Source organism: Azospirillum terrae (assembly GCF_053470425.1).
On the sequence record NZ_JBPXMR010000020.1, the window covers coordinates 1 to 56,877 of the forward strand.

The 56,877-nt window shown below is 66.0% G+C and carries 46 protein-coding genes, 1 tRNA gene and 1 pseudogene; 10 read left to right on the top strand and 38 right to left on the bottom strand.

The window, feature by feature from the left end; translation table 11 throughout:
* Positions 1-647 precede the first annotated feature (647 nt).
* Complete coding sequence (locus tag ACSVDD_RS27765) at positions 648-1,877, top strand: glycosyltransferase family 2 protein (RefSeq protein ID WP_448192670.1); 1,230 nt, start codon at positions 648-650, stop codon at positions 1,875-1,877.
* A 42-nt stretch (positions 1,878-1,919) separates the two neighbouring features.
* On the opposite strand, the gene ACSVDD_RS27770 is transcribed toward ACSVDD_RS27765, so the two are convergent.
* Complete coding sequence (locus ACSVDD_RS27770) at positions 1,920-2,741, bottom strand: putative nucleotide-diphospho-sugar transferase (protein ID WP_448192671.1); 822 nt, start codon at positions 2,739-2,741, stop codon at positions 1,920-1,922.
* A gap of 179 nt (positions 2,742-2,920) precedes the next feature.
* Here ACSVDD_RS27770 and ACSVDD_RS27775 point away from each other — a divergent pair, with 179 nt between their 5' ends.
* Positions 2,921-4,069, top strand: a complete 1,149-nt coding sequence (locus tag ACSVDD_RS27775; protein WP_448192672.1) for a sulfotransferase domain-containing protein — start codon at positions 2,921-2,923, stop codon at positions 4,067-4,069.
* A gap of 240 nt (positions 4,070-4,309) precedes the next feature.
* Here ACSVDD_RS27775 and ACSVDD_RS27780 read toward each other — a convergent pair whose 3' ends face one another.
* The 15 genes from ACSVDD_RS27780 to ACSVDD_RS27850 all read right to left on the bottom strand — a co-directional run bounded on the left by ACSVDD_RS27780 (position 4,310) and on the right by ACSVDD_RS27850 (position 26,598).
* Positions 4,310-6,937, bottom strand: a complete 2,628-nt coding sequence (locus ACSVDD_RS27780; protein WP_448192673.1) for a twitch domain-containing radical SAM protein — start codon at positions 6,935-6,937, stop codon at positions 4,310-4,312.
* A gap of 168 nt (positions 6,938-7,105) precedes the next feature.
* Complete coding sequence (locus ACSVDD_RS27785) at positions 7,106-8,635, bottom strand: FkbM family methyltransferase (RefSeq protein ID WP_448192674.1); 1,530 nt, start codon at positions 8,633-8,635, stop codon at positions 7,106-7,108.
* Between the two features lie 21 nt (positions 8,636-8,656).
* Positions 8,657-10,588, bottom strand: a complete 1,932-nt coding sequence (locus ACSVDD_RS27790) for an O-linked N-acetylglucosamine transferase family protein (protein WP_448192675.1) — start codon at positions 10,586-10,588, stop codon at positions 8,657-8,659.
* A gap of 36 nt (positions 10,589-10,624) precedes the next feature.
* Positions 10,625-11,296 (bottom strand): tetratricopeptide repeat protein, encoded by a 672-nt coding sequence (locus tag ACSVDD_RS27795; protein WP_448192676.1) that lies wholly within the window; start codon positions 11,294-11,296, stop codon positions 10,625-10,627.
* A gap of 48 nt (positions 11,297-11,344) precedes the next feature.
* Positions 11,345-12,244 carry a hypothetical protein gene (locus ACSVDD_RS27800; RefSeq protein ID WP_448192677.1) on the bottom strand — a complete coding sequence of 300 codons (900 nt, stop codon included), beginning with the start codon at positions 12,242-12,244 and terminating at the stop codon, positions 11,345-11,347.
* A gap of 352 nt (positions 12,245-12,596) precedes the next feature.
* Entirely contained in the window at positions 12,597-13,667 is a 1,071-nt protein-coding gene (gmd, locus tag ACSVDD_RS27805; RefSeq protein ID WP_448192678.1) for a GDP-mannose 4,6-dehydratase, read from the bottom strand.
* A gap of 68 nt (positions 13,668-13,735) precedes the next feature.
* Positions 13,736-15,172 carry a mannose-1-phosphate guanylyltransferase/mannose-6-phosphate isomerase gene (locus tag ACSVDD_RS27810; protein WP_448192679.1) on the bottom strand — a complete coding sequence of 479 codons (1,437 nt, stop codon included), beginning with the start codon at positions 15,170-15,172 and terminating at the stop codon, positions 13,736-13,738.
* Between the two features lie 26 nt (positions 15,173-15,198).
* The gene (locus ACSVDD_RS27815; RefSeq protein ID WP_448192680.1) at positions 15,199-17,199 is read right to left on the bottom strand and encodes a glycosyltransferase; all 2,001 of its coding nucleotides are present in this window, start codon (positions 17,197-17,199) and stop codon (positions 15,199-15,201) included.
* 236 nt (positions 17,200-17,435) lie between these two features.
* Positions 17,436-18,200 (bottom strand): class I SAM-dependent methyltransferase, encoded by a 765-nt coding sequence (locus tag ACSVDD_RS27820; RefSeq protein WP_448192681.1) that lies wholly within the window; start codon positions 18,198-18,200, stop codon positions 17,436-17,438.
* The gene (locus tag ACSVDD_RS27825; RefSeq protein ID WP_448192682.1) at positions 18,197-19,522 is read right to left on the bottom strand and encodes a glycosyltransferase family 4 protein; all 1,326 of its coding nucleotides are present in this window, start codon (positions 19,520-19,522) and stop codon (positions 18,197-18,199) included. The genes ACSVDD_RS27820 and ACSVDD_RS27825 overlap by 4 nt, the downstream gene beginning before the upstream one ends.
* Positions 19,522-20,448 (bottom strand): hypothetical protein, encoded by a 927-nt coding sequence (locus ACSVDD_RS27830; RefSeq protein WP_448192683.1) that lies wholly within the window; start codon positions 20,446-20,448, stop codon positions 19,522-19,524. Before ACSVDD_RS27830 ends, ACSVDD_RS27825 begins: the two co-directional genes overlap by 1 nt.
* Positions 20,449-20,450: 2 nt before the next feature.
* Positions 20,451-21,821 (bottom strand): HlyD family type I secretion periplasmic adaptor subunit, encoded by a 1,371-nt coding sequence (locus ACSVDD_RS27835; protein WP_448192684.1) that lies wholly within the window; start codon positions 21,819-21,821, stop codon positions 20,451-20,453.
* Positions 21,818-23,581, bottom strand: coding sequence for a type I secretion system permease/ATPase (locus ACSVDD_RS27840; protein ID WP_448192685.1), 1,764 nt, complete (start codon positions 23,579-23,581; stop codon positions 21,818-21,820). Before ACSVDD_RS27840 ends, ACSVDD_RS27835 begins: the two co-directional genes overlap by 4 nt.
* Positions 23,578-25,479 (bottom strand): glycosyltransferase, encoded by a 1,902-nt coding sequence (locus ACSVDD_RS27845; RefSeq protein ID WP_448192686.1) that lies wholly within the window; start codon positions 25,477-25,479, stop codon positions 23,578-23,580. Before ACSVDD_RS27845 ends, ACSVDD_RS27840 begins: the two co-directional genes overlap by 4 nt.
* Positions 25,480-25,536: 57 nt before the next feature.
* Complete coding sequence (locus tag ACSVDD_RS27850) at positions 25,537-26,598, bottom strand: calcium-binding protein (RefSeq protein ID WP_448192687.1); 1,062 nt, start codon at positions 26,596-26,598, stop codon at positions 25,537-25,539.
* 761 nt (positions 26,599-27,359) lie between these two features.
* Here ACSVDD_RS27850 and ACSVDD_RS27855 point away from each other — a divergent pair.
* On the top strand, positions 27,360-28,406 hold the full coding sequence (locus tag ACSVDD_RS27855) for a hypothetical protein (RefSeq protein ID WP_448192688.1): 1,047 nt from the start codon (positions 27,360-27,362) through the stop codon (positions 28,404-28,406).
* Between the two features lie 22 nt (positions 28,407-28,428).
* Here the strand turns inward: ACSVDD_RS27855 and ACSVDD_RS27860 are convergent, their stop codons facing one another.
* From ACSVDD_RS27860 to ACSVDD_RS27875, 4 genes are all read right to left on the bottom strand, one after another.
* Positions 28,429-29,325: a transposase gene (locus ACSVDD_RS27860; RefSeq protein WP_448192689.1), complete on the bottom strand. Its 897-nt coding sequence runs from the start codon at positions 29,323-29,325 to the stop codon at positions 28,429-28,431.
* Between the two features lies 1 nt (position 29,326).
* Positions 29,327-29,764: a helix-turn-helix domain-containing protein gene (locus ACSVDD_RS27865; RefSeq protein ID WP_448192690.1), complete on the bottom strand. Its 438-nt coding sequence runs from the start codon at positions 29,762-29,764 to the stop codon at positions 29,327-29,329.
* A 323-nt stretch (positions 29,765-30,087) separates the two neighbouring features.
* Positions 30,088-30,178 (bottom strand) — tRNA-Ser (locus tag ACSVDD_RS27870).
* A gap of 57 nt (positions 30,179-30,235) precedes the next feature.
* Positions 30,236-30,895: an alpha/beta hydrolase gene (locus ACSVDD_RS27875; protein ID WP_448192691.1), complete on the bottom strand. Its 660-nt coding sequence runs from the start codon at positions 30,893-30,895 to the stop codon at positions 30,236-30,238.
* A 176-nt stretch (positions 30,896-31,071) separates the two neighbouring features.
* Here ACSVDD_RS27875 and ACSVDD_RS27880 point away from each other — a divergent pair, with 176 nt between their 5' ends.
* The 4 genes from ACSVDD_RS27880 to ACSVDD_RS27895 all read left to right on the top strand — a co-directional run bounded on the left by ACSVDD_RS27880 (position 31,072) and on the right by ACSVDD_RS27895 (position 38,362).
* Positions 31,072-32,289 (top strand): glycosyltransferase family 4 protein, encoded by a 1,218-nt coding sequence (locus ACSVDD_RS27880; protein ID WP_448192692.1) that lies wholly within the window; start codon positions 31,072-31,074, stop codon positions 32,287-32,289.
* Between the two features lie 198 nt (positions 32,290-32,487).
* Positions 32,488-34,185: a methyl-accepting chemotaxis protein gene (locus ACSVDD_RS27885; RefSeq protein WP_448192693.1), complete on the top strand. Its 1,698-nt coding sequence runs from the start codon at positions 32,488-32,490 to the stop codon at positions 34,183-34,185.
* Positions 34,186-34,267: 82 nt separating this feature from the next.
* Entirely contained in the window at positions 34,268-36,253 is a 1,986-nt protein-coding gene (thrS, locus tag ACSVDD_RS27890; protein WP_448192694.1) for a threonine--tRNA ligase, read from the top strand.
* 303 nt (positions 36,254-36,556) lie between these two features.
* A complete protein-coding gene (locus tag ACSVDD_RS27895) occupies positions 36,557-38,362 on the top strand; it encodes a transglycosylase domain-containing protein (protein WP_448192695.1) in 1,806 nt (601 codons plus the stop codon).
* A gap of 15 nt (positions 38,363-38,377) precedes the next feature.
* On the opposite strand, the gene ACSVDD_RS27900 is transcribed toward ACSVDD_RS27895, so the two are convergent.
* On the bottom strand, positions 38,378-39,265 hold the full coding sequence (locus ACSVDD_RS27900) for an SH3 domain-containing protein (RefSeq protein ID WP_448192696.1): 888 nt from the start codon (positions 39,263-39,265) through the stop codon (positions 38,378-38,380).
* Between the two features lie 5 nt (positions 39,266-39,270).
* Positions 39,271-40,425 (bottom strand): hypothetical protein, encoded by a 1,155-nt coding sequence (locus ACSVDD_RS27905; protein WP_448192697.1) that lies wholly within the window; start codon positions 40,423-40,425, stop codon positions 39,271-39,273.
* Positions 40,426-40,767: 342 nt separating this feature from the next.
* Between ACSVDD_RS27905 and ACSVDD_RS27910 the strand changes: the two genes are divergently transcribed.
* Positions 40,768-41,103 (top strand): ribbon-helix-helix domain-containing protein, encoded by a 336-nt coding sequence (locus tag ACSVDD_RS27910; RefSeq protein WP_448192698.1) that lies wholly within the window; start codon positions 40,768-40,770, stop codon positions 41,101-41,103.
* 12 nt (positions 41,104-41,115) lie between these two features.
* Here the strand turns inward: ACSVDD_RS27910 and ACSVDD_RS27915 are convergent, their stop codons facing one another.
* The 3 genes from ACSVDD_RS27915 to ACSVDD_RS27925 are packed head-to-tail and all read right to left on the bottom strand — an operon-like array spanning position 41,116 to position 43,872.
* Positions 41,116-42,363 carry an EAL domain-containing protein gene (locus tag ACSVDD_RS27915; RefSeq protein WP_448192699.1) on the bottom strand — a complete coding sequence of 416 codons (1,248 nt, stop codon included), beginning with the start codon at positions 42,361-42,363 and terminating at the stop codon, positions 41,116-41,118.
* A 49-nt stretch (positions 42,364-42,412) separates the two neighbouring features.
* Positions 42,413-43,498 (bottom strand): quinone-dependent dihydroorotate dehydrogenase, encoded by a 1,086-nt coding sequence (locus tag ACSVDD_RS27920; protein WP_448192700.1) that lies wholly within the window; start codon positions 43,496-43,498, stop codon positions 42,413-42,415.
* Positions 43,495-43,872 (bottom strand): DUF952 domain-containing protein, encoded by a 378-nt coding sequence (locus ACSVDD_RS27925; RefSeq protein WP_448192701.1) that lies wholly within the window; start codon positions 43,870-43,872, stop codon positions 43,495-43,497. The genes ACSVDD_RS27920 and ACSVDD_RS27925 overlap by 4 nt, the downstream gene beginning before the upstream one ends.
* A 245-nt stretch (positions 43,873-44,117) precedes the next feature.
* Between ACSVDD_RS27925 and ACSVDD_RS27930 the strand changes: the two genes are divergently transcribed.
* The gene (locus tag ACSVDD_RS27930) at positions 44,118-44,327 is read left to right on the top strand and encodes a hypothetical protein (protein ID WP_448192702.1); all 210 of its coding nucleotides are present in this window, start codon (positions 44,118-44,120) and stop codon (positions 44,325-44,327) included.
* A gap of 22 nt (positions 44,328-44,349) precedes the next feature.
* Here the strand turns inward: ACSVDD_RS27930 and ACSVDD_RS27935 are convergent, their stop codons facing one another.
* The 13 genes and pseudogenes from ACSVDD_RS27935 to ACSVDD_RS27995 form a co-directional block, all read right to left on the bottom strand.
* Positions 44,350-44,781 carry a 3TM-type holin gene (locus tag ACSVDD_RS27935; protein WP_448192703.1) on the bottom strand — a complete coding sequence of 144 codons (432 nt, stop codon included), beginning with the start codon at positions 44,779-44,781 and terminating at the stop codon, positions 44,350-44,352.
* A gap of 5 nt (positions 44,782-44,786) precedes the next feature.
* Positions 44,787-45,272, bottom strand: a complete 486-nt coding sequence (locus ACSVDD_RS27940; RefSeq protein WP_448192704.1) for a cell wall hydrolase — start codon at positions 45,270-45,272, stop codon at positions 44,787-44,789.
* The gene (locus ACSVDD_RS27945) at positions 45,269-45,580 is read right to left on the bottom strand and encodes a hypothetical protein (protein ID WP_448192705.1); all 312 of its coding nucleotides are present in this window, start codon (positions 45,578-45,580) and stop codon (positions 45,269-45,271) included. The genes ACSVDD_RS27940 and ACSVDD_RS27945 overlap by 4 nt, the downstream gene beginning before the upstream one ends.
* An 82-nt stretch (positions 45,581-45,662) precedes the next feature.
* Positions 45,663-47,177, bottom strand: coding sequence for a phage terminase large subunit (gene terL, locus ACSVDD_RS27950; RefSeq protein WP_448192706.1), 1,515 nt, complete (start codon positions 47,175-47,177; stop codon positions 45,663-45,665).
* Positions 47,174-49,204 (bottom strand): glycosyl hydrolase family 28-related protein, encoded by a 2,031-nt coding sequence (locus ACSVDD_RS27955; RefSeq protein ID WP_448192707.1) that lies wholly within the window; start codon positions 49,202-49,204, stop codon positions 47,174-47,176. Before ACSVDD_RS27955 ends, terL begins: the two co-directional genes overlap by 4 nt.
* A gap of 185 nt (positions 49,205-49,389) precedes the next feature.
* Positions 49,390-50,133, bottom strand: coding sequence for a coiled-coil domain-containing protein (locus ACSVDD_RS27960; RefSeq protein WP_448192708.1), 744 nt, complete (start codon positions 50,131-50,133; stop codon positions 49,390-49,392).
* Entirely contained in the window at positions 50,133-52,031 is a 1,899-nt protein-coding gene (locus tag ACSVDD_RS27965) for a phage tail protein (protein ID WP_448192709.1), read from the bottom strand. The genes ACSVDD_RS27960 and ACSVDD_RS27965 overlap by 1 nt, the downstream gene beginning before the upstream one ends.
* Positions 52,028-52,600, bottom strand: a complete 573-nt coding sequence (locus ACSVDD_RS27970; RefSeq protein WP_448192710.1) for a phage connector family protein — start codon at positions 52,598-52,600, stop codon at positions 52,028-52,030. The genes ACSVDD_RS27965 and ACSVDD_RS27970 overlap by 4 nt, the downstream gene beginning before the upstream one ends.
* A 58-nt stretch (positions 52,601-52,658) precedes the next feature.
* Positions 52,659-52,928, bottom strand: coding sequence for a hypothetical protein (locus ACSVDD_RS27975; protein ID WP_448192711.1), 270 nt, complete (start codon positions 52,926-52,928; stop codon positions 52,659-52,661).
* Between the two features lie 110 nt (positions 52,929-53,038).
* On the bottom strand, positions 53,039-53,854 hold the full coding sequence (locus ACSVDD_RS27980) for a phage capsid protein (protein WP_448192712.1): 816 nt from the start codon (positions 53,852-53,854) through the stop codon (positions 53,039-53,041).
* A 352-nt stretch (positions 53,855-54,206) separates the two neighbouring features.
* Complete coding sequence (locus tag ACSVDD_RS27985) at positions 54,207-54,893, bottom strand: capsid assembly protein (RefSeq protein WP_448192713.1); 687 nt, start codon at positions 54,891-54,893, stop codon at positions 54,207-54,209.
* Positions 54,894-54,912: 19 nt separating this feature from the next.
* On the bottom strand, positions 54,913-55,167 hold the full coding sequence (locus tag ACSVDD_RS27990; protein WP_448192714.1) for a Bbp19 family protein: 255 nt from the start codon (positions 55,165-55,167) through the stop codon (positions 54,913-54,915).
* Positions 55,160-55,771, bottom strand: a pseudogene (locus tag ACSVDD_RS27995) (portal protein); the annotation flags it as partial. The gene ACSVDD_RS27990 and the pseudogene ACSVDD_RS27995, both read right to left, overlap by 8 nt.
* A gap of 145 nt (positions 55,772-55,916) precedes the next feature.
* Here ACSVDD_RS27995 and ACSVDD_RS28000 point away from each other — a divergent pair.
* Positions 55,917-56,819: an AbiTii domain-containing protein gene (locus tag ACSVDD_RS28000; protein ID WP_448192715.1), complete on the top strand. Its 903-nt coding sequence runs from the start codon at positions 55,917-55,919 to the stop codon at positions 56,817-56,819.
* Positions 56,820-56,877: the final 58 nt, after the last annotated feature.

Sequence of the window (56,877 nt, forward strand, 5' to 3'; positions counted from 1 at the left end):
GAACTGAATGATGGAAAGACCCGCCGGAACAACGGCGTGAAGATCGAAGGGCAATGGCTACATGGCGGCTGGAGAGTGCGACTTCCTTCTATGTGTGGATGCCGCTACGCGCCGGCACCCCCGTTTGCACCAGAAGTGCGGAAGAACCCCTGATTGTCGCGCTCTCCATCCTGATTGTCGCGCCATAGGTTCATAGCCAAGGCGGCAAGACAGCGATCGTCGTGAAACGGATGTGCCGGATGGGGAGCCATGAGCGCCCAGCAGCCTTAGCTGCCAAGCACATTCCGCTCACTATTTGTCAGGACCACAGCCGCAGAACTCAAGCGGGATCTGCTGGGTGCAGCCCAGGTGCCGTGGTATGTGGCTTCGCAAAGGCGCGCAGTCGGGCGGTCGCGCTGGAGAGCCGCAACACCTCACTGATCCGAGCCGCCATCCTGGAGAAAATTCTGCATGGCTATTCGGAGCAACATCAATCAGGTTGGCAATGGCGCAATCCAGAGATGGCCCTGGTAACAGCGACTTCGAGGAACTCAGGCTACGTGGCGAGTTGGGATAATGTCCGACCTTTGCTTCGCACACGTGCACCCACCTGGAATTTGGGAACACCGGACACCGATGGCTAGAACAGGCCGATTTTCATGATCTCTATGCCGACCGTTACGATCATCACCCCGTCGTACAACCAGGCGGCCTTTCTGCCGGCGACGTTGGCCTCTGTTTCCGCGCAGTCCTATCCTTTCATCGAACATCTCGTCCGCGACGGCGGCTCGACGGACGGCAGCCAGGCGATCCTAGCGGCAATGGTGCCGCCGCCGCCCCGCCGGTTCGACTGGCGCTCCGAAAGGGATGGGGGGCAAGCCGCGGCAATCAATCAGGCCATTCAGGAATCGGCCGGACAGGTCATCGCCTGGGTGAACTCCGACGACCTGCTGACACCAGGGGCCGTCGAACGCGCGGTGGCACATTTCAAGGCCCACCCCAATCACCTGATGGTGTACGGGCGCGCCCGCTGGATTGACGAGACAGGCGCCCCCATCGACTGGTACCCCACCCTGCCTCCGGGACCGGCGGAGCATTTCCGCGACGGTTGCTTCATCTGTCAGCCCACGGTGTTCCTGCGCCGCGAGGCCTTTGCGGAGGTTGGCCTGCTCGACGCGTCGCTGTTCGCATCGCACGACTTCGAGTTTTGGATCCGGCTGTTTAAGGCGGCGCGGACCCGTATCGGTTTCATCAATGCAGAGCAGGCGCAATCCCGCCTGCACGCGGCCACCAAAACGCTGTCTGGGTGGGACAGGGCGGCAATCGAGTCCATGGCCGTAGTGCACCGGCATTTCGGCGGCGCACCCGCCCATTGGCTCCTCAGTGCGGCGACGGAGTGCTTCAACCGGCATCCCGGAGGCGCCGATGGCGAAAGCCGCCCCCATGCCCTCAGCTTTCTTCGTCGGGCGTTGCCCCTGCTCGACCGGGAAGAGGCCGCTGTGGCGATGCGCCACCTCCGCCACGACCGGCGCCTCCGGGCGTCCGGACCGGGTGTAGCCGTCGAGATCGGTCCCGACGGTTGGGCCGGACGCGGGACAGCCATCCGGGTCCGCCGGAACGGGCATCACTCTCTCATCCTGCACGGCCAGCACGCACATCCGCGCGCGGCCCCTGAGACGCTAACGCTGCGCAGCGGCATGCAGGTGCTCGACCACCTCGATCTGACCGGTAACGGGCCGTTCGCCTGGCGCATTCCGTTGCCTTCCGGCGTGGCGGGCGGAACCCTGGAATGCTTCGATCTGGTGGCGCAGAACACGTTCGTTCCAGCCGCGATCGAGGCGGGGTCGTCGGATTGCCGGGAGTTGTCCGTGCTCATCGACACGGCGCGTCTCGAATAGGGTCGGCGGTTCCACGGTGCACGGAGGAACCCTTCGCCCTTCTCACGGGTCCAGCGCCCACATCCCATGCTGACGCATGGTCGTCCTCTTTCCCTCCGCGTCCTTGGGGGAGAGGGGGTGCGAGACCAGGGCCTTTTCCCCGGCCATGGGCAGGCGTTGGAATGCGTGATGCGGCAGGAGCGCAAGGCGCAGATTCAACCCGGCGCAGTGCCCCTGAATGGTGTTGCGGTAACCGGTGAACTCCCGGCCGCCATAGTTCAGTGTGTAGCTGGATGCATAGTCCTTGTCCCACCGCACGCCGGCTTCCCGGAGTATGCGGTTGACGACCGCTTGGTCGCTGTTCTCCCGCGCCGCGCCGACGCCGACTCGGGCGAAGAAGTCGGCCGTCGCCACCCCCGCCCGCGCTCCAAACAGCCCGCAGCACAGGACAAAGCCCCAATCCGCCTGCACGTCCGGTGGCCAGATAGTGCCCTGGGAGAACACTAAGTCAAAATCGTCGAAGGTGAAATACTCGTCGATCCCGTATTCCAGCCAGACCGCATCCACATCGGAGTGGATGAAATCGATGCCACTTTCCGCGAGGAACTGTAGGACGCGCACGCGCTGGACGATCAGGCTGCCGTATGTGCCGTCATAGGAGCAATGGGCCACTTGGACGCCCGCGCCACGCAGGTCGTGCATCAGGGCTTCGTCCATCGCCACTATCAGGAAATTTGCCACCCCCACGGCTCTGGCGTGATAGATCCAATTCCTCAGCACATCGCGGTAGGAATAGTTGGCAAAGACGATGATGAGCGGCCGCCTCGGTCTTCGTTCAGCGGCAGCACCGAGCATGATTTCATAACGAAGTGTGCTGGTCAGCATTGAACCTTGTCTTTTTTTAAAGGTTATCCAACCGTCAACTCAGTGTCAACAAGGAGGCACACGACCGAGGACGCCTGGGGTTCCCCTTGGGCGTGGGCGCGATCCTTGCGCCAGTCTGGACATTCAGATGACACCCCGGCATTGATAGAGGAAAGTCAATGTTTTGCAGGATACAGTCGATGATAGTCTGGCTGGCCTCCTATCCTCGGTCGGGCAACACCCTGACACGCACCATGCTAAACCGTACGTTCGGGATGGAAACCTATTCCGAGTACAATGACCGCTACGATCTGGGCTCTCGGAATGACGTGAGCGCCAGCGTCGGGCACAAGAGCTTTGCCGGATCATGGGATGACTTCTACCAGCGCATAGCGGCGGATGAGACTATGCACGTGGTCAAGACCCATGGGCCGCCCAGGGATACACACCCAGCCATTTACGTCGTTCGGGACGCACGCTCCGCTATCGTGTCGCAATTCCACTATTTTGAGCGTCGGCATCTAAACCCTGCCAGATACAGCCTGCGCCAACTGAGCGAAGGGGCATCGTTCGGTGGAGACTGGAGCCGTCATCTGGACGCCTGGCGCCCGCTCCATCGCCCTCGGACCCTCTTCCTTCGTTATGAAGAGATCGTGGAACAACCGGGCCGCATCACAGCCCTGTTAGCAGCGTTTCTAGGAAAGCCACCACGCACCCCCTGGCGAAATCCTTTCGAAAGCCAGCGGGCACTCCTACCGAGTTTCTTCCGTGGCGCCTCGGATGCCGCCAACCTTGCAGAATGGAAACCCCAGGATCTGCACTACGTCTGGAGCCGGCACGAACGCTGGATGCGCACGCTCGGGTATGGGACTCGCTTCACCTCCGCCGAGGAAAGGCGGCCTCTCTGGCGGCCCCGCTCCCAAATCGTGTTCGTTGATCAGTGGCAAGGAAACACCCTCAAACTCGGTCCCGAGTCGCTGCCCGGAATCGTCACGGACGGCTTCTTCTCCTTTGAGCTGTACCGCGGCCAGCCGTGTCGTTGGGCCGGCGCGCGGCTTTTTCTAGCAGCGCCGGTTCCACCGGACCGGTTGCCGTCCATCCTCGAATTCGAACTGTGGGCGTTCGGGCCACCGGACCAAACTATAACGATTCGCGCGAACAATACTGTTATTTTCGACGGATGCCATTCCGAGCTGATGGCGCTAAAGAAAGTGTCTCTGGCGGGCGTGCCGCGCCTCCAGGGCAGACTAGAAGTCGAGATCGTCGCCGCGCCGTTCAGGCCACCCACAGATCCTCGGTCTCTGGGAGTCTGTGTCCGCCACATGGCCATCATTGCGGCAACTGAATGACGAGCTCGAGCTCGCCAGAGCCCCCCCCCGGCCAAGCACGGCTGATGCACCACCAAAAGCGCTCGCTCAACCAGTGGGCTCATCCGAGGTCATCGTCCGAACGGGCGCGGCGGCGTCGATCGACTGCCCGCGGCATACGCAAACAGGGCCAAGGACGCCGTGCAGTCCGACTTCACGGCGTGCACCTCGATCGGGCCCATGGCTCCCAGCTTGCAACTACAGCGCCCTCGCAACTGACCATTACAGATCATAGCCGAACCTCTCTAGGTAAGGCTCAAACACCTCGTTCAATCGCTCGATCGTCTCTCCAGTCAGCTTAACCTTGTGATTGCCCGGATGGACTTGGCGAATGTGCTTCTTCACGTCTTCCACTTCGGGCAAAATATCGACCTGCGATGCCACCTCGGCAATCACTTCCCAGCTTACCTCCCAGCCTAAGAATTCGGCGACGCGCCTCAACATACCCGGTTTGTCGTAGATCACATCCTCGTACCGGAGAAGGATGGTCAAGGGCTTATCCAGGATAGGCTCGTATGATGAAAATATATCTCGGTAATAAATGGCATTTTTCAGGGCGTAAGTATCGACTGACACGCTCAGCGCACGTTTCCTATACTCCTGCATATTTCTGGTCAGGTCCTGCTTCTGATCGCGAGTCGGTAGGGGGTGGCTGTATGCCATCGAATAATACGAGGATACCAGCATGTCTCTGGGATCGCGGATGAGTAGAACCCGTTTCGCATTTCCTATGATTGGGATAGAATAGTTGGCGGGGAAAAGGCGGAAGCCCCCATAGCAATATCCGGTAGGCACAAAAAGCTGCGATGCTGTCGGTGGAATGAGTTTTTCGGCAATACCAAGATTAACGAGCGCGTTCGGATAGCTGACGTATCGAACACCCACATGCTCGCAGAGCAGAGCCATAGCGTCATTGATCATGACGCTTCCAGCCTTCGGCATCGCAAAGAGCAAAGAGCTCGGACCGTTGCTCGTCCCAGGTTCTGGAAGGTTAAAGAGAACCTGCCCCCCGGCTTCATCATGGATCTTTGGCAAGGCAGGGCTGACGGTCAGCTTCTTGGTCTCCGGCGTATCGAGCGGCGTCACATTCGCATTGTCCGCGGTGGCATCGAGGACAGAGAATCGCCCTTCTTCCGACCAGGAGATCCCGGCCTCTTTCATCATGCGGACGACCTCCGGCAGGGTCGCGCGGAAGTTCTGCCCTCGACTACGATCGAGATCGTTAGTAAACGCCATGAACTCCCGAAGCGTTTCTGGAGTACAACGGTCCGCCTCCTGCTCGATGAACGCGATACCAGCCTCGACGGGGACGCGCAGCTCGGGCCGGCAGTCCGTGTCGAGATACTCGCGCAAGCGCCGCACGGCCTCTGCGCGGACGTTTGCCGGCATAACACTGACCGATAGGCATGGCGGGCCGGTGAGCGGAATGAGCGAAAAGGCGATGCCCAACTGATCCATGAAACGCAACAGATCAACAACGTGTAGCATGTTTAGTGATTGAACGACCGGTACTGCGCAGAAATGGGCATTCGACAGGGTGGTTAAGGTCTTAACATTCTGCGCCACCGTCGCCCAGCGCGCGGGAAAGCGCATGTATTCGTAGACGTCTCCGGACGCATCAACGCTCATGGCAAAATTGACCCTCTTAAACCTTCGGGCAATTTCCATAAACCGGTTAGTGACCTTGGTACAATTTGAGTTGAGCTGAAGCGTGATCCGATGCGCGACCCCCATCTCAACAAGGCGGTCGAGAATTTCGTAGAACCTAGGATGCAACAACGGCTCACCACCTGTAAAGTACAGCTCCTCAATCGCCTCGTAATCGCCCAGAATTTCGTCAAATAGCAGCCCGTCTTGCTCGTACCATGCGCGCCCGTCTGCAAACCGACTTGTCATCGGCAACGGGTCGAACACCGGCTTGCGGCGTTGCGGACGCTGGTGAATCACGACCTCCTCGATCGGTAGACCAAGCGGTCGCGAATCACCCTCGGTGCTAAACGTATCGGAGACAAGTTCTATGTCCAACCCCTTGCTCACCTGGAATGGCGCTAGGTCGAAGCTGGCTTGCCAAGGTTCTGGAGGGATGATGCCCTCGAAAAGCACCGTACCGTTAACCCGGATCACCGCCTTGTGTCCCTCCGGCCGATAGGGCCAGAGCCTTATCGTTATCCGATCGAGAACAACGCCGGGATAAATGGGAAGGCTGATTACCGCTCGGCAGCTGCTCCAGCCGCACAGGCGCCCCTGATGCGTCTCAAGCGACAGGAAGCCGTTCTGCCTGACACCTGGGACCGGGGCTGGCGCTATAACAACATCCTGCCGCTCCCAAAGCTGGAAACTTTCCTTGCTCCAATAGATGTGGCCTACATTGTTGATGGTAGACAGTGGTGCCCAGCGGGAGTGAACCGGATCGCGCTCAATCTGCGAGCTGTAGCTGGCCGTGCACATCCGGCACTTCAAATTGCATAAATTTCCGAGATTGAACTGCACATAGGTCGGGCGCACCGCCGCCACGCCGCTGCTGGTCGACGCCTGCCGCCGGAACTCATTACGATCAATCTGCGCCGCGTCAAGCCATTTGGCATTCGACTGTGTACGGTAGCTGTAACCAGCATAACTCTCCTCCTGGTAGCAACTCGCACACGCAGAAACCTTCTCGTCGCTTAACATGCCCTTACGTAGGCTCATCATGTATTCGGAGTTCCAGATTTCTTCGAACGTATGATGGTAGACCGACATAGCCACCCCGTCGCGGCTGATCGATTCATACGCGCGGCAGCAGACCTTGACAGTTCCTTCCGGATTTATGACAAGATGCTTCCACGGTAGAGCGCAAAACGTATCTGACATTCGAACGTCCTTTAACATCGATCAGTTCAACAGCAGATTCTTTATCCCGGAGAACTGCCAATTACGCGGCGACTCTTTACGTATGGAATCACTATTGAGCAAAGAAAGGTTGGGGGCTGCCTGCAGCAACGCCCGACAGCCCACACTCAACTGCGATCTGCCTTATTATCAACTCGTAATGAGAGTCTGCTCCCGAGTGTCTTCCTTTAATCGAAACGGTCGAGCCTCATACTGCCCGTGCATCTCGTAGTGTTCGTAGCCACTCCCGAAGCCACCCTCTCTTATCGCCTCGCACACGTCGGGGTTCTCTGCCAGATAATAGGCTTCATCGAACAGCTCGGGGGTGAGCGGCTGGTAATCGGTCGCCATCTCCCGCAGGAAGAGGTCGAGCGCCCCGCGAACATCTCGCTTCAAGTCAGCAGGTAGTGTGAGCCTCGTCAACTTTTCTGCTGTCGCGCAGCCCCCATCGTCGTTGCCTCCCTTGACACAAGACAGGCTGATCCGCTCAACCGCGAGCCCCAATTGGCGGACGTCCCCGGTGGTCGGCGTCACGACATACGGGACGATGAAGGTCACGCGCGTCGACCGCACCTCTCCAGCAGCAATGGCAGGAACAACGCCCTTCAGCACGTAACTGGTTGCAACCTTTTGCACGATTAGGGCAATCGACTGCCCGTCCACCTCGACTTTCAGGTCACGAAGCAGGTCGGGCGACGCGGCAGTGAAGACGTCGACGCGAATCGCCAGATCTTGATCGCGCCGGACCACCAGATCGATCGTCGATGCCGTTCCCGGACCGGACCAGCGAAAGCGGCGGCCATCGTAGTCCTCGGGCGAGTACCAGTTGGTCCCGACGAAGGGAGTGGAGAGATCGACCAGAGCTTCGCTGGGGATCTCGACAGCAACTCCGCGCGCTAGCAAAGCCGTGCCGATGGCGGACAGCACTGGCCGGATCGGCAGAGACGTGGTAGCCCTAGCCGTGGACAGTGTGAACGCGCCTGCCATCGCCGCGTCTTGAGCGCGCCGCTGCTCGGGCGTGGCATAAACATGCGTGGTCCGGAAAATCCCATCCCGCTTGACAAAGGCCACATCCACCTGGGCCAGCGCCCCATCGACCAAGCGGTAAAGTTGACCAAAAATGTCGTAAGGAACGAGCCCTAGCTTGTCCATCGCAGAGATGACATCGGACAGCAGCGGGCCATTCTTGAAGAAGTTAAATAGAGAAGTCTCGAGGATGACGACTTCAGTCTGCTCCAAAACGCGCTTTGCCCCACGAATCACCTCCAACTCGGCGCCCTGGACATCGATTTTCAAAAGGTACGGCCCTTCAGTCTGCAGTTTTTCGCAAACACCGTCCACAGTGAACATCGGAACCTTGCGAGCCTCGCCATCGACTTGCTTGCCTTCCTCCTCACTGAGCAGAGATGAGCCAAACAGGTCCTTGTGGACGTTGAAGGTTACCGAGCCGGGCTTTGCGCCGGCTGCGCCCAGCACGAATTCGGCATCATACTGGGAGCAAATGCGCCTCAAGTCCGGCTCAAACTCTTGCAGCGCTTCGAACAGAATGTGTCGAGATTTTGAGTATGTTCGGTAAATGCACGTTGTGCCGTTGGCGGCGCCGACGTCGATGCAGGTTTTGGGGGAAAAGCCCAGCTTCTTCGTGTAGGCGAGGAAATCTTCAAGAGTAAGACGGTGCATGGCTGGCACTTCCCTTCAAAATCAGGCGCAAGGTTGTTCGATACGGACCGAGACGTTCGCGACACTACAGCCGCCGGGCTTCATGACGAAATCCCGGTAGATGTCAGCAAATGCGTCGCTTAGCTTGAGTCCGAAAGCCTCGACATTGAGCAGTGATGACGTCGGCAACCGCGACAGGATTGCGAGGCGGATTTTTGCCTGTAGGGTGTCGTCGTTAGCAAAGGCAACGGCTTTGGCGATGTAATCCTCCACCGAAGTAGCTACGAAATCCGTCAGGCCCAACGCCTCCAACGCGTTTGCACCCTGGATGCTGCGCTGGTAGCGGCCCCGCAATGTCACCGTCGGCAGAGCCACCAGCAGAGCATCCGAGGTCGAAATGCCGCCTGCGTGCGGGAAGCTGTCTAGATATACATCGGCCAGGCTCAGGACGTTGAAAATATCCGCCCGGCTCGGCCAGGGGCCAACGATGCGGATCCGGTCCGGCCCTAGCCCGGCCACCATCAACTCCCGGTATAGTCGACGGCGCAGCAGTGACAGCGGATAAGAAGCACCCCAGTTCGGGTTCATTGGGTACAAGACGAGATAGCTGTTCGGCACCCGCTTCAGGATTTCCACCCAGGTGACCGTCACTTCCGGCATCAGCTTGTAGAAGTTCGCCCCGGAGACGAACATCGTCGCGCCCTCGGGAATACCGAAGTCGGAACGCTTGACAGCGTGCGGAATCGATACCGGCCAATCGATACCGTCGAAGCACAGAACCGAACCCGGCATCTTGACCAAGGCTTCGGTATAGTGTTCCTGCGCGCCGGCCCCCTCCTCGGACGTCTCACCCGAGAGCCAGACGTCCACGTGACGGAATCCCGTCGTAGTAACCGCGCAATAATTGACGATTTGGGTCCGCGCCAAACGGTGCGCCGCAAGCCCTACGAACTCGGAGTAGCCCCAGGTGAAGTTATTGACGACGAACAGCAGGTCCAGGTTGCCCTCCCGAATTGCCGCGACCTTTCCACGCAAGTTCAATGCCGATAGATCTACCAAATCCTTGGAATTGACGCGGATTGCGCTGGCCAGCGAACGCTGCTGGTCCGGCATCACAATGTTCGCGTTAGGATCGTGGAAGACGTAGCTGTAGACGTCAAAAAGCGCCGGATCAAGACCGCGCAGGTGCGCAAGCCCCACAAAGGTTTCGGTGCGCGCATCGCAATCGTTCCACAGGAAGCCAACCTTGATGCGCGGTCGGCTGCCATCGACCGGAGGGAATTCATGGTCTATGCCGTACCCCTGCTGATTTAGCATATACTCGATGAGCTGCGCCTTCAGCAACTGCAGGCGTTTCAGATTGCTATCGATCGGGTAGGCTATACCAATCGTAAAGTTAGTAAGAACCTCAGGAATAACTTGTCCCGCCAAAATCTTCAGGTCTGGAGATTTACTTACCTTAAGCAAGAACTCGAGAAATTGTTCAAGATACTCTAGACAAACCTGACTTTCACCCAACTCCATCAAGGTTTGAATGCGACGATAGCTACAATATATCACATCATTCATAAACTCAACAGGGCCTTCGAGCGCCGCAAGCGCATGGCTTATCTGATGAGGATAGTGGTAAAAATGGCCAATCGTGAGGTACTTGTAAAACGACGAGGAGGATGGCCCGACGGCGGTTTCCTTGGCAATATCGCGAATAAGCCGCTCTTCCTCTTCTAAAGGAGGCAAGGTCATCAGCAGATTGGTCCAGCCAGCCATGATTTGACGAGCCGACTGGAATAAGGACCTGCCGTAGCTCCTCATGAAATCTGCATCATCCATAGCCGCAAGGGCTCGGGAAAAGCTGTATCGGGCAAGCCGCGCAAAGTATCGGTTATCGTCAGTTGGATAACTATTCAGTCTCGATAGCGATTGCGACAGTTCTGATTGGGCATCAACAAGTGTATTGACGTTAAGCTCTCTCATACCACACCGCCTAATAACTATGGAATGCTATTCAATTTAGAACGGAACCACGCCGACCGGCGGGCCGGGCAGGTAAGGAACCTGCTGGGAGCCGAGCGCATTACTCTCGCTCACAACACAGACAGACGGCGTCGCCTCATCGACCGGGCAGCCATGAAGGACTTCGTTCAGCACACCAGCGGCATATTTTTGAACGTCCGCAAGCCCCTTGCCGGCAGGCAGCTTAAGGATCCGCAAGAGGTACTGGGCGGCAGCGATCAAGCGCCCTTGATACCGCGCCGTCAGCCCTGCGCCGAGCAAGGCCAGTGCATTGTTAGTATCCAGCTCGACGGCGCAGGCAAAATTGCGCCGTGCCGCAGCATACTGGCCATGAATCAGATTGAGAAACCCTTGCGCCAGAGGGATCAGAACCTTCTGCGGCCGGATCCAGGCCAAAACTCCAAGGCGGCCAATCGCCCTATTAGCAGACTGCGGTTCAATGCCTAGCGAGAAGAGAACAAGAACAACCTTTTCGATCTCTCCATCCGCCACGCCGGGAGCACGGACCGCTTGGATGAAAATATTTTCATCATCATAATTGGCTATCAAAATTTCGCTACCGGCATTTCCGAGCGCTTGCCCAGGAGCTCCTTCAAGAACGCTCTGGAAATTCCCCACTCCATTCGGCGAGAGAATTTCCAAAATGGCTGGAATACATCTGTGAGTCACGGCGACCACCCCTGTGATTAGCAACTTTTACGACAGAACACGAGACAATCAGACCGGGAATTTTTTGCTAGTAGATACATGATCTAAGTATTCTATGCAGTAAGATGCATAGGCATGGATATTCACATCGATATGGTCTTCTGTCAGCTGAATGCTACCGTTATTGACCCCATAAAAGCGGGACCGAAACTCGTCCTGGCCGAGGATGTGCCACAACAAAGGGCCAATCGCCCCCGACAATCCCGAATTACTTCTCAAAAATTCATCAGCTTCTTTTTGGAAAACAGACTTCGTCAAGCAATAAAAGTCTCTTAATTGCTTTTTTTCCCAGTTTTCTGGGTGCGTGTAATGGTACGCCACGTGGGAATCTAGCCTTTTCATCTTGGCGCCTCGAAAAAACAGCAGAAGCGGCAGAATGTAATCCCACCAGGGGACACCCAACATATAGCGTTGCATAGGAAGATTCTGCGAAATATCCATGTCAAAAAAGAAGTAGTCAAGGCCCATAGGATAAAGCAGACCGGTCTTCTGAGAAATTTGCGACACCTCGACACGACGACCGAAGACGCAGGATCCGATCGCCTCGTCACGCACATACTCCATGAATTGAGGCCCTACCCGGAAGAAGATGTCCGAGTTGACGATACCACCAACGGGCTGCCCAACCCCCCGGAGTGCATGAAGAACATCCTCGACATAGACCAGCGGCCGTCCCGTAATGGTGCGCCCGTCGCGCTTCGCCTCAATGAACGTCACATCCGGATAGGCATCTTCGAGAGCACGTATCTCTTCAGCGCTGTTCAAGGAATAAACGTCGAATCCGATCGACTTCCAATTGGCAATGCAATGACTCTGAAGGATACGCCCAACCTGTTGGCCTTGCGGATCCTGTCTATTCAAATTCGGCGGAATGGACGTCATGATGGGCACAGGCGATTTCATGGTCATATTCCTCACTTCCTCAAAAGTAACGCCGCCAAAAGTTTACACGGCGTGCGATATGATGGGTGATACGACTGAATTCATGACGCTATCCTTATCAGATCCCGCGCCACCCAAATTTTGCCAGCAAGGACTCAGGTAGATTTTTGGCCATCCTGGCCCCTTACCTCGCCGCGGGGGTGTCCGCGCCCGCCACCCTATGTCCGCCAGACGCGATACGTAGAGCAGCTTGCAGCCTGTGGTCAGAACCTCGGCGCAGGCGTCCTGGAGGCGGCGGACGACGGCCGAGCCAACCATACCCTGGTGACCGGCAACCCAGATCGGCCGGCCCTTCAAGGGAAAGCTCGTAACAGCAGAGTCAATCATGCTTGCTGCCATAGCGATAGGCCTCGCCTTCAACGATCTGAAGATCCGATTCCATCATCTCCCGAACGAGTTCCGGGAACGGGGTCCGGTGCTCCCAGCCGAGCTTCGTACGCGCCTTCGACGGATCGCCCAACAGCAGGTCGACCTCGGTCGGGCGGAAGTAGCGCGGGTCGATCTCCACCAGGGTCTGGCCGGTGCGCATGTCAACGCCCTTTTCCCCGACGCCCTCGCCGACCCACTCGATGGTGCGCCCGATATGGCCGAAGGCCAGTCCGACGAACTCACGGACGCTGTGCGTCTCGCCGGTGGCGAGCACGTAGTCGTCCGGCTCGTCCTGCTGTAGGATGCGCCACATACCCTCGACGTAGTCGCGGGCGTGGCCCCAGTCGCGCTTGGCGTCCAAGTTGCCGAGGAACAGCTTTTCCTGCCGGCCGAGCTGGATGGCCGCCACCGCGCGGGTGATCTTGCGGGTGACGAAGGTCTCGCCGCGGATCGGGCTCTCGTGGTTGAACAGGATTCCGTTCGAGGCATGCACCCCGTACGCCTCGCGGTAGTTCACCGTGATCCAGTAGGCGTACAGCTTCGCCGCGGCGTACGGGGAACGCGGGTAGAAGGGCGTCTTCTCGGTCTGCGGCGTTTCCTGAACCTTGCCGTACAATTCGGACGTGGAGGCCTGATAGAAGCGCACGAGGTCCTCCATCTTAAGGATGCGGATCGCCTCGAGGAGTCGCAGGGTGCCGATACCATCCGCGTTGGCCGTGTATTCCGGCGTCTCAAAGCTCACCTGCACATGGCTCTGGGCGGCCAGATTGTAGATTTCGGTCGGCTGGACTTCCTGCACCAGACGGATGAGGTTCGTCGAATCCGTTAGATCGCCATAATGCAGTTTGAAGCGAATGTCCGGCTCGTGCAGGTCCTTGTAGAGGTGATCGACGCGACCGGTGTTGAAGGACGAGGAGCGGCGTTTGGTGCCGTGAACCTCGTAGCCTTTGGCAAGGAGAAGCTCTGCCAAGTACGCCCCGTCCTGGCCAGTAACTCCGGTGATGAGGGCAACCTTGCTCACTTCGTTCTCCTGTCACCTCAGAAAGTCCTGTCGGACCAGTTGTTTGCTTCAGCATGCTGCCGAGCTCTTCAGGTGCGCGCGTAGCTGTCCTCAAACCGGACGATGTCGTCCTCACCCAAATACCCACCGGACTGCACCTCGATGAGGTGCAGCGACACCTTCCCCGGGTTCTCCAGCCGGTGCACCGTGCCCATCGGGATGTAGACGGACTGGTTCTCGTAGACGAAGACCTGCTCCTCGCCGCGCGTCACCAGCGCCGTGCCCTCGACCACGATCCAGTGCTCGGCCCGATGATGGTGCATCTGCAAGGACAGCCGCTCGCCCGGCTTGACGACGATCCGCTTGACCTGGAAGCGGCTGCCGCGATCGACGCCGCGGTACGAGCCCCAGGGGCGGTGCGCGGTCGTGTGCAGGGCGTGCTCGTCGCGCCGCTCGGCCTTGAGGCGGTCCACAATGTGCTTCACGTCCTGGGCGTGGGCGTGGTCGGTGACCAAAATGGCGTCTTCGGTGGCGACCACCACCACGTTCTCCACCCCCGCGACCGCGACCAGTTGCTCGTCGGAGCGGACGTAGACGTTGCGCGCGTCGTGCAGGACGGCGTCGCCTTGCACGACGTTGCCGTTCGCGTCCTTCTCACCGATCTCCCACAGCGCAGACCAGGCGCCCACGTCGTTCCACCCCATGTCGACCGGCACCACGGCCGCCCTGGCGGTCTTCTCCATGACCGCGTAGTCGATCGAGTCGGACGGCGATTCGGCGAATGCGTCCGCAGCGAGCCGGCAGAAGGTCAGGTCCCGCTCGGCGCCCGACAGCGCTTTGCGGCAGGCCTCCACCATGGCCGGATTGCTGCGCTCCAGCTCGGCCAGATACGCCGCGGCGGAGAAAAGGAAGATGCCGCTGTTCCACAGGTAGGAGCCGTCCGCCAGGTAGGCCTCCGCCGTCGTCTGGTCAGGCTTCTCCACGAAGCGCTCGACGCCGTGGACTCCCTCGTGGGCGTCGAGCCGCGCTCCCATCTTGATGTACCCGTAGCCGGTCTCGGCCCGCGCCGGCGTGATCCCGAAGGTCACCAGTGCGCCAGCCGCCGCAGCACCCGCCGCCTTTGCGACCGCCTCCAGGAAGCGCTCAGTGGCGGCGATGACATGGTCGGACGGCATCACCAGCATGAGGGCGTCCTCGCCGGCGGTGAGCAGCTTGAGGGCGGCGACGCACACCGCCGGCGCGGTGTTGCGCCCGACCGGCTCGAGGATGATCTCGGACGGCCGGCACGCTTGGGCGCGCAGCTGCTCGGCCACGATGAAGCAGTGCTCCTCGTTGCAGATCACCAGAGGCGGCGCGAACCGCCCCCCAGCCACGCGCAGCGCGGTCTCCTGGATCATCGTCAGCTCGCTGGCCAACGGCAGGAACTGCTTCGGGTACAGCGCCCGTGACAGTGGCCACAGCCGGCTTCCCGAGCCCCCCGACAGGATGACGGGCGTGATCACGCCCGCCGACTTGGCAATCCCCATGACGGTCCCCTTAGTCCCCCGAATCATCAGATCGCGCCCTCACGCCCCGACTGGCCCAGCAGGGCAGCGTATCCCGCGCCGACCGCGGCCGGCGCGTAGGTGGCCGCCGCCAGCTTCTGCCCCTGCTTCGCCAGTCGCTGGCGCAGCCAGCGATCCTCGACCAGCCGCCGCATCCACCACGCGGCGTGCGCCACATCCGGTTCGGCCCACAGCTGCCCGCCGGCGAACGGGTATTCCTCCGGCGACACCGGACGCAGCCGGTGATCGACCAACGCCGCGCTGCCGGGCGTTGTGAAGTCCATGTTCCCTGAAAAGCCGGTGACGACCACCGGCTTACCCAGCAGCATCGCCTCAGCGATCCCGCGCCCGAACCCCTCGGCCCGGTGCAGCGATACGAACGCATCGCACGCCCGGTAGAGGTCGAGCACCGCGCCCCGGCTCAGCGTCTCGGTGATGATCTTGATGCGGCGGTCGGCCCGGGCCTCCTCCAGGAGCGCCTGCCACACGGGATTGTCCGCTGTCGCGCGCATCGCCTTGACCACGAGCCCGACTGGCTCGTCGCCGAGTGGGAAGGCCTCCTTGAAGGCGCGCACGCCCGCCTGCGGGTTCTTCCGCGCCAGGCTGGACAGGACGTCGAAGGAGAACACGAAGAGGAAGCGCCTGTTGGGCAGGCCGAAGTCGCGCCGCCCCAGCTCGGCCGTCGCGTCCACCGTGACGGCCATGGGCATATGCCGCACCGGCTTCGGGCTGCTCTTCGCGTAGGCCTCGTAGGTGTAGCGACTCGACGCCCAGACCTCGTCGACGAGGTCGTAGGCGTGGCGCCACTCCGCGGGCCACTCCGGCAGCTCCCACGGCCAATAGCCGATGGTGCGGCGCCCGTCGAACAGCGCCGATCCCTCCACCGCGGCCAAGCGCGCCGTCTCGATGCCGGTCGTGCACAGCAGATTGACCGCGTAGGGGAGCTGGTCCGTTATCAGCGCATCAACACTGTCGTCTCCCTGGCACACCTCACGCCCGGGCTCGACGTTGTGGAGGCTGAAGGGGATGCCCGCCGCCTGCATGGCGAGCGCCGCCATACGGACGTCCTCGCCGATGCCGAACTGCCCGCGGGCGTAGCCGATCAGGTTGATGCCGAACGGCCGGTCGCCATGGCCCTTCCGGACCACGGGCGCCTTTACGGTCGCCAAAGTGGTCACATCCGCCAGCCGCTTGAGGATCGGGTACCGCTCCGCGCCCTCGGCGCGCGCCCATCGGGCGAACGCGGGGCCGAGGGGGTTGGGGAAGCGCTCCTGGATGGTGGCGTCGGTCGACCAGATCATCGCCAGGATCGGCGGCAGCTCGGGAGCCCCCGGAGCCGGGACCAGGAGGATCTGCGCCTGCTGATCGTCCACAAGGTCTACCAATGGCATTTCCGAGAGGCCGTCCGTGAAGTACCACACCACGTAGGCCCCACGCCCCATCGGGGTATCGAGGGGAAAGGCGTCCTGGAGATCCGACCGGCGGCTCCACACCTCCCTCATCAGGCGGGTGATCGGGATGGCGGCACCAGCGGGCACGCGCTCGTCCGCCTCGTTCAGGAAGCGCCTCTGCTCCTCGGTCAAGACGCGGGTGAGGCCGAACTCGGCCGGGCCCTGGATGCAGTACCACCAAGCGAGACCCTGCTGCCCTTCGGGCGTTCGAAGGTCGAAGGCGCTCCGCAGGTCGGGCCGTGCAACCCAGATGGCCCGCATGAGCCGCGTGAGCGTCGGGCGAAGATCGGGGAAGGCTCCCTCGGCCGGCTCGGTCAGAAGGTCCTGGGAGAACGTGAACTCGGTTTCCGCCAGCGCGCGGTACTCGCGCGCCCCGTTCTGGTGCAGCCACCACTCGAAACGCGCCTGGTCGCCTTCGCACAACTCCCGCAGGTCGGGCCGGGTCAGCCAGATGGTCTTCTTGACGGCGTCCAGCCGTGAGCACGCCACCACACTCAATCGCTCGTCGGCAGAAGCCGGCAGCTTGGTCGAGCTTGTGAGGTTCTCGGAGGCGTCCATCAGGCCAGTATCCAGTGTCGCGGCCGTCTACGACGCGGTCACGCGCACGCGCGCGGAGAACGGCCATAGGACGGCTTTCCGGCCGCGCGTTTGCATCTCATCGAATCCTTTAGCAACCATGATCCGCTCAACACTCCCAAATCCCTGGCTCTGCTGATTAAGAGGAAGTCAAGATCACATTACTTATTTGTTAAAGGTGGCTGTGATTTCCCCAATTGTTCCTTTATCTCGACTCATCAGGGCAGCCCCGGTCGACGCAGGATCGTCATGTCCTGGTAACTCACCGCGTTCTCGGCCGTCCGCCAATGCCCAGGGAGGATCATGGCCTCGAGTCCCGCGTGTTCGAGTTCCGTCAGCAGCCAGTCGGTCCGGTAGGCGACCGCGGCGGTCGGAACGCCGGTCAGTGTGTCGTAGAAGGCGCCGTCCGCGCCCTCGGCAAAGGACAGCCGGTAATCCGCGCCCTCTGGCATCCGCGGCTCATCGAGCAAGAACCACGTGCCCAGACAGCGACCGCTAGGCTTTAGCACGCGCGTCATCTCGCGCAGGTAATGCCGGGTCTCATCCGCCCTGAGGTGGGTGAACACGGACGTGAGGAACACGACGTCGATGGACCCGTCCGGCACCGGCCAGGGGAGCTGCGTGCTGATGAGGGTGCCGCTCGGGTTGTAAAGCGGGTGGAAGAGGTCGAGGTGCAGGAACGTGAACCGGGGATGCAGGGGGGTTACATGCTCCCGGCACCAGGCGACGCCAGCCGCGCCGACGTCGAACCCGACATACTGGCCCTCCGGCGCCAGATACTGCGTCAGCGGCACCGCGATGCGCCCAACCCCGCAGCCGACGTCGAGCACGGTGTCGGTGGGAGTCAAGCCGGCGAACGTGATCAGATGGCCGAGAAACTCTCGCCCGATGGCCAGGAAGTCGCCATCACCGACGCAGTGAAGGTCTTCCGGGGGGATCGGCAGGCTCACCTCATCCACGGGCGGAGGGATGAGCGCGTTCATGCTGCGGTCTCTTCGCAAACGGCTTGTACGCCCGCGTTGGCGGCGCGGCGTCGGGAACCGGACTTCTGGTACAGCGCCTTGTGCTCGTCGGCGCACTCCTGAATGGACCGCGATGACGGCAGGCCCTGCCGCAGTTCCTCCCAAACGCCGTCGGACTCGATGACAGCGACCATTCGGTTCGCCAGCGCCAGGATATCGCCGGCACGGACGTGGACCCCGTTCACCCCATCGGTGACGGCTTCGGCCATGCCGCCGATGTCGCTGCAAATGACCGGCCGTCCGTGATGGAACGCCTCGTCGATCACCAACGGCGCGTTCTCCCACCAGACGGACGGCACCACGACCCAGTCCGCAGCCGCCATGCGCGCCGGCACGTCGCCCGGGCGGTAGGACCCAGCCAGGAGCACCCTGGCGGCTCCGGCGGCGTTGGCGGCATCGACGGCCTCGTTCAACTGCTGAACGAACGCGTCCTCCTGGAACAGGGGCGCACCGTGAACGGTCAGCGTGAAGCGCCGGTTGGTGCGGGTGGCCGCGATCCGCGCCGCCCCAACGGCCAGCAGCGTGCCTTTCAGCGGGCTGACGTTGCCGAACACCGCAAAGGCCGGCTCCGCCGTCCGCTCCCCGGCGGGTCGGAGCGGTGCGGGCGCCGTGAGGCGGCGACCGTTGCGGACGACCGAGATCCGCGCCGCATCGAGCCCCCAGTCCGCGTACCGGGCGGCCAGAAAACGGCTTGGCGCCACGAATCGGTCGACCAGATCGAGATGGCGCCGCACGTACAGCTCACGCAGCTTGAAATCCATACGCGACGCGTCGGGAAAGCAGCGGGCGCAACGGTCGGGCGTCGCCTCGTCACACAGGGCAAAGGGCGTGCCCGAAGCCAGCGTCCGCACCATGACCCCATCACGGTGGCAGATCGGGTAATAGTCATGCAGCGTCAGGACGATGCGGGCCTTCGGCGCCGCACGGCGCACGACGGCGAACGCCTCCAGCCCGATGAGCAGCACATGGTGGGCGTGCACGACGTCCGGCTTGAACTCCCGGATCAGGCGCTCCAGCTCCGGCAGCACCCCGTGGGTGTCGACCTGGGACAGGTTGAAGCGGTCGAACGCGCCCGTCCACAGCAGCATCTCGTTGGCGCTGCGGCCAACGGTTTGGAACGGCGTGCCCGGGCTGCGCGGACGCTGCAGGTCGCTGGTGGCCGCGACGAAGAGCGCCTGGACGCCTGACCGGGCGCCGACCTCTTCAAAGAGTTCCTGCGCAAAGATCTCCGTGCCGCCGGGATGGAAGCGGGGATCGTTGTGGGTCAGGTAGAGAATGCGCATCATGCCCCCGAAAGAGACGCCGCGCGGCCGAGCAGCCACGCTGCAACGCCGGCGCCCAGAACCCCGGCGGCGAACGCGGCGCCCACCACCACCCACAGGGTCTTCTGCATCTTGGCGTGCAACCCGGCGAGGTCGTCCTGCCGGACCATCCGCTTCAGCGCCTCGTCCGTGCGGACCAGAAAGCCTTCCATCTGGGCGATGGCGGCGGCGGTGGCGCGCGCCGTTTCGCCCAGCCCTTCGTGCAGCGACGCCGTCCTCTCACCCAGCCGGTTGTCGATGTGCCCGGCGATCTTGCCGGCCCACACCTGAAAGCCTTTGCCGAGATGGGGAAGCAGGCGCTCCGGGGTGTTTCCCTTCTGCAGCTCGTGCTGCAGCAGAAGGCCCAGCTGCATGGCCTGTGTGACCGTCTGCTCGATGCCGGTGATGCGCTGGGCCAGGGCCAGCACGATGCTGTTCACCGTCTGGTCCGGGTCCGACGCGACGGCCTCCGCCTGCGCCACCCGCACGGAGCGTCCGAGGGGAACGCTCGTGCCATGGAAGCAGAGGTGGAACGCGGCCGGATGGGCGTGCCGCAAAGTGGCAGGGATGTCCCAGGCGAACGCGTGCTTGCCGTCGCCGTCCTCGGACAGCCCGGCCAGCTGGTTCAACCCCGTGAGGTCGGCGCGAAACCGGTCGGCGCCGATCGTCTCGAGGAGTTGCCCCGCGTGGTAGACGTCGATCTGGACCCGATGGTCCGGATCGCGGCGGTCCCACGCCCATCCGTAGATGCGGCCGGACTCGATGGCGTCGATGAGGCCATCCATCGTCGCGGCCCGCCAGATTGATGCGTCGGGGGCTGGGCCAGAGGCGGGATCGCCGGCCCATGGCACCGGGGCTCCGGACTGGAGGCGCACCGGCTCGGTATCGGGCGGATGCGGTTCGGACATGGTCATTGCTCCCGAAGAGCGTGCGCGAAGCCGTTGGTGATTGGCGTCAGCAGGTAATCGAGGACCGAGCGCTCGCCGGTGATGATCATCGCCTCGACGGGCATGCCGGGAGACAGGTGGACCCAGGGCAGGGCGTCCAGCTCGGCTTGGTTCAAGCGCAGACGCGCGGTGTAGTGGCTGTTGCCGGCTTGGTCGGTCAGCCGGTCGGCAGACACGTCGATGACCTCCGCCAACACGGTTGGGGTCGTCCGCTGCTGGTAGGCGGTCAGCCGCACACGGGCTTTCAGGCCGGTGTGCACGCTGTCGATGTCCATGGGATTGACCTTGGTGTCGACGACCAGCGCATCCAGGCCCGGAACGATTTCCATCAGCGGTTCGCCACCACGGACCACACCGCCGGAGGTGAAGACCTGGAGGTTGACCACGACCCCATCCTGCGGCGCCGTGATGGCGGTCCGCCGGAGAACGTCTTGCTGGCCGCCGAGGCGCTGGGAGAGATCGGCCGCCTCCTTGTCGACGGCTTCCAGCTCGGCGGCGATGTCCTTCTGCCGCACGGCCTCGAGGTCGGTGATCTGCATGCTGATCGACGTCAGCCCCTCGCGGTTGCGCGCGACGCGCCCGCGCAGTTCCGCCATGCGCCCCTGCAGCTCGGCTTCGTTCCGCTCAAGGGCGAGAATCCTGGGCTTGGGCACCAGATCCTTCTTGAACAGCTTCTGGAGGTCCGCGATCTCCTCGACGGTTTTGGCGATCTGCTTCGTCGTCGCGGCGATCTGCTCCGTCGCCGCGGCGGTGTCGGCCTTGATGTCCATGAGCGCCTGCCGTTTGACCGCGATGGCGCTGATGTGCGCGGTGCGGCGCGCCTCGAAGGTCAAGACCTGAGCGTCGATGACGCGCTGGACCTCGGGGTCGTTCCGGTCCTTGAGCAGCGTCTGCGGAAAGTCCACGGCCGGACGGCCGGTCGCCTCGGCGTACAGGCGCGCCCGGCGGGCCAGCACCGCCCGATGCTGGCCAAGCGTCTGACCATAAGTCGCGCGGGCCTGGGTGTCGTCCAACTGGATCAGGAGATCGCCCGCCCGCACCCGGTCACCGTTGGCTGCGAGCAAGGCTTTGACGATCCCGCCTTCCAGGTGCTGGACCACCTTGCGGTGGCTTTCCACGGACACCACCCCCGGAGCAATCGCCGCGCTCTCCAGACGGAACAGGGCAGCCCAGCCGAAGAAGCCGCCGAATCCGAACAGGATCGTGGCGACCACCACCAGCACCGTGCGCCGCACGTCGGGTGCCGAACCGACCGGGTCCGGCCGGGATGGCGGCGAATACGGCGCCGCGAGCTGTTCGCGCGTCGACCCGAGCGTCAGGGGAGCGGAGTTCATCGGCTGCCCCCCGCCGCCATGTTGGCCGCGCCCGCCGGCTCGGGATGGGCGGCGACCGGCCGAGCCTTGACCGTCGCAATGGGTTTGCCGCTGAGGATCGCGCTGGCTTCGACCGGCGACACGACCCCTTCGATGAGTCCCTCCCGCATGACGACGACCTTGTCGACCGCGGCCAGAAGGCCGTGGTGATGGGTGACCACCACGACGGTGCAGCCGTCACGCTTGGCGTCGGTGATCGCCGCGATGAGAGCCTCCTCGCCCGCGACATCCAAGTTCGAATCCGGCTCGTCCAGAACGAGAAGGCTTGGGTTGCCGAACAGCGCGCGGGCCAGGGCGAGCCGTTGGCGCTGCCCGCCGGAGAGCAGATAACCGCTGCCGATCTCGGTATCGTAGCCGTGCGGAAGACGCCCGATCATCTCGTGGACGCGCGCCTTCTTGGCCGCGGCGACGACCGCCAGGGGGTCCGCCTCGCCCAGGCGGCCGATGTTCTCGCGCACGGTGCCGTCGAACAGGCCGACCGTCTGGGGCACATACCCGACATACGGACCGAAGTTGGCGCGGTTCCAGTGGTAGACGTCCTGCCCGTCCAGCCGGATGGCGCCGCCCGACGGCTTCCACACCCCGACCAGAAGGCGCGCCAGAGTCGATTTGCCGGCGGCCGAGGGGCCGATGACCCCCACGGCCTCGCCGGGGGCGATGAACAAGGAGATGCCCTTGAGCACGGCCCGGTTTTGACCGGGCGGTACGAACACCAGACGATCGATCTCGATGGCGCCGGTCGGGCGCGGCAACACCATGGTGGACCGCGCCGAGGCGGCCCCGTCCAGCAGGTCCCGCAGCCGGCGATAGGCCGCCTGCATGGTGCCCCAGCGCTGCCAGTCGCGGATTATATGATCGAAGGGCGCCAGCGCGCGGGCGACGAGGATGGATGCGGCGTACAAGCTGCCGGCCGAGGCCATCTGCTCGATGATCAGCACAACGCCGATGGCCATGATGCCGACCTGCATGGCCATCCGCACCATGCGGGTAAAGGCGCCGATGGCCGTCGCACGGCGCAGGCCGGATTCGGTGAGCGCGTTGGCGTGCTCCATGTCGCCAAGCCAGCGCGCGCTGATCGGCCCGGCCATGCCCATAGCGTCGATAACCTCGGCATAGCGCAGCGCGTTGCCCAGCCGCTCGGTCGCCCGGTTCGTCGCCGCCTCGGCCTCGGTGATCGCCTGCCGCGTCCCAAACTCGGTGATGACACCAAGGACGGTCATCACCACCGCGCAGGCGATCGCCGCGATGCCGTAGACCGGGTGCATGGCGAACAGAACCAGGAAGAACAGCGGCGACCACAGCAATTCGAAGACCGATGCCACCGTGTTGCCGCTGACGAACTGTTTCAGGTGGTTGATGTCGCGCAGTCCCTGGACGCCGCCATCACCGCGCAGGCTCTGCGCGATGATCGACTCGATGGCGTCGAGGCCAAGGCGCTGGCCGAGCCAGATGGCCAGCTTCTGCGACAGCCGCGTCTGGCAGTAGTCCAGAACGGCGTAGAGCACCAACCCGCCCAAGGCGACGACGGTCAGAGCCACCAGGGTGCTGATGCTGTAACTCGACAGCACCCGGTTGCCGATCTGCATCATGTAGAGCGGGACGATCAGCACGCCGACGCTGGAGAAGACGCTGATCAGGATGGCCAATCCAAGCCCCGGCAGGCAGCGCTGGAGCGCCTGGTCGAGCGGATTGGACGCGCGTGCGCTGGTCTTGGCCGTCATCGCACGGCTTCCCGACCGGCGCGGCGCGCCGTGATAGCGGTGATCGTCGCGTCCCAGCGCGCGTGATGCAGGCGACGGTTGTAGAGGCACGCGGGCGTGCGCTCATAGCCATTGTGCTGTGTGATGGACTGACGCTCCATATGGTACAGTTCGACGTCCGCGGCGTAGCGGCACGTCAGCCCGGCCGCGCGGACCTTGAGGCAGAAGTCGCTGTCTTCGTAGTCGCCGATGACATAGTCCTCGCTCAGCCCGCCCACCCGCTCGAAGGTGGCGCGACGGACCGCCAGACAGGCCCCGGTGACCGCCGGCACGGCGCGGCTGCGGCCGGCGGGGGCATAATCGCGCGGATAGCCCTTGTAATAGTGCCGGTTGTACCATTCCCCGTGATCGTCGCGCTCCCAATACAGGCCCGCGTGCTGGAGGGAGTCGTCGTCGAAGAGCAGCTTGGGGCCGACGGCGCCGACCGCGGGACGGTCCAGGTGGCGGTGCAGGCGGGCCAGCCAGGGGTCCGCCGACGCCAGGGGGATGACGTCCGAGTTGAGCAGCAGCACACGCTCACCGCGCGAGGCCGCGACGCCGCTGTTGATGGCGCCGGCAAACCCGATGTTCCGGCTGTGCACCACGACGCGCACGCTGACGCCGAAAGCCATGTGCAAGCCCCGCAGCAGCCGGTCCAACTCCTCGGCCTGCTCGGGCGAATCCAGAACGCAGACCAGCTCGACGCCGGCCAGCGCCGGGTTGAGGCCGAAGGCCGCCATCTGGTGCCGGAGAAAGCGGAGATTGCGGTAGAGCGGCACGATAACCGACCACGCCGGCCGGGTTGACGGCCGGCCGATGCTGTGGGTGGCGTCCACCCGCGCCCCGCGCAGATGTGCGGCCTGCAGCGCGCCGAGGGCGGGCATCAGCACGGCGTCCAGCAGGCCGGCCTTGCCGGGACCCGACAGCGCCTCCATCGGGACGGTGCGCAGGATGAGGTCGCGGCTTTCCGTGGCGGACAGAAATGGTTGCGGCGGAACGACTCGGATCGCGTGCCCGCCGTGCAGCCGCGCGGTGATCCCGATCTGGGTGCCGGTCCCTGGATCCCGCATCGGTTCGGAACGGCTGAGGAAGGCACGCCATCCCGGACGGGTGGGGTCGGCGCACACGTGCGGCGGCAGCGGCACGGTCGTGGCGAACGCGCTGGAGACCGTCAGGTCGGCGAGCATATCGAGCGGATCGCGCGTCCACCCTTTGGCGAACACGCTGCCATCGGGGAGCGGCAGCGCAAAATCGACACCGAAGCCGAACGGTCCGTCACCCGCCGGCTGTCGTGGATCCACAGCGCCGGCCGCGACCGGCCGGCGGTGAAGGCGCTCGGCGGCGAGCAGCACGCGCGCCGCATCCGGAGCCCGCGGCAGAAAGGGCTTGAAGGCGTTCAGCCAGTCACTCAACAGCGCCGGCCCGGCCGCACCCGTGGCCTGCACGAACGCGCCGAACTGGTCGGCGGGACGTGGCGCCGTCAAGCGGACCAAGCGCACCTCCCGATTTGCCGCAAAAACGGCGACGGCCAGCGCATCGGCCGTCACCGGACCGTCGAGCAGAACTTCCACGATGGTGGCGCCGCCGAGCTGCCGGACACGCGGTGCCCACGTCAGGCGGCGCACACGCGTGCGGCCAAGCAGCCACGCCGTTTGCGCCACACCCGGGGATGTCCAGGGCGCGTGCCAGACGCTGAGGTCGTTTCCCAGCGCAACGCCGTGCGCGGTCGTCTGACACGCCGCAGGAAGCTGCCGCGCCAAGGCCAGACAGGAGGCCGCAGAACCTCCAGGGCGTGCCGCCGCTTCAAACGCCGCTTGAAGACGGCGGTCCAGCGGGGTGGTATCCGAGACGGCGACGGTGGCAACGGCGTCGTCAGGCATGAAAGGGTCCTAAAAAGCGAGTCGGCGGAGCGAGGAGCCCCGCCGGCCCGAGCGCTATCAAACGATGCGGATGTACGTGTCGATGTTGGTGCGCAGCACGTCCTCGGTGACGCCCTGAAGGGTCACGGACGCACCCTGCCCCAGCGAGATCACCGCGTTGCCGGACGCGTCGTGCGAGATCAGCGACAGCAGATCGGACGGACGCGTGATCGCTAGATTGTTGATGTTCGACGCAACCTGGAGGACGTCGCCCGACTGGAAGTCGGTGATGACGTCGACGCCGCCGTCATTGTTGACGACGAAAACATCGTTGCCCGAACCGCCAGTCAGCGTGTCGTTGCCCTGGTCTCCAGACAGCGTGTCGTTGCCGGGATCACCAGACAGCTTGTCGTCGCCGCGGCCACCGAACAGCGAGTCGTCGCCCACGCCGCCGAACAGCGTGTCGTTGCCCACGTTGCCGAGCAGGACGTCGTTGCCCATGTTGCCGAGCAGGACGTCATTGCCGTCTTCGCCGACCAGCCAATCGTTGCCGTTTTCGCCATAAACCCAGTCGTTGTCCCGGCCGGCATGGGCAAGATCGTTGCCGTCGCCACCGTGAATCGTGTCGTCGCCACGGTTGCCGTAGAAGACGTCGTCGCCTTCGGTCGACCAGATCGAGTCGTTGCCGTCGCCGCCCTGGATGGTGTCGTCGCCGAGGCCGCCGCCGACCGTATCGTTCCCCGTGCCGCCGTCGACGTAGTCGTTGCCTTCACCGCCCGTGAGGACGTCGTTGCCCGCGCCGCCGTCGAGGTAGTCGGAGCCGGCCCCGCCCAGCACGCTGTCGCCGCCAGCGCCACCCACGATGGTATCGGCGCCGGCGCCGCCCAGAACGTTGCTGTTTTCACCCGTGACGACGAGCAATGCGGCGTTGGTGTGGGACAGATCAACGACGACGTTGTTCGAGGTCACGTTGACGACGTGATCCGAGGACGACGGCTGAACATTGGTGCCCGACAGGACCCGCGCGTTGCTTTCGCTCAACCCAAGCCGATCAAGGGTTGAGGAAATAATATCCGAAGCATGCTGGCTGATGTTGGTGTGTGCAGATGCGTCGAATAAGCCGCCAGGAATCGTTGCCATCGATCTTTTCCCTGTATGTCTTAACCCGAATCCACCACCGCTGACTCGAGGGGAGACAGGATGTGATCCACCTATGGACGCCGAAATCGGCCAAAAGTTCTGAAAAGATTAATACCTAAGGCGCGAATAAGCGAGCAAGCGTATAAAGCGGCGGATGATTGAATAAAATTTTATCTGTCCTTGGTTTGTTTCGTATTGAAGGCTTGCGTGCGACAATCGGCCACAGGGTCGCGGGTCAACTGGTAAGACCAGAAGACCTATCCAGCACGGTCGACCACAGTCTCCATCAAGGACCCAAACACACCCTCTCGTCCGGCCACGGTGTTCACCCAACAGCGGGGCGGACAAGACCCGCAGGCGATCTCTTTCGAATGTTAGATGACGCGGGCGGGATGCAACGCTGCGGACGCGCGCACAAGGGAGCCGCCTCGTAGTTTTCTTGTCAAAACGCCTCCTGAAGCCCGTCACTGCCGATATCAGGCGGACTCCGCTGTGGCCACAGCACATCGTCGAGGCTCTTTTTCGACCGCGGAATCCCCCGAACGGAACGGACTTTCCGCCTATAGGGTCGCTGGCTCGACGTCTTTGGCAATCACCGACGGGCAACAGGACGACGCTGGAGTTACAACACCATCAACACCCAGCAAAAACGGAGTGCTCATACACAACCAGCCATCACGCCTTAATGAACGTAGAGAACATCACGACTTGACCGCAAGAATGGAGAAGCATCCCACCCCAACGTCGCGTACGAGACACCGATGGAATACCAAGACATCGTGTATCCAGAAGGGTGGCATTGGCCAAAGCCGACGCTGACCTATAGCATCGACCCCGCCCTCTCATCGTGGACCCCGTCTATCGACGGAGCGCTGGAGCGCTGGGGCTTGGTCTGCGGCCTCGAGTTTGTCAGGGCGGCATCATACGAGGATGCCGATATCCAATTCTCCACGTTGAGTGCCGTGCACGCACCGCCGGACGCCAGGGCATGGTCGCTGTTCTGGGGTCAGGACGACGCCCCGGTGATCACGAAAGGATTCGTCGGCCTGCCATCGGCGCCTCCGGCGGATGCCCCTTGGATGGTGCTGCACGAGATCGGGCACGTCCTGGGGCTTTCGCATCCCCATCAGGAGGCCCTCGGGCTGGCTGGCGACCAGTCGCTCACCGTGATGAGCTACACACCGGACCCGGCAGGAACGCTCGCCGACCGACCGGCGCCGCTCGACGTGACCGCCATGCAGACGCTCTATGGACCGGATCGGGTCGTGTCGGCGGAAGGTCTCGGTGAGGGCGGACCGGGGTACGATCTGATTCGCGGCAGCGCGAGCGCCGACACCCTGTCCGGGTACGGTGGTGATGACACGGTTGTCGGCGGCCCGGGCGCCGACGTTTTGTTCGGTGGCGCGGGAGCCGACACGCTGTACGGCGGGCGTGACGATGACCGCCTGTTTGGAAATCAAGACGGGGACGTTCTGTTCGGCGATTCCGGCAACGACACGTTGCATGGTGGCCGGGGCGACGATTGGATCAACGGCGGCGAGGGCGATGACTGGCTGTTCGGCGACGCCGGCACGGACACGCTCATCGGAGGCGCCGGGGCCGACCGCTTCGCCTTGACACCCGGCAGCGGATTCAACCGCGTGATAGACTTCTGCGCGACGGACGGAGACCGCATCGCGCTACCGCCAGGAGCCACGTACGCCGTCCTCAGCACCGTCCAGGGCGAGGCGGTGATCGTTGTCAATGGCGATCTGCTGCAACTCGATAACGTCGCCGCAGCCTCGGTGACACCGAGTTGGTTCGTCTGATCCGTCGCGTGGAGTCCGCTGCCTAGTGGGTCATTTGGCACGCTGATCGCCATTGCTGGATGACGGTTGGGTGCGGCCTGGGAAGCGGGCGTCGGGTGCAGGCGCCCGACCCGCCCAGAGCATGCTGACGCTGACGGCTGCGCTGGCGACGGAGGCACCATCGGCCGCCCCAGACGAAGGGCGTTGGCGCGGCATTCCATCCCTGCGCGGCGGCTTCCAAATCCGCGATGATCTCGCCGACCGTGGTCGGATGCTGCCCGGCGAGGCCGCGGTGTTTGAGGATGCGCTGGACGGACTCGGTCATGTTCAGCCAGGAGCCGCCCAGCGGGGTATAGAGCGGCATGATGCCGTGGTCGAACAGCCAGCACACAAAGCTCGGCGTCTTGTGCCCGGCGAGAGTGTCGAGCACCAGCAGCATGCGCCGCGGCGGCAACGCGGCCCGCAGCGTGATGCGCTCGGCCAAGCCCTCCTGCCAGCGCTCCCAGCTGGCGCGGGTCTCCTGGGCACCGGCCGGTGCCGGTGGGGCGGCGGGCCGCGTCGCCACGATCGCCGCCAATTCCGCCTGCAACCAGCCATGAAGCACCGCATTGCGGCATGAGGTGACGCCCTTGACGCGCACCGTTCCGCTCGCCGGATGGAACAGCGTCAGCAGCTTGGCTGTCCCGTTGCGCACGTGCTCGTGGGGGTAGCGGGCCGGGTGCCCGGCCGGGCACCACTGCTGGCCTGGGTAGGGGATGGTCTGGAACGGACCGGCTTCGTCCGCGCCCCACACCGTCAGCCCGAGCCGCTCGCCCTGGGTGTAGGCGGCCTCGATCAGCTTTTTTTCGGCTCGGCGTCGGGATCGCTCACCGCGACGGTGCCGGACTTGCGTTTGCGCAGCACCCGGCCGCTGGTGCACCAACTGCGGTCGCGCCGCCACGTCAGTCCAGCGTCGTGCAGGACCCGCCAGATGGTGAAAGCAGGCCATCCGGCGCCCGCCTCAGGGCGCGCTGCAGCGTGGTGAGCGACCAAGTCGCCGTCCCATCCGCCACGCGATCGGGGAGGCGCTTGGCTTCGACCAGGATCAACTCGCGTTGCGCGCTGGCGTAGACAACCGGCGGCCCACCGCCATGCCGCGCCTCCAGGGCCGCTAGCCCGTCATGATTGAAGCGCGTGACGAGGTGAGCCACGGCATCGCCCGAGCGGCGCCCCGCCGCCTGGGCGGCGGCAGTATAAGACTGCCCCGCGGCCACGGCGAGCAACGCCTTGGCGCGGGCAACGTGGGCGGCCGGTTCGGAGTGCGAGCGGCTGATACGGGTGAGCCACCCGCGCTCTTCGGCCGCGAGCGGGCGCAGTGGATCAAGCTGACGACGGGACATGAGACCCTCCCAGGCGGGATCTGGTCATCTCCAACAGCCCCCAGATCACTATGTGACGCGGCCAACCAGAATGGCCATTACCGCGGCAAGTGACCCACTAGACCAACGCCCCGAGTTTCGGAGTCGCAGCGCGCCCGCGGGGCCGATCAGCTCGAAAGTGGCAGAGGGTTCCTGGGCACAGAACCGATTCGCGCCGCAACTAAGCGGCGAAAAGGGCCGCTCCGTAAACGGACTTGCGCCGATACACAAACCCGATACACACTGGCTCTGGACGCCGTTCCCGACGCCGGCTGACAGTGGCCAAATCCTGGCCGATAGATATATGGCGGAGGGAGAGGGATTCGAACCCTCGATACCCTTTTGAGGTATACACACTTTCCAGGCGTGCGCCTTCGACCACTCGGCCACCCCTCCGCAGAGGACGGGGTTATAACCATCCCCACGGCACTTCGCAAGCCCCTGAAAAACGGATTAGACGGGAACCTCTCCCACCAGTTCACCAACCGTGCGGCACAGCAGCGCGATGTCCTCATCGCGCGACAGGCGGTGATCGCCGTCCTTCACCAAAGTCACCCGCACATCCGCCGAGGTCAGCGCCTCGGCCAGCCGCAGGCTGGTCTGCCAGGGCACGTCGGCGTCGGCCATGCCGTGCAGCAACCTCACCGGGCCGGCAAAGCGGATCGCTTCGCGCAGCAGCAAGTGCCGCCGCCCCTCCTCGATCAGTGCCAGCGTCACCGGCTTGGGATCGTCGAAGTATTGCGACGGACGGTACCACGCGCCGTCGCCCAACAGAGTGGCGCGCGCCTCCGCGGTCAGCGCGTCCCAGATCAGGTCCTCGGTGAAATCGGGGGCCGCCGCCACGCAGGCCAGGGCAGTCACCCGCTCCGGCCGCTTCAGCGCCGCCAGCAGCGCGATCCACCCGCCCATGGACGAGCCGACGACGATCTGCGGCCCCCGCGTCACATGGTCCAGCACCGCCAGGGCGTCCTCGGCCCAGGTGCCGACGGTGCCGTCCTCGAACCGGCCGCTCGACGCGCCGTGCCCCTGATAGTCGAAGCGCGTATAGGCCAAGCCCCGCGATGTGGCCCAGGCCTCCAGCGCCACCGCCTTGGTTCCGGTCATGTCGGACATGAAGCCGCCGCAGAACAGGATTCCCGGCCCGCCGCCGGGGTCCCGCGCGGGAGTATAGCGATAGGCTATGGTGGCGTCCCCGCGGGCTAGGCTATGGTGCCCGCCCGCCGGGGCGGCAGCGTGTCCGGTCATCGCATCACCCGCGTCGTCTTCGACTTGCGTTATTGGGCATCGGCATGGATCTGGATCAGCACCTTACCACCGGCGGCCAGCCGGGCAACCCGGCTGCGGATACGAAAGCAACCTTCCGCACGACTGGACGGCGCCCGCCCGTGGTGTTGCAGGTGCTGCCCAATCTGGTGACCGGCGGCGCCGAGCGCGGCTGCATCGACGTGGCGCTGGCGCTGGCGGAGGCCGGGGCGACGCCGCTGGTGGCGTCCGAGGGCGGGCCGATGGTGCGCGAATTGGACCGCGCCGGCGTCACCCACATCACCCTGCCGCTGAAGAGCAAGAACCCGCTGGTCATCCGCAAGAACGCCGCGCGGCTGGAGGCGATCATCCGCGAGCACGGCGTCGACATCGTGCACGCCCGCTCGCGCGCCCCGGCCTGGAGCGCCTGGATGGCGGCAAAGCGCACCGGCGTGCCCTACATGACCACCTTCCACGCCCCCTACAATTTCTCCAACGGGCTGAAGCGCTGGTACAATTCGGTGATGGCGCGCGGCCAGCGGATCATCGCCATCTCCGGCTTTATCCGCGACCACATCCTGGCGAGCTATCCGGTCGATCCGGCGGTCATCCGCATCGTCCACCGCGGCATCGACCCGACGGTCTTCACGCCCGAGCGCGTCAACTCGGCGCGGATGATCCAGCTCGCCACCCAGTGGCGGTTGCCCGACGACCGGCCGGTGATCCTGCTGCCGGGGCGGCTGACCCGCTGGAAGGGCCAGACGGTGATGATCGACGCGCTGGCGAAGCTCGGCCGCAAGGACGTGGTGTGCCTGCTGGTCGGGTCCGACCAGGGCCGCACCGGCTATCGACAGGAGTTGGAGGAGCGCGCGCGCCGCGCCGGACTGGCCGGCGTGGTGCACATCACCGACCATTGCAGCGACATGGCCGCCGCCTACATGCTGTCGACCGTCGTGGTCTCCGCGTCGCGCGAGCCGGAGGCGTTCGGCCGCGTCATCGTCGAGGCGCAGGCCATGGGCAAGCCGGTGATCGTCACCGCCATCGGCGCCTACCAGGAAACGGTGATCCCCGGCGAAACGGCCTGGGTCGTGCCGCCGGACGACGCCGACGCGCTGGCCAAGGCGTTGGACGAGGCGCTGTCCATGACGCCCGAGCAGCGCGAGGCCATCGGCGCCCACGCCCAGGCCTTCGTCGCCGAGCGCTACACCAAGCAGCGCATGTGCGCCGACACGCTGGCGGTCTATGCCGAGCTGCTGAAGGCGTAGGACCGCCGCCGGGCTCTATCCATCCGACCTATACAACCCGGTCAAGATGTCACAGGGGGGGCGTTGCTGCGTCTGCTTGTCCCTTATCTTGCCCTCACGCATGCTTGCCTCTCCATGGGAAAGTCGCACCAAGATCGGCGCGACACGAAACCGCTGCCGGCCAGGATGGCGGACTCATATATAGGGGGAAGACGGCTGATGGGCGCGCTGAAGAACTTTCCCATCTCGCGCAAGTTCGGCATGGTGGTGCTCGTCCTTGCCTTGGTTTCCGTGGTCATCGCCACGCTGGGTGTGCAGGCGATGCGCACCTACGACGGCCACGTGGCGGCGATCACCAGCGCGTCGGCCCGCGCGATGCTGGGCGAGCGGATGAACGGGCTGACGCTGGCCGTGGTGATGGACTCGCGCGGCATCTACATGTCGAAAGACGCCAAGGAGGCCGAGAAGTTCGCCCCGGCGCTGCTGAAGAACCTCGCCGTCATGGATCGCATGATGCAGGAGTGGACGGCCATCGCCGCCACCGCCACGCCCGCCGAGCGAGCGCGCAACGCCGACATCGCCGCCAAAGTGCGCGAGTTCGTCACCTTCCGCTCCGAGCTGGTCCGCCTTGGACGGGAGGTTTCCACCGCGGCCGCCCGCACCTATGGCGACAACGACGCCAACCGCGCCAACCGGCAGGCGCTCAACACGCTGCTCCAGCAGCAGGCGGAAGCCGACAACGCGGAGATCGCCCGCCTCAACCGCGAGATCGCCGACTTCCAGCACACCATGAAGCTGCTGATGATCGGCGCACCGGTCATCGGCATCCCGCTCGCCATGCTGCTGTCGAGCTTCGTGGCGATCAGCCTGATCGTCACCCCGATCCGGCGCATGACGCAGGCCATGAAGGATCTCGCGGCGGGAAATCCGGGCGCCGCCATTCCCGCGGCCGAAGGCACCGATGAGATCGGCGAGATGGCCCGCGCGCTGCACGTCTTCAAGGACAGCATGGACCAGGCCCGCGACCTCGCCCGCGACCAGCAGCGCGCCGCCGAGGAGCGTCTGGCCCGCTCGCGCGCCATCGAGGATCTGGCCGGCCGCTTCGACCGCGAGATCAGCGGCGTGCTGGCGACGGTGTCGGCCTCGGCCGAGCGGATGACGCGCACCGCGCACGGCATGACCACCATCGCCCAGGACGCCAGCGCCAAGGCCGGCGACGTGGCGAGCGCGTCGGAACAGGCATCGGCCAACGTCCAGGCGGTCGCCACCGCCACCGAGGAGCTGACCAGCTCCATCTCCGAGATCGGCCGGCAGGTCGCCACCTCGACCGAGATCACCCGGCAGGCGGTCGGCGAGGCGGAACGCGCCGACCAGCAGGTGCGCGGCCTGACCGACGCCGCCGAGAAGATCGGCGAGGTGGTCGAGCTGATCAACTCCATCGCCTCGCAGACCAACCTGCTGGCCCTGAACGCCACCATCGAGGCGGCGCGGGCCGGCGAGCACGGCAAGGGCTTCGCGGTCGTGGCCTCGGAGGTGAAGGGCCTCGCCACCCAGACCGCCAAGGCCACCGAGGACATCGCCGATCAGATCGCCGGCATCCAGCGGGTGTCGACCGAGACGGCGACGGCGATCCGCGCCATCAGCGGCGTGATCAACCGCATCGACGGCATCGCCACCACCATCGCCTCGGCCATCGAGGAGCAGGGGGCGGCGACCGGCGAGATCGCCCGCAACATCCAGCAGGCCGCCCAGGGCACCGAGCGGGTGACCACCACCATCGGCGGCGTCAACGCCGCCGCCCGCCAGACCGACAGCGCGGCGCGCGACGTGCTGGACGCGGCCTCCGGCCTGTCCACCCAGGCCGATTCGCTGCGCACGCTGGTGCACGGCTTCCTGGAGAGTGTGAAGGTGGCGTGACGTGCTGGCGGCGATTCGCCGCCGTACGCCTTGACTTGACCGGTCAGCCCTTTAGAGTTCCGCGTCCCGGCAACCGCCGGGAATGCCACGAACAACTGAGCGAACGGTGATACCGGTGACGTCCAGCATTGCCATCACGCTGCCCGACGGCAGTGTGCGAGAGTTCGACCGGCCGGTGACGGGGGCGGAGATCGCCGCCTCCATCGGCGCGCGTCTGGCCAAGGATGCCCTTGCCGTCAAGATCGACGGCCAAGTGACGGACCTCACCACCACCATCACCAAGAACGTCCGGATCGAGATCGTCACGCGCAGCCACCCGGATGCGCTGGAGGTGATCCGCCACGACGCCGCCCACGTGCTGGCCGAGGCCGTGCAGGAGCTGTACCCCGGCACGCAGGTGACGATCGGCCCGTCGATCGCCAACGGCTTCTACTACGACTTCGCCCGCGACGAGCCGTTCACGCCCGAGGATCTGGTGAAGATCGAGGCGAAGATGCGCGAGATCGTCCAGCGCGACGCGCCCCTGGTGCGCGAGGAATGGACGCGCGATGACGCCGTCGCCTACTTCAAGAAACTGGGCGAAAACTACAAGGCCGAGCTGATCGAGGCGATCCCCACCGATCAGGCGATCAGCGTCTACCGCCAGGGCGACTGGCTCGACCTCTGCCGCGGGCCGCACGCGCCGTCGACGGGCAAGGTCGGCACCGCCTTCAAGCTGATGAAGGTGGCCGGCGCCTATTGGCGCGGCGACAGCCGCAACGCCATGCTCCAGCGCATCTACGGCACGGCGTGGCGCGATGAGAAGGAGCTGAAGGCCTACCTGACCCAGCTCGAGGAGGCCGAAAAGCGCGACCACCGCCGCCTCGGCAAGGAGATGGACCTCTTCCACGTGCAGGAGGAGGCGGTCGGCTCGGTGTTCTGGCACCCCAAGGGCTGGACGCTGTACCGGACGATCGAGACCTACATCCGCACCAAGCTGGATCAGGCCGGCTACGTCGAGGTGAAGACGCCGCAGCTCATCGACAGCTCGCTGTTCAAGGCGTCCGGCCACTGGGACATGTACGGCGACAACATGTTCAAGGTCGAGGCGGACGAGGGCAAGAAGCAGCTCGGCGTCAAGCCGATGAACTGCCCCGGCCACACCCAGATCTTCAAGAACGCGCTGCGCTCCTACCGCGACCTGCCGATCCGCATGGCCGAGTTCGGCTCGTGCCACCGCAACGAGCCGTCGGGCGCGCTGCACGGCATCATGCGCGTGCGCGCCTTCACCCAGGACGACGCGCACATCTTCTGCACCGAGGATCAGGTGCCGACCGAGGCGGCGGAGTATTTCAAGCTCCAGCTCGGCGTCTACAAGGACCTGGGCTTCGACGACATCAGCGTGAAGCTGGCGCTGCGCCCTGATGTCCGCACGGGGTCCGACGATTTGTGGGACCGCGCCGAGGAGGGGCTGCGCACGGCGCTGCGCTCGGCCGGGCTGGAGTTCGAGGAACTGCCGGGCGAGGGCGCGTTCTATGGCCCGAAGGTGGAGTTCCACCTGACCGACGCCATCGGCCGGACCTGGCAGTGCGGCACGCTGCAGTACGACCCGAACCTGCCGGAGCGGTTGGACATCCACTACATCGGCGAGGATGGCGCGAAGCACCGGCCGATCATGCTGCACCGGGCGATCCTCGGCTCGCTGGAGCGCTTCATCGGCATGCTGATCGAGCATTACGCCGGCAAGTTCCCGTTGTGGCTGGCGCCGGTGCAGGCGGTGGTGACCACCATCACCAACGAAGCCGACGAGTACGCCACCGAGGTGCACAAGATCCTCAAGGCACGGGGCATCCGGGCCGAGCTGGACGTGCGCAACGAGAAGATCAACCTTAAGGTCCGCGAGCACAGCCTTCAGAAGGTGCCGGTCATGGTCGTCGTCGGCCGCCGCGAGGCGGAAGAGCGCAAGGTGGCGATGCGCTACCTCGGCGGCAAGGACCAGGAGGTCCTTACCCTCGATGACGCGGTGGCCAAGCTGGCGGAGGAGACGCGGTCTCCGGCCGGGGAACGCGGCTTCGATTCCGCGTTCTAACCCATGCCCTCCCCCAGCCCCGCTGGGGGAGGGAGGGACCCACGAAGTGGGAGGGTGGGGGCTACGGCTTCTCGGGGCAGCCAATGCCCCCTCCTAACACGGCAGCCCGCAAGTCGGGCGACCGCGCTCCGCCTACGATCGCCTTCGGCGCTCTTTGCCTGCGGCACCGGCTCCACGCCCCCAGCGGGGCTGGGGGAGGGACATAGCACCCCGCCCCACCACCCTATGAAATTAGGTGGTATCGCATTGTAGCCCCCCACCAGCGTCACGACGTGAGCGGCGTCTTTCGCCATGACGACGCCGATGCCCCGCCCAGCTTTTCTCCGCAAGACGGCCGCACTCCTCGCCCTCGTCACCCCGCTGTTCTTCGCCAGCGCGGCCTCGGCGGTGGAACTGTTCGGCGAGACTTTCAAATCCCCGGTCGAGATTGCCCGCTTCAACCGCGGCGACGGCGTGCGCTTCCTCGACCGGCAGGGCCGCTTTCTCGGTTCGGTCGGCGAGAACTACGGCGAACTGGTGCCCATGGAGGCGATGCCGCGGCACCTGCTTCAGGCGCTGATCGCCAAGGAGGACCGGCGCTTCTTCGAGCATGACGGGCTGGATTATTTCGGTCTGGCGCGCGCGCTGTCGGTGGCGGTGACCTCCGGCCGCTTCAGCCAGGGCGGCAGCACGCTCACCCAGCAGACCATGAAGAACATCTTCTTCAAGGACTACGGCCGCTGGCAGCGCAAGGTGCAGGAGATCGTCAGCGCCCAGGACTTCGAGGAGAAGGTCGGCAAGCGCACCGTGCTTTACCTGTACCTGAACCGCGTCTATTTCGGCTTCGGCGCCTACGGCGTCGATGCGGCGTCCAAGCTCTATTTCGGTCACCCGGCGACGCAGTTGACGCTCAAGGAGTCGGCGTCGCTGATCGGTTCGTTGACGGCGCCGTCGCGGCTCAACCCGTTCGCCGACCGCGAACGCAACGCGGAGAAGGCGGCCATCGTCCTCGACGCCATGGCCGACGCCGGCTTCATCACCGCCAAACAGGCCACCGCCGCAAAGCGTCAGCCCCTGGATCTCGCCGAGAACAACAAGCTGGGCGCACGGACGGCCGGCCATTTCCGCGAGACCGCCAACGCGCGCTTCCGCCGTTTCCAGGCCGCCCGCTTCAGCGGGGATGAGGATCCCGGACCGACCTTCACCGTGCGCACCACACTGGACCGCGACCTCCAGGCCGCCGCCGTGCGCAGCCTGGAGCGCGCCGCCGAACGCAACGCCAAGCGCCTGGGCGCCGCCGAATACGCGCTGGTGGCGCTGAACGACCAGGGCGACGTGCTGGCGATGGTGGGCGGGCGCGATGCCGCGGCGCAGCGCGACCACTTCAACCGGGCGCTCCAGGCGCGCCGGCAGCCGGGTTCGGCGTTCAAGCTGTTCGTCTTCCTGGCGGCTCTGGAGCGCGGCCTGACGCCGGACAGTTTGATCGGCGGCGGTCCCCTCGCCTTCTCGGATGGGCGCAGCATCCGCAATTTCGACGACGAATACCCGGAGCGGCTGACGCTGCGCCAGGCGCTGGCGCACTCGGTCAACACCGCGTCGGCGCGGCTCACCCAGGGGCACGTGGACGAGGTGGTGGCGATGGCCCGGCGCCTGGGCGTCGAGACGCCGCTGGACGCCAACCTCGGCCTGGCGCTCGGCAACGCGGAAACGACGCTGCTGCAACTCACCCAGGCCTACGCCATGGTCGGCAACGGCGGCAGCAAGGTCGAGGCGCACGCCTTCCAGCGCATCAACGACCCGCGTGGGCGCGAGGTCTACGCCCATGCCGGCCCGCCCGCCGAGCGCGTGCTGGACGCCCGCATCGCCGCGGCGATGAAGGGCATGCTGGCGGAGGCGGTCGCCACCGGCACCGGACGCGGCGCCTATGTGAAAGGGGCGGCGGGCAAGACCGGCACCACCAACGACTACCGCGACGCGTGGTTCGTCGGCTTCGCCAACGGCATGACGGTGGGCGTGTGGGTCGGCAACGACGACAACACCCCCATGAAGGGCGTCAGCGGCGGCTCGGTCCCCGCCGAGGTATGGCGGGGCTTCATGCAGGACGCGGCGAAGCTGCGCAAGGCGGGGTGAGCGTCAGCACCCCCGTCAACGCCCTCTGGCGGCCTCGCCCAGCAGCGTGGCGCTGACGTAGCCCAGCGTGCGGCCCCTGCGGGCGACGCGGTACCACGTGCCGCTGACGGCGGTGACGGTCACCGTCTCGCCTTCCTCCAGCACGTCGAGCACCGTGGCGTTGCAGGCCGGCGACTTGCGGATGTTGGCGTCGGCCAGCGCGCGGGCGGCCGAGCCCTCGGCGATGGGCGCGCCGCGCCTGCTCGGGAAATCCGGCGGCAGCGCGCAGCCGTCGGCGGATCTCCCGCCCGGCGCGCGGTCGAGCAGGAATTTGGAGGACACCCAGCCCAGCGCCTTGCCATTGCGGGCGACGCGCACCCAGCCGTCCTCGGCCTCGCCGGGCACCAGCTCCACCGCGGCGCCCGGCTCCAGCGCGTCCAGCACCTTGCCGCCGAGGCCGGGCGTGGCGCGGATGTAGACGTCGTCCTTGGCGTACACCGTGCGCGGCCCGGCCTTCTTCTCGGAAGCCTTTTTCTCGGGCGCCGGGACCGGTTTCGGGGCCTCGGCGACGGCCGGCTTCGGCTTGGCGGGGGGCGGAACGACGATGGGTGGAACGGCGGCGGGCGGGACAGCCGGCGACGCAACGGCCGGCGACGCAACGGCCGCCGGCGGTGCCGCGGCCGGCGGTTCGCCGGGGACGGACACCGGCGACAGCGGGACCGGCGCCACGGGCAGCGGCAGCAGCACGGCCAGCCCGGCGGGCGCGTTCCCCTTCGGCTCGGTGTGGACCGGCGTCGCCTTGGGCAGCACGGCGGTGGGCGGCGGGCGCGGGGTCAACCGGTCCGGCTGGGTTTGCGCCTGGGCCAGCGCGCCGACCGGCGCCGCGGCCAGCACCAGACCAAGAAGGGTGGCCGACCGGCGCATCGGCCTCAGTCCACCGTGATCCGCGCCACCAGCGTCGGCAAGGTCTGGCAGCGGTAAAGTCCATCGAGCGTGCGGTGTTCGGTCAGGCGCAGCGTCAGCGTGCAGCCGTAGGTGTTCACCGTCAACTCGGTCTGCGCCAGCGTGCCGACCGCGGCAGAGGGTGCTGCGATGGTGTAGCCCGGTGCGCCCATCTTGCCTTGCAGCGCGCCGTTGACGCCGGTGAAGCTGTCCACCTCGATGGTCAGCGGGCCGAGGTTGCGCAGCACCGCGTCGCTGTGGGAGTCCTCCTTGGTGGCGTAGAGCAGCACCGGGATCGTCTTGTGCCGGGCGATCCAGTCCTTCATCGCCAGATTTGCCAGCACCGGGTCGCGGCTCTGCAACGCCGCCTCGACGGCGATCTGGCGCAGCGCCAGATCGTTGCCGCCCAGCACCGCCTCGTACACCGCGATGCGCTCCGGCCGCTCGCCGGCAGCCAGACGGTTGCGAACCTCGGCGATCATGGTGGTGCGGGCCTCGACCGCCTGACGCTCGCCGGCAAGGCGCTCGGCCTCGACCTGGGAAGCCGCCTGCTGCTCGGCCAGCAGTTCCTCTTCGCGCTGGCGGCGCGCCTGCTCGTCGGCGATGCGCTGCTTGGCGTCGGCGTCGAGTTGGGCGCGCAGCTTGCCGGCCTCCTCGGAGCCGACCACCACCGCCTTGCCCGGCAACTCCTCGGCCGGCCGGCCGACGCTGTCCAGCACCTCGGCGTTCTGCAAGTCCAGCTTGACGGTGATGCTGCCGTCCTTGGCCTTGGCCTTGGCCGGCGTGGCGATGCCGGTCAGCACCTTCTCCAGCCCGGCCTCGGCCACCGGACGGATGAAGGCGTAGGGGCCGTCGCGGCTGTCCACCGCATAGGTCGTCCTGGCGAGCGTCAGGCGCGCCGCGATGCGAACCGGACCGGCCGCCGATTCGGGCGGCTCCAGCGCCACCCCTTCGACACGCCAGGATTGCGGAACCCGACGCGCGACCTCGTGTCGCACCGCATCGGCCAGCAGAGCGGCCGGCGGCGAGGGAGGAGCGGACGGAGCGTCGGCCGCCCGGGACGGCCCGGCCGGCGTCAGCCCGGCAAGCGTCAGCCCGACGCCCAGGGCCGCCACCATCCGCCACGCCGCCGGTCGCCCCATCGCCCACCTCGTTCCGTTGCAACGCAAGGCTTTCGCCAGCATCCCATAGGGGAACTGGTAAAGCGAAGCGCAGCGGAAGGGAAGCGGCTTTTGGACCGCCGCCGCCCGCGCCCCCCGTGTGAAGGCGAACGCCATCCGGCCGGCGCCACGATCACACACCCGGATATGTTGAGAGCGCCGCAGGGCGGCTGGTAGGACCAGGATCGGGCGGTTTGAAACGCGACCGGCGGTCGAAAATATGCTCGCAGCACACACGCCCACTTGCATTCTTGCCATACAAATGGATGTATAGGGGCTGCGGGCGCGGCCCGCGTGCGGATCAATGGAGAGGCTCAAGGCGCGATGGCGGTCCCGGGAGGTTGGAAAGAAAAGCCGGCCTTAGTCTGCCGCAACGTCACGGTCAGCGGCCGGCGGACGAGCCTGCGCATGGAGCCGCTGCTCTGGGATTCGCTCAAGGACATCTGCGAACGCGAGAACTGCACGCTCAACGAGATGTGCACCATGATCGACCGGCGGCGCGGCGAAGCGAACCTCACCGCGTCCATCCGGGTCTTCATCGTCAGCTACTTCCGCTCGGCGGTGCCCAAGCGCCCGGCCGGCTTCGGCGAGGAGAGCGACAACAAGCCCAGCAGCCGCCTGCGCCGCGCCTTGGAAGACGCTGTCCCGCTCGACGATTGAGGGCTGCTCGGTTCAGTTCGGCTTGCGGCTGAGCCGGGGTTCGCCGAACAGGTAGCCCTGGCCGAAATCCACGCCGAGATCGAGCAGTTCGATAAGCTGGTTCTCGGTCTCGATCTTCTCGACGATGACGTCGACCTCGTGTTCCCGACAGCGCTTCAGCAACTCGGCCGCCCGCGGCCGGGGTTCGAATTTCAGCAGGCGGGCGCAATCCAGCTTGAGGTAGCGGAAGTCGTTGCGCGCCAGCGCCTCGACGTCCACCGCGGCAAGGTCGTCGACCTGATCCATGGAAAAGCGGAAACCCAGGCGCGCCAACTGCGCCAGGATCGCCTGCGTCACCGCCTGCCCGGCCTTGATGTCGTCCTGGCCCAGTTCGAACACCAGCTTCGGCACCAGCGTCTGGTTCTGCGCCATGAACTCCAGGAACTGCTTCATGAACTCGGCGTCGCCGATGGTGGCCGGCGAGATGTTGGAGAAGAAGCCGATCTGGTGCTGGCGGCGCTCGGTCTCGCGGATCAGCTGGATGCAGCGCACCAGCAGCAGATTGTCGATGGTGGCGATCAGCCCCTCGCGCTCGGCGATGGCGATGTAGCGGTCGGGCCTGAGGGTGGCGCCGTCGTTGGCGCGCACGCGCGAGAACACCTCGTAGAAGCGGTGCCGGCGTTGCGGCAGGCTGACGATGGGCTGGAGATAGATGTCGATGCGGTCGGCGCGCAACGCGTCGCGCACCGTCTCCAGCATGCGCGAATCGTCCAGCTCGCCGCCGGGCGGCGGCACCGTGGCCACCTGCGGCGCCTGCGGCAACACCGCGCCGCCGCTCTCCACCACCGGCCTGACCTTGTGCGGGCTCGCCGCGGCGGCCGGCGGACGGGCTGCGGGGCGCTTCTCCTGCAAGCGGCCGACCAGCGATTGGAGGAGTTTCACCTCCTGCATCACCGTGTCGTAGCCGGCCACGCCGCCCATGCTGCGCGCCCGCTCGAAATCCGCGCGCAAATGCTCCAGTTCGCCGTGCTGGTGGGTGAGGTCCTCGTTCAGCGTGCCAACCGCTTCGAGCAGGCGGCTGAAGCGCTTGGCCAGGATGCGTTCGCGGTCGAAGCGGGTCACCACCTCGTGCACCAGACCGCCGGCCAGCACGATCATCCCGCCGGCCAGCCAGCCGGCCAGCGGGTCCATCTCCGGCCGGATGAACGGCAACGCCGCGCCGACCGCCACACCGGTGACGGTGTAGGCGAGCGCGTAGACGATGTGGATGAGAAGCGTCATGGCCGCCGTCGCTCTGAGGGTGGACCCGAGCCAGAGTGGACCAGCAGGGTTACCGCTTCGTCAATTCCGCATCCGCTCCCACCGCCGCCGCCACCGAGGTGAAGCCGTCCGCCTTCAGGCGCGCCGCGAGGTCGCGCTTGATGCTGCGCACCAGCGCCGGGCCGCCGTAGATCAGCGCCGAATAGAGCTGCACCAGCGAGGCGCCGGCCCGGATCTTGGCGTAGGCGTCGTCACCGGACGCGATGCCGCCCACGCCGACGATCGGCAGCTTGCCGCCGGTCAGCGCGTGGATCTCGCGCAGCACCTGCGTGGACGGGCCGAACAGCGGCTTGCCGGACAGGCCGCCGGCCTCTGACTTGAAACGCTCCGGGATGCCGGCGGGCCGCGCGATGGTGGTGTTGGACACCACCAGCCCGTCGATGCCCGACTCCAGCGCCACCGCGGCGATGTCCGCCTTGTCCTCGTCGGTGAGGTCGGGGGCGATCTTCAGCAGCACCGGCGGCGGGCGGTCGAGCGCGCACGCCGCACGCGCGTCCAGAACGCGGCCCAGCAGCGTGCGCAGCGGCTCGCGCCCTTGCAGCGCGCGCAGGCCCGGCGTGTTCGGCGAGGAGACGTTGACCACCAGATAGTCGGAGAACGGCGCCAGCCGGCGCACACCGAGCACGTAGTCGTCCGCCGCCTCCGCGGTGTCCTTGTTCTTGCCGAGGTTGGCGCCGGCGATGCCGGGGGCGCGGTTGGCGTTGCCTCGGCGGTCCTCAAAGCGGCGGGCGAACTGCTCCAGCCCGCCGTTGTTGAAGCCCATGCGGTTCAGCACGGCGCCCTGGTCGGTCAGGCGGAACAGGCGCGGCTTGGGGTTGCCGGGCTGCGGGCGCGGCGTGACGCTGCCCGCCTCGACGAAGCCGAAGCCCATGCGCAGCATGGGGTCCACCACCTCGGCGTTCTTGTCGAAGCCGGCGGCGAGGCCCACGGGATTGGCGAAGTCCAGGCCCCAGACGCGCGTCTTCAGCACCGGGTCGTCCGGCTCGCGGTCGGTCGGGCCGAAGCCGGCGGCCAGCGACTTGACGGTCAGCGTGTGCGCCGTCTCCGGGTCGAGGCCGCGCAGGAGGCGGCCGGCGATGGGGAACAGGTCGATCATGGGGCGGGCTCCGCTTCCGGCGGCGACAGGACGTGGGGCGGGAAGACGTGCCGGCCGTCGGGGCCGAGCGGCAGCGGGTCGACGCGCAGCACCGCCGACACCGGCAGCGCCGCGTAGAGGTGCGGGAAGAGCTGGCCGCCGCGCGACGGCTCCCACCACAGATCCTCGCCCAGCGCGTCGGCGTCCACCGTCAGCAGCACCAGCCCGGTCTGCCCGGCGCGGTGTTTGGCGGCGCTCTCGACGACCTGGGCGGCGGTGGAGAAATGGATAAAGCCGTCCTCGGCATCCTGCGAGGAGCCCGGATAAGTGCCGGCGGAGGAGGCTTGCTCCCATTCCTCGGCCCGGCACATGTGATGGATGATCCGCTCGGTCATGGCGGCGCGGACCTTACTCGAAAGGCTTGGCCGCGGCCAGTGGGCCCGTGTGCGCTTTGCAAATTGCAACGCGCGCAACAAATCGCTCGCGGCATTTTGCAGAAAGAACCCGCCTGCGGACGCGAAGCATCACCGCCTGCGTCCCGTTCAGTCGAGAATTTCCAAGGCTTTCCGGGAATGTTGCGGTTTTGCGGCGCTTTGGCACCCGGATTGCTGTGTGTTCTGCAACCGATGGAGGACCGGACATGAACGCAATTTCTGGAATGGTGGTAAAGGACCGTCAGATGGCCGGCGAGTCGCTGAGCGGCATGCTGAGCCACACCTGCGACCCCACCAACACCTCAGTCCCCCTGAAGCCGAGCGCCGCGATGCTGGCCGCCGGTGCGCGGGCCGGCGGCGTGACGGTGGAAGCCGCCTGGAAGATCTATCAGGCGATGATCAAGTCGCCCGAGTGAAGGCTTCGGAAGAAAGGGCGGCTCAGCCGCCCCCCTTCTTCTCCTCCGACCGCTTGTACACATAGATCCCCAGCACGCTGAGGCCCATGGTCCAGATGGTGCCCAGCGAGGTCATGGCCTCGATCACCGCGTCGGCCCGTTCCGGCTCGGTGACGATCACCCAGGCCAGCGCCCCCATCTGGGCGCACCAGGACAGCGCCATGGCATAGCCGAACGTGGGGCGCATGCGCCGCACGTACGGGTCGTCCGACGCAGCCTCGGCCAAACGCTCGATGTGGCGGTTCGCCTCGGCCACCGCCTCGGGCGCGATGGTCCCCGCCTGCATGGCGGTGTGGGCGTCCTTCAGCGCCGACACCGCAGTCTGCGCCGCGGGATTCTCGATGCGGCCAAGCCCTTCGGACACGGCGCGGATCAGCATGGGCAGCCCGATCCGGGCCAGCAGCGCGGGAAGCATCGTTCTCACTCCATGGTGTTGTAGAAGACGTGCAGGCCGATCTCGGCGCTGGGGCAGCGCCCCGCCGCCCAGTCCGGGTGCTGGCCGAGCACGTGGTAGTGCGTGGCGCCGCCGGTCGGATCGTCCAGCAGCCCGGCCACCGCGCGGCGCGCCACGCGCAGGCAGGTGGCGAACACCGGGTCGGCCGCGGTGACCGCCAGCAGCTTTGCCCGGCTCGGATCCTGCGCGTTCCAGCAGGAGAACTGGAAGGGCTTGCAGCAGACGGCGACCACGCTGTCGCCCCACCAGAAGCCGCCGCGCCGCTCGGCGGCGCGCACGCGGTTGACGACGACGGCGGCGACCGCCTCGATGCCGCGCACCGGCTCGCCGCGCGCCTCGCCCCACAGGGTGCGGGCCAGCGTGTCCACCGCCGTCTCGACGGGGCCGCCGGGGCTCGGCGCCGGCGGGTGCGGATCGGCGTCGTGGATGGGAACGAGGGCGGGCCGGCTCATCGTGTGCCCCCCTCGACGAAGGTGCCGCAGCCGCATTCCAGCTTGTGCTCGATGCGCAGCAGATGGTCGGTGAGGCGCTTTTCCACGTCCTTCAGCGTGCCCACCGAGACGTAGGTCTTGGCGACTTCCAGCTTGTAGGCGGCGAGGCTTTCGCGCACCTGGGTGCTGGCGGCCTCGGCGCGCAGGCGCAGGCTTTCCAGGGCGTCCTGCGACTCCTTGCGCAGGCGCACGATCAGCCAGAACAGGCCGGCCATGACGGGCAGCTCGACGGCCGTGATCCACCAGACTACGTCGAGGGTTTCACGCATGATGCTCTCCACTGTCGGGACATGAAAAAGGCCGCCTTCCGAAGGGAGGCGGCCTGGGATGGTGTGGCTCACAATTCAGCGTTCACACCGGCCATTCGCTGGGCGCCACGACCGGGCCGGGGCGCCAGTCGGGGCGAGGCGTGGGCGCCGGGACGCCGTCGAAGCGTATCGGCTCGGCCAGAATGCAGCCGGCCACCGCGTCCAGCGCGTCGTCGTGGCCGCGCTGGCGGCCGGTGGGGCGCCACTCGCGCATCTCACGCACGAAGGGCGTCTCCCAGACGCTGGCGTGGGCGTGGATGCGGCCGGCGGCGAGCCGCGCCTCGAACGCCTCGACGATGCGGCGCGCCTTCGGCTTGGTCGAGTGCTTGCCGGTCACCGAGGCGCCGATCCGCGCCCGCTTCACCTCGTCCTGCAGAAAGTTGGGCAGGAAGGTGCCGAGCCCGTTGGTCTCCACATACACGCCGGGCAGGTGCAGTTCGCGCAGGAAACGGGTGACCAGACGGCACTGCTGGCGCGCTTCGTTCTCCGGGTCCGAGGGGTCCACCTTCAGGTAGAGCACGCGGTGCAGGTACAGATTGCCCTTGGCGTCGGAGAAGACGGCGGCGACGACGCTGTCGTCCCCGGTCGTCCGCCCGTCGCCGTCCGGCCGCGACACCGCCGGGTCCCACCACGCACTGGCCGAGACCATGCGGACGCCGTTCAGCGTCAGCACGGGATCGCCCTGCGCGGTGCGGTACTCCATCTCGCATTCATACTTGCGCAGATCGTCGGGGTTGAGCCGGGTGGCGCTGGCCGGGGTGGGCTTCAGCATCATCTGGCTCTCGAAGGTGTTGAGCCCGACCCGCTGGCGCAGCGTGTCGATGTGCGCTTCGGAGAAACGCGTCGGCCACGCGCTGACGCCGGCCTCGTCGCGGATCGGCAGCTCAAAACGGTGGAAGCCCTCCAGGAACGCCTGCGTCTCGCCCGCCTCCTCGCGCGCCTCCGTGGCGTAGATGGTGTAGTAGCTGTGCGGCGTCCCGACGTAGAGCTGCACCCCCTCGGGCACCAGCAGATAGTCGATCTCCCGCAGCGCCTCGCGCAGCGTGTCGCGCTTGGGCGCGGTGTCGGAAGTCTTGGGAACCTCGACGTCGTCGCAGATCACCACGTCGGCGCGGTTGCCGGTGATGTTGCCCTCCATGCCGCTGGCCAGCATGGACGGGTCGCGCAGTTCGCGCGGGCGGACGATGGTGAACTGGTCGGACGCCCACTGGTCGCGCTCCTTGGGCTTTAGGCCCGCGGTCATCGGGTGGCGCTCGATGATGCGCTTGACGTTGCGCACCATCTTCTTGGCGAGCCGCAGGTCGGCCGCCAGCACCAGCAAGCGCCGGTTGGGATCGGTCAGCAGCAGCCACGCCGCGAACAGCCCGACCAGCGTCGACTTGCCCGCCCCGCGGAACGCCATCAGCAGCAGGTGCCGCTGGCCGGACTCCAGCGCCGACGCCAGCCAGCCGGCGATGCGCCGATGGTGCTCCGGCGTTTCCAGGTCCTGCCGCTGGTTCCAGGCATCGACGAAGTCTTCGAAGGGGATCGGCGCCTCGGTTGATGGCGGCCCGGTCACGGGTTGCGCCCGACGATGTGCCAGCCCGCACCGTTCGACATGACGGTCACCGCGTGGCCGTAGGCGGACAGCGCAATCGCCTCGTTGTCGGGGCCGCCGCCGCCCTGCTTGGTGACGGTGACGGCGTTGCCGGACTGGTCGGCCTTCTTGATGGTCACCGTGCGGCCCACGGCGTTCGGCGCGCTGGGCGCCGGCAGCCGCACCTCGACCGCCCCGCTCCAGCCGCTGACCAGATAGAGGTTCCGCGTCAGGTCCGGCTCGAACAGGCCGGGCGTCTCGTGGTAGTCGGCGTTGCCGGGCAGGCTGGTGCCGGCGACGATCCACCAGCCCGCCCCGTTCGATACCACGGTTACGAAGTCGTAGCGGCTGCCCAGCGTCACGCTGCGCCCGTCCGGACCGGCGCCGCCGGCCTCGGTGATGGTGATCACGTTGCCCGAGGCGTCGGTCTTCTTGATGGTCACCGCGTGCCCGTTGGCCGAACCGGCCGCCGGCAATCGCGCCTCCACCGCCCCGCCGTAGGCGCTGAGCAGATAGACCGAGCTGGTCAGGTCCAGCTCGACCAGCCCGCCGCTCGCCGGTTCGACGTATTCGGTGTCGTAGCGCAGCGCCTCGACCACCAGTTGGCTGACGCGGGTGGTGCCCAGGCGGTTCTTCTCCGGGTAGCCGGCGTTGTGGGCGGTGTAGCGCCCACCCGAGAAATCCTGGATCGCCGGCCCGGCACTGGCCGAGAACAGGTTGATGATGCCGGTCTCCACCGATCCGGCGTCCAGCACCACGTTGGGCACGCCGCCCAGCGATTCGCAGTACAAATTGACGATCAGCGTCTTGTCGGTGTCGGCGCCCACCCGGAAGCAGGAGTGCGCGTCGGTCGACAGGTTGGCTTCGCAGTCGGTGAAAGCGTTGTTGTACTTGCCGTGCTCGACGAAGAAGCCGCTGCCGGAGATCGGCGCCGAGAGCGAATAGACGCGCACGCACTGGAAGCGGTTGGCGTTCGGCGTGTCCCCCGCCCCGCTCCGGGTCAGCCAGACGCCGTGGATCGCCGGGCGGGCGATCAGCACGCGCGCCACGTTGTTCCAATAGGTCGGCCGGTCGGCGGAATTGTAACCGTCGAGCACCAAGCCGTAGACGGCCTCCCACACCGTGAGGTCGGTCAGCGCGTTCTGCACGCAAGGGCCGTCGCGGCCGAACAGGCGCACGCCGGCCAAGCCGTTCTCCAGCCGCAGATCGCGCAGCGTGGCGTAGCCGTCCGGCAGGTGCACGAGGTCGAAGCCGTTGCCCGCCGCCCGCAGGATCGAGGACTGGCCGGCGCCGAACAGCGTCTTGCCGGTGCCGACCGTGATGGTGTTGGTGACGCGGTAGGCGCCGGGCGGCAGGAAGACCGCGTGCGCCGCGGTCAGCGCCGCCTGGATGGCGATGGTGTCGTCCACCGTGCCGTCGCCGACCGCGCCGAAATCCTTGACGGACACGGCGTCACCCAGCTTCTCGCGGATCGGCCGGGCCACCGCGCCGGAGCCGCCGGGGAGGTAGGTGGACAGCGCCTGCTCGTCCACCGGCAGGCGGACGGTGGGGTTGCCCAGGGAGTCGAAGGCCAGCAGCTTGCCGGATCGCAGGCCACGGTCGGGCAGCATGGGGCTGGCCGGCAGGTCGGTGTCGGCGTAGCGCAGCATCAGCTCCTGATCGCCGGCCACCTGTTGCAGGCCGGCGGTGAGCACGTCGAACTCCTTGTTCAGCGTGGCGGCGGGCAGCGGCCCGCTTTCCAGGAAATCGGTGGTGCGCTCGACGGGCACGCGGCGGCGGAGCGTGACCGCGGTGCCGGCGGCCGGCGGTGTGGCGAAGGTCACGGTGCCGCCCGCCGTGGCGCCGGCCCCGGCGACGGTGTAGCCGGTGGACTGCGCGGCGGCGCCGAGGAACACCTGAAGATCCTCCGCGGCGAAGATCGGGAACGGAAACGCGAAGGCCGCCAGCGCGCCGTCGGCAACGTACTGCACGCGCGGCGTGCCGCGCGGGATCTGGATGGTCGTGGGCATGGGAGGCTCCGGGGCTGGGCCTGAAGCCCCTCTCCCTTGACGGGAGAGGGGTTGGGGAGAGGGTGGTTACGCCTGGAAAGGCGGAAGAAGACTCATGTTCGCGCTTCCGCGCGCTATTCCCCCTCTCCCCAACCCCTCCCCCGCGAGGGGGGAGGGGCTTTTGTGGCACTGCAAAAGTCTTTGGATCAGAAGAACTTGCTCATGAAATCCATGCGCTGGCGCTGCGCCAGCTGCGCCTGTTCCAGCAGGTTGCGGCGCCGGGAGTTGTCCAGCTCCTGCTGGATGGCTTGGCGCTTGAGCTGGTCCACCTGCGCGGCGGTGCTGCTCTCCTGCGCGCTGTCGCCGACGAGGCCGAGGAGGATCGCTTCCCCCGAGCCGTCGGCGCTGCTGACGCCCTGCCCGCCCAGATCGGCGCGCGTCCGGCCGACCGAGCGGCGCAACGCGTCGCGGCGGCGCTGCTCATCGGTGGCCGACTGCTGGGCGATCGCCGCCAGCCGGGTCTGCGCGTCGGCGCCGGCCGCCTGAGCGTCGGCGTTCTGCCGGGCGATGAGCTGGGCCGCGTCGAGCGACTGCGACTGGCCGAGCCACGCCATGTCGCTGCGGCGCTGCGCCGCCTGCTGGGCGGCGGCGGCCTCATCCTTCTGGCGCTGCACCTCCAGATCCTGCTGGCGCAGCTGGTCCTGGCGCTGCCATTCGGCCTGCTGGGCGCGTTCGCTTTGCTGCTGGGCCTCCAGGCGGGCCTGACGGTCCTCGGCGTAGCGGCGGTCGAGGGCCTGCTGCTGGTAGGCGCGGTCGGCCGCGTCCCTCTGCGCCTGATACTGCTGATCGACCGCCGCGTTCTGCGCCTTGTACTGCTGTTGCTGGTAGCCGGTGAGCGCCGTCGATGCGACCGGCATCACGGCGCTGGCGATGGGTGTGAGTCCGCCCATTAGCTGTTGACCTTCAATTCCATGGTGACGGAAAGCAGCGTGAACGGCAGTGGTGCGTCCTGCTCGATACGCCACAGGGGTTTGTCGTTGTCGCGCCGCCAGCCCAGCGCCCGCATCCGGCGGTCGCCGGACACGCGCGCGGGCGGCGACCCGGCTACCGGCTGCGGGCCGAAGCGGTGCAGCGGCATGTCGAAAAGCCCGCGCCCCAGATCGACGCGCAGCGCCGCGGTGTCCTCCAGCTTGAAGCCGACCTCGACCAGCCGCACGAAGTCGCCGTCGCCCACCTGACCCAGCAGGTTGGCGGGAAGCGGCTCGATGGTGTGGGTATAGGTCAGCCCGGCCTCCACCGCCGTGGCCGGCGGGTCGAGGGTGATGCGGCCGGTCAGCACCGTGGTCTCGCCGCGCATCACCCCATCGGCCAGCACGGCGACGCGCCGGCCCTCCAGGTGGGCGAGGCCCGACCATGTGGCGGCCGCCGCGCCGCTGCTGCCGACCAGGGCGGAGTCGGTGTTGAGCGTGTCGTCGAAGCGCTCGACCGTCCAGGTGCCGGCGCGGTCCACCAGCACATAAACGTTGTCGCCCACCACCGCGACGGAGCGCACCGCGCCTTCCGTGGTCAGCCGGGTCCAGGCGGTGACCTGCTCGGCCCGGTAGATGGTGACCGCGCCGATGGAGCCGTCGTCCATAACGACGAACAGCAGGCGGCGGCGCTTGTCGAAGTCCTGGTCACGTGGGTTCGCCACGATGTGCCGGGCGAGCAGCGCCAGATCGTTGGCCTGATACGCCGCCTCGGTGTCCGTATAGAGGAACTCGCGGATCTCCTTGCCGTTGCGCGAGACGAACAGCGTGGCGCCGTCCACGTCGCGCGGCATGATCGTGCGGTCGATCGGCGAGCCGATGCGCGTCTGCCGGTTCAGCTGGATGCTGCGCGGCGTCAGCGGGTCGCCGGTCACCATGTACTCGGCGCCCGAGGTGAAAAGCTGCAAATGGCGGCCGGAGAACACCGCGCGGATGGCGTTCACCTGATCGGACAGCAGGCCGAACTCGATGGCCTCGTCATCGCCGCCGGTGCCCAGATCGAAGTTCCACAAATCGGCCGAGCGCGACAGCCACAGCCGGTTCGGCAGATCGCGCGAGCCGCCGACCACCAGCCGGTCCTGATGGAACGCCGCCGCCACCGGCCAGCCGCGCCGCGGGCTGAACGCCTGTTCGTCCCAGTTCACGGTGGCGGCGGTGTTGGGCAGCGTCTCCTTGACGGTGGCCTGCACGCTGGTGGACGAGGCGACGCCGGTGATGAGGAGTTGCTTGCCCTTGATGCGGATCCGCGTGCCCTCGTGCAGCGGGTCGAACACCGGATCGGATGCGGTCACCGTGATGGCGCCCGTCGTGCCGCCGGGGGTCAGCGTCACCTCGGAATCGGCGAAGCGGTAGAACGGCATGCGGACCGCGTCGTCCTCCACCACATAGGCCCACTCCGACAGTCCCCACTCCGTCTCGCCGGTGCGGGTCAGCTTGCGGGGCGCCAGATCCGGGTGACAGACCAGCAGCGTGTCGGCGCTCTGCGTCCAGGTGATGCGGTCCAACTGCTCCTCGGTCCACGGGGCGTCCACCGTGGCGACGCGCGCATCGTCGCGGTAGACGTCGATCGTCCCGGCCGAGAAGGCCAGCAGGTAGGTCTGTTCGATGTTGAACTCGAACGCCACCAGCCGCCCCGGACCGCGCGCCGTATCGACGAAGGCGAGGCCGGAGCGCCGGGTGACGCCGCCCGTGGGATGGATGAACACGTTGCGCAGGGTCAGCGCGCCGTTGTCGTAGGCGCGCAGATCCTTGCGTCCGAGCAGGCGGCGCGAGATCTCGCCCGCCGTGAAGTTGGTCTTGACCTGCCGGATCCGGGTCATGACGCGCGCGCCTCGATCAGGGAGAAGTCCTCGAAGCCGGGCTGCACGTCCTGCTGGGCGTCGATCAGCCGGGCGCGGCGGAACTCGGCTTCGGCAAGCTGGTGCAGTCCGTCGGCGCGGCTGGAGTTCTCGGTCAGCGGGATGCAGAACTCGGCGGCCAGCCGGGCGATCAACGCCTGATCGAAGAAGGCCGGGAAGTCCTCCTCATTCGGGCGGAAGACGTAGGTCAGCACGACGCTGGCGCTGGCCGTGTGCAGCGCCCGCCCGGCGATGCGGTAATCCAGCCCGCGCCCGCGGCTGGCCGCCCCCGCCGACATCGCCCGCAGGAAATCGGCCGGCAACTGGAAGGCGCAGGCGTAGTCGGCCACCGGCTCGGTGGCGAGGCGCGGCAAGACGGCCTGGGCGGTGGCGAAGCTCCAGGCGCGGGCCGACAGCAGGGCGTCGCGCGTCGGGCCGTACAGCGCGGCCGCCACTTCGGCCTCGGCCGTGCCATCGTCGAACGCGGTGAGCGGCGTGGCGCCGATCTTCAGCAGCGCCCGGCTGCACAGTCCGATCGCGGTGAGTGCCATGGGGGGTGTCCTTGTGGTTTTGGCCCTCCCCCTGCTCCGCAGGGGGAGGGATGTTTCATCAGTCGCTGTTGCCGGCGCCGAACGGCGTGAGGTTGGTGGCGTCCACCGTGCCGGCGGCGTTGCCGGCGACCACCAGCACACCGGCGGCCCGCGTGCCGCCGGTTTCGGTGTTGGCAAGGATCATGTCGCCGACGCGCAGCATGTCGGCGGCGCCGTTGAAGTAGCCGGTGGTGTCCACCGCGGTGGCGGCGTCGGCCGTGGTGTAGTGCCAGAGCGTGAAACCGTTGGCGTACGCGAGCACGCTCAAATCCTTGGAAGCGAAGGCCATGGGGAAATCTCCGGAAAGTGTCGTGAGCATCGGGGCGCCCGCGCCGCGGAACCGGGATGGCGGTTCCGACGCGGCGGGGCGCCCCCGTCGGTCAACCTGCGAAAGCGCCCCTATTCGAGGCAGCGCAGGGTGACGACTCCGCTCTGGTCGATCAGGCAGGCGCCCTGGCTCATCATGTTGTTGACGAAGTGCGCGGCGCGGTCGCCGTGCCACGTCACGTCGGTCTTGACGTCGGCGCCGGCCGCGTGGCCGACCGCGGTCTTGTGGTACCAGTGGCACAACCGCGCGCCGTCCTTCAGCGACAGGCCGGAATGCGGCACCCACAGCGTGCCCAGCCAGCGCTTGGCCTGGGTGCCGCGCCACGGCAGCTCGTCCGGGCCGACGTACTGGGAGTTGGCGAACTCCTCGATGGCGAGCAGCTGGCTCCACTGCTTCCAGCCGACCACCGCGTAGCGCTGGCCATCGTCCGGCACGTCGGCGCCGCCCAGCAGCTCGAACGCCGCCAGCACCTTGGCCTTGGTCAGGCCATCGGCGGCGGTGCCGGCGAACACCGTGGACTTGTCCAGTTCGGTGATGATCAGCTCGTCGGTCTTGCGGCCCAGCGCATAGGCGCCAGCGTTGGCGATGATCTGCCGCTCGTCGATGTTGGTCTTCAGCTCGTCAAGCTTGTCGACCCAGTCACCGGCGTAATAGTCGGCCAGCGCGCACTCCACCGGCTCGTGGTCGAGGTTCATGACCGGCACGGCGCCGTGCCGCGCCTTCACCATGGCGGTGCCCTTGCCGACCTTCTGGAAGACGGTGGAGGCGCCCTGCACGTTGTTCTTGCTGCGCACGGTGTTGCGCAGCTTGGAGCCCATGCGCTGGTAGGATTCGTGGACTTCGCGCTCGAACTGCTTGACGAAGGCCTGGGTGACCGAGGTGGACATAGGAATACGCTCCTTCCTGACGGAGAGGGGAATGGATTGTCGGGAGGTGCGCCTCCGCCAGTTTGGTTGTCGGTTGCGCGTGGGCCCACGCGCCCGGCCGCGGGCGTGCGCAAAAAGAAAGGCCGGCTGGGCCCTTGCGGGTTATCCAGCCGGCCTTTCCAGGGGTGCATCGGGGGATGCGGATGCGTCAGGGACCGAAGCGGAGGGGAGAGGGACTTCGGGCCTTGACAAGAACATATATAGAACTTTGCGGGACGGTCGTCAAGGATAAAATTCCTTGATTGAGAGAAAAAGAAGAGGGCACCAAGGGGTTCGCCCCTGGTGCCCTCGATGCCTCAAACCTCCCCCGGCGTTACCGCCCGGTCGGGTACAGCCGCTGGAATCCTTCGGTGACGCGAGCGACGACGGCCGGGTCGCGGTCGCGCCAATAGCGCGGGTCGCGCATCAGCGCCTGCAGATCCGCCTCGCCGCCATCGGCCGGGACCTCGCCGCGCGTCAGCGCCGACGGCTCGGTGCCGCTCATCATGCGGTAGAGCGCCATCACCCCCTCATAGGTGGTCGACAGCCCGTCCACCGCCGGGGCCGGCAGGTTCTTCGAGGCCCAGGCGAGCAACTGGCGCGACACCGTGCGCCACTTCTCCTCGCCGCCGAACTGGGCGACCAGACGCTCGACCTCGCGGTCGGCCTGGAACTCGGCGACCAGCTCCTGAAGCAGCGGCATCATGCGCTCGGCCGCCAGGTCGTAGACCAGCTGCGCCTGCTCCGGCGCGAAGCCGGCGGCGTGCAGGCGGGCGTTGATCTCCGGGCACGGCTCGAACAGGCCGTGATCGCAGGAAATCCGGTACCCGTCGGGCGAGGCCGGCGCCAAGCCGCCACCGCCGGCCGCCATGCGGCGCTCCAGCTCCTGGTAGGACTTCATCAGCGCATCGACGCGCACGGCGCCGGACTGGGCGTCCCAGAACTTGTCGGGCACGCCGGAGGGGCGGTCGGCCGTCCCGGCCGCCGCGGCGGTCGGCGTGGTCAGCAGATTTTCAGCCATGGGAAACTCCTTGCAAGGGTCAGAGAACCTCGCCGCGGCCGCGGGCGACCAGGGCGAGGATGGTGGCGACGAGTTGGCGCTGGCCTTCGAGGTGACGCAGCGCCGCGTCCGAAGCGTCGGGGCCGAGCGTCCGCTCGACCGTCATGGCGCGCAGCACGCCCAGCACCCGCGCGCCGTCCGCCCCGCCGAAGCAGCGCGCGAAGCTCGGCGCCGGGTCCTCACTGGACGGTGCGGCGGGGTCGGCGAACCACGCCCAGCCATTGGATTCAGCCATGCGGCACCTCCCCGGCCGGAGGAACCGGCTGTTGGGCGCGGATCAGCTTCGCCGGCACGCCGAACGCCTCGCCGAGCCAGCGGGCGGTGGCCGCCGTGTCGATGGTCTCCAGCGCCGCCCCGCCGAGACGCTGCGCGGTGTCCAGCCAGCGCAGCGTCGCCTGCACGTCGCGCAGGCCCTGCGCCTGGGCGAGCGGCGAGCGGTACTGCAACTCGACCAGCCTGCCGTCCACGGTGAAGTCGGGGATCTCGCCGCGGCGGCGCAGGATCGACACGGCGCGCAGCAGCAGCGGCGTCAGCAGCTCGGCCTGCAAACGCCCGTAGGTGGCGCCCAGCAGCCGCCCGACCTCGGCCGAGCGCTCCAGCACTTCCGTGGCGGTCATGCGGGCGTCGTTGATCGGCGCCAGCCGGTCGGCGAGCAGCGCGTGCCGGATGCGCGTCCGCAAATCGTCGAGGACCAGTTGCGACACGTCGAACCGCCCCGGATTGGCGAGCGGCGTCAACCCGGCCGAGCCCACCGCCTTGGGAATGATGGTGCCCGGCACCAGCCGGATGGCGGCGGGGTTGAGCACCCCGTCGTCGTCGGCCTGCCAGATGCCAGCGATAAGTTGGCACAAGCCTTGCGCGCCAAGGGCTTTAGCGGGTGCGGGTTTTGGAAGTAAGCACCACGTAAGCAAGCCACCGCAAGCTTCGAGGCAAAGCGTTCCTGTTATGTTAGGCTGTGCCGCTCCAATCACGACGGCTTAGCCAATGCCCCCTCTTCCCCTTGTCCCTCAGCTCCAGCAGGATGCGCTCGACCCTACCGTTAAGGTTTCTGACTTGCTGCGAAAGGCAAAGTTCGTCGCGGCGAAATTGAATTTGCCGGACCTTATGGAATGGGCAGACAAGGAACTTCTAGGCTACAAAGACGAAGTACCACAATACAGAATAATAAGCGGCACTGCTCGGGCCTTCAACCCATACCAGGGCTGGAAGCCAATTATATTTGAGACATCAGAAACTCAAAAAGCCTATTCAACGCAAGCAGTTGGCTCATCAGCAGCACAGCTTGAAGAGCTCATGGAGAGGGATAAAGAAAACACCCTAGCCATGTCATGGCCTCCCGAGACAGAAGCTAAGATGAGGCAGGCCATGGGATTTCAATTAGATGTAAAGCTGTTCATAGATCGCAGTATGGTGTCTGGAATTCTTGATGCAATTCGTAACTCCGTCCTTGACTGGAGCCTCAAGCTGGAAGCAGCAGGCATCATGGGCGAGGGGTTCACATTTACGCAAAGGGAAAAAGAATTGGCCCACCAACCTTCGATCAACTACCAGATTGGTTCAATTCACAATTTTTCTGGCAATCTTGGGCCAGCCAGTGACAGCGCAACCATAAATTCTCAGCAATCAATCGCAATAGATCCAGGCCAACTCACGAAACTGATAGACCAGATTGAAAAAGCTCTACCGGCCGCAGAGCTTAGCCAGGGATCGGAGGATGAGGCACGCGAACTCGTGGCCGGCGTTCGCGCCGAGCTTTCGCAAACGCCACCAGACCAGAGCAAGCTCAATGGGTTGTTCGGAAGCTTGAAGCGTATCGTCGAAGGAGCCGCAAGCAAGGTTGTGGCCGATGGAATAACTTCAAATATTGACTCTTTCTTTCCTAGCTAACCCGGCCATCAATTTACCAAATACCTTTTTGCCGGGCAGCGGGGCGTTGCTGAAGCGC

What these genes read in the sequence shown, in the direction of transcription:
- ACSVDD_RS27810 (WP_448192679.1), bottom strand. Translation starts at nt 15,172, where the DNA reads ATGGGGATTGCCAAGTCGGCGGGCGTGATCACGCCCGTCATCCTGTCG.
- ACSVDD_RS27815 (WP_448192680.1), bottom strand. Translation starts at nt 17,199, where the DNA reads ATGGACGCCTCCGAGAACCTCACAAGCTCGACCAAGCTGCCGGCTTCT.
- ACSVDD_RS27800 (WP_448192677.1), bottom strand. Translation starts at nt 12,244, where the DNA reads ATGACCATGAAATCGCCTGTGCCCATCATGACGTCCATTCCGCCGAAT.
- ACSVDD_RS27920 (WP_448192700.1), bottom strand. Translation starts at nt 43,498, where the DNA reads ATGATCGACCTGTTCCCCATCGCCGGCCGCCTCCTGCGCGGCCTCGAC.
- ACSVDD_RS27880 (WP_448192692.1), top strand. Translation starts at nt 31,072, where the DNA reads ATGGATCTGGATCAGCACCTTACCACCGGCGGCCAGCCGGGCAACCCG.
- ACSVDD_RS27865 (WP_448192690.1), bottom strand. Translation starts at nt 29,764, where the DNA reads ATGTCCCGTCGTCAGCTTGATCCACTGCGCCCGCTCGCGGCCGAAGAG.
- ACSVDD_RS27820 (WP_448192681.1), bottom strand. Translation starts at nt 18,200, where the DNA reads ATGAACGCGCTCATCCCTCCGCCCGTGGATGAGGTGAGCCTGCCGATC.
- ACSVDD_RS27910 (WP_448192698.1), top strand. Translation starts at nt 40,768, where the DNA reads ATGGCGGTCCCGGGAGGTTGGAAAGAAAAGCCGGCCTTAGTCTGCCGC.
- ACSVDD_RS27930 (WP_448192702.1), top strand. Translation starts at nt 44,118, where the DNA reads ATGAACGCAATTTCTGGAATGGTGGTAAAGGACCGTCAGATGGCCGGC.
- ACSVDD_RS27945 (WP_448192705.1), bottom strand. Translation starts at nt 45,580, where the DNA reads ATGCGTGAAACCCTCGACGTAGTCTGGTGGATCACGGCCGTCGAGCTG.
- ACSVDD_RS27905 (WP_448192697.1), bottom strand. Translation starts at nt 40,425, where the DNA reads ATGGGGCGACCGGCGGCGTGGCGGATGGTGGCGGCCCTGGGCGTCGGG.
- ACSVDD_RS27955 (WP_448192707.1), bottom strand. Translation starts at nt 49,204, where the DNA reads ATGCCCACGACCATCCAGATCCCGCGCGGCACGCCGCGCGTGCAGTAC.
- ACSVDD_RS27915 (WP_448192699.1), bottom strand. Translation starts at nt 42,363, where the DNA reads ATGACGCTTCTCATCCACATCGTCTACGCGCTCGCCTACACCGTCACC.
- ACSVDD_RS27900 (WP_448192696.1), bottom strand. Translation starts at nt 39,265, where the DNA reads ATGCGCCGGTCGGCCACCCTTCTTGGTCTGGTGCTGGCCGCGGCGCCG.
- ACSVDD_RS27780 (WP_448192673.1), bottom strand. Translation starts at nt 6,937, where the DNA reads ATGTCAGATACGTTTTGCGCTCTACCGTGGAAGCATCTTGTCATAAAT.
- ACSVDD_RS27925 (WP_448192701.1), bottom strand. Translation starts at nt 43,872, where the DNA reads ATGACCGAGCGGATCATCCATCACATGTGCCGGGCCGAGGAATGGGAG.
- ACSVDD_RS27785 (WP_448192674.1), bottom strand. Translation starts at nt 8,635, where the DNA reads ATGCACCGTCTTACTCTTGAAGATTTCCTCGCCTACACGAAGAAGCTG.
- ACSVDD_RS27770 (WP_448192671.1), bottom strand. Translation starts at nt 2,741, where the DNA reads ATGCTGACCAGCACACTTCGTTATGAAATCATGCTCGGTGCTGCCGCT.
- ACSVDD_RS27960 (WP_448192708.1), bottom strand. Translation starts at nt 50,133, where the DNA reads ATGGGCGGACTCACACCCATCGCCAGCGCCGTGATGCCGGTCGCATCG.
- ACSVDD_RS27940 (WP_448192704.1), bottom strand. Translation starts at nt 45,272, where the DNA reads ATGAGCCGGCCCGCCCTCGTTCCCATCCACGACGCCGATCCGCACCCG.
- ACSVDD_RS27765 (WP_448192670.1), top strand. Translation starts at nt 648, where the DNA reads ATGCCGACCGTTACGATCATCACCCCGTCGTACAACCAGGCGGCCTTT.
- ACSVDD_RS27965 (WP_448192709.1), bottom strand. Translation starts at nt 52,031, where the DNA reads ATGACCCGGATCCGGCAGGTCAAGACCAACTTCACGGCGGGCGAGATC.
- ACSVDD_RS27850 (WP_448192687.1), bottom strand. Translation starts at nt 26,598, where the DNA reads ATGGCAACGATTCCTGGCGGCTTATTCGACGCATCTGCACACACCAAC.
- ACSVDD_RS27875 (WP_448192691.1), bottom strand. Translation starts at nt 30,895, where the DNA reads ATGTCCGACATGACCGGAACCAAGGCGGTGGCGCTGGAGGCCTGGGCC.
- ACSVDD_RS27855 (WP_448192688.1), top strand. Translation starts at nt 27,360, where the DNA reads ATGGAATACCAAGACATCGTGTATCCAGAAGGGTGGCATTGGCCAAAG.
- ACSVDD_RS27845 (WP_448192686.1), bottom strand. Translation starts at nt 25,479, where the DNA reads ATGCCTGACGACGCCGTTGCCACCGTCGCCGTCTCGGATACCACCCCG.
- ACSVDD_RS27935 (WP_448192703.1), bottom strand. Translation starts at nt 44,781, where the DNA reads ATGCTTCCCGCGCTGCTGGCCCGGATCGGGCTGCCCATGCTGATCCGC.
- ACSVDD_RS27790 (WP_448192675.1), bottom strand. Translation starts at nt 10,588, where the DNA reads ATGAGAGAGCTTAACGTCAATACACTTGTTGATGCCCAATCAGAACTG.
- ACSVDD_RS27895 (WP_448192695.1), top strand. Translation starts at nt 36,557, where the DNA reads ATGCCCCGCCCAGCTTTTCTCCGCAAGACGGCCGCACTCCTCGCCCTC.
- ACSVDD_RS27775 (WP_448192672.1), top strand. Translation starts at nt 2,921, where the DNA reads ATGATAGTCTGGCTGGCCTCCTATCCTCGGTCGGGCAACACCCTGACA.
- ACSVDD_RS27990 (WP_448192714.1), bottom strand. Translation starts at nt 55,167, where the DNA reads ATGGCTGAATCCAATGGCTGGGCGTGGTTCGCCGACCCCGCCGCACCG.
- ACSVDD_RS27985 (WP_448192713.1), bottom strand. Translation starts at nt 54,893, where the DNA reads ATGGCTGAAAATCTGCTGACCACGCCGACCGCCGCGGCGGCCGGGACG.
- ACSVDD_RS27830 (WP_448192683.1), bottom strand. Translation starts at nt 20,448, where the DNA reads ATGTCCGAACCGCATCCGCCCGATACCGAGCCGGTGCGCCTCCAGTCC.
- ACSVDD_RS27825 (WP_448192682.1), bottom strand. Translation starts at nt 19,522, where the DNA reads ATGCGCATTCTCTACCTGACCCACAACGATCCCCGCTTCCATCCCGGC.
- ACSVDD_RS27885 (WP_448192693.1), top strand. Translation starts at nt 32,488, where the DNA reads ATGGGCGCGCTGAAGAACTTTCCCATCTCGCGCAAGTTCGGCATGGTG.
- ACSVDD_RS27840 (WP_448192685.1), bottom strand. Translation starts at nt 23,581, where the DNA reads ATGACGGCCAAGACCAGCGCACGCGCGTCCAATCCGCTCGACCAGGCG.
- ACSVDD_RS28000 (WP_448192715.1), top strand. Translation starts at nt 55,917, where the DNA reads ATGCCCCCTCTTCCCCTTGTCCCTCAGCTCCAGCAGGATGCGCTCGAC.
- ACSVDD_RS27980 (WP_448192712.1), bottom strand. Translation starts at nt 53,854, where the DNA reads ATGTCCACCTCGGTCACCCAGGCCTTCGTCAAGCAGTTCGAGCGCGAA.
- ACSVDD_RS27975 (WP_448192711.1), bottom strand. Translation starts at nt 52,928, where the DNA reads ATGGCCTTCGCTTCCAAGGATTTGAGCGTGCTCGCGTACGCCAACGGT.
- ACSVDD_RS27970 (WP_448192710.1), bottom strand. Translation starts at nt 52,600, where the DNA reads ATGGCACTCACCGCGATCGGACTGTGCAGCCGGGCGCTGCTGAAGATC.
- ACSVDD_RS27835 (WP_448192684.1), bottom strand. Translation starts at nt 21,821, where the DNA reads ATGAACTCCGCTCCCCTGACGCTCGGGTCGACGCGCGAACAGCTCGCG.
- thrS (WP_448192694.1), top strand. Translation starts at nt 34,268, where the DNA reads ATGCCACGAACAACTGAGCGAACGGTGATACCGGTGACGTCCAGCATT.